The organism is Streptomyces sp. NPDC018610 (assembly GCF_044391765.1).
Taxonomy (GTDB): domain Bacteria; phylum Actinomycetota; class Actinomycetes; order Streptomycetales; family Streptomycetaceae; genus Streptomyces.
The window spans coordinates 349,048-403,186 of record NZ_JBISAL010000005.1; the positions used below are offsets into that span (position 1 = coordinate 349,048).

55 protein-coding genes, 2 pseudogenes and 1 riboswitch (1 of these 58 cut by a window edge) are annotated in these 54,139 nt (G+C 73.4%); of the genes and pseudogenes, 29 read left to right on the plus strand and 28 right to left on the minus strand.

Translation table 11 applies throughout. The features are described from left to right. The first annotated feature begins 383 nt into the window (after window positions 1–383). Window positions 384–2,468 carry a SpoIIE family protein phosphatase gene (locus tag ACH5A8_RS15710; RefSeq protein WP_399002118.1) on the plus strand — a complete coding sequence of 695 codons (2,085 nt, stop codon included), beginning with the start codon at window positions 384–386 and terminating at the stop codon, window positions 2,466–2,468. A 165-nt stretch (window positions 2,469–2,633) separates the two neighbouring features. Beyond that, window positions 2,634–2,981 (plus strand): VOC family protein, encoded by a 348-nt coding sequence (locus tag ACH5A8_RS15715; RefSeq protein WP_399002120.1) that lies wholly within the window; start codon window positions 2,634–2,636, stop codon window positions 2,979–2,981. 31 nt (window positions 2,982–3,012) lie between these two features. Here ACH5A8_RS15715 and ACH5A8_RS15720 read toward each other — a convergent pair whose 3' ends face one another. The 5 genes from ACH5A8_RS15720 to ACH5A8_RS15740 all read right to left on the minus strand — a co-directional run bounded on the left by ACH5A8_RS15720 (window position 3,013) and on the right by ACH5A8_RS15740 (window position 7,452). After that, window positions 3,013–3,207 carry a hypothetical protein gene (locus ACH5A8_RS15720; protein ID WP_399002122.1) on the minus strand — a complete coding sequence of 65 codons (195 nt, stop codon included), beginning with the start codon at window positions 3,205–3,207 and terminating at the stop codon, window positions 3,013–3,015. A gap of 177 nt (window positions 3,208–3,384) precedes the next feature. Further along, window positions 3,385–4,458, minus strand: coding sequence for an acyl-CoA dehydrogenase family protein (locus ACH5A8_RS15725; protein WP_399002124.1), 1,074 nt, complete (start codon window positions 4,456–4,458; stop codon window positions 3,385–3,387). Next, window positions 4,455–5,648 (minus strand): acyl-CoA dehydrogenase family protein, encoded by a 1,194-nt coding sequence (locus ACH5A8_RS15730; RefSeq protein ID WP_399002126.1) that lies wholly within the window; start codon window positions 5,646–5,648, stop codon window positions 4,455–4,457. The genes ACH5A8_RS15725 and ACH5A8_RS15730 overlap by 4 nt, the downstream gene beginning before the upstream one ends. After that, window positions 5,645–6,622, minus strand: a complete 978-nt coding sequence (locus tag ACH5A8_RS15735) for an NADPH:quinone oxidoreductase family protein (RefSeq protein WP_399002128.1) — start codon at window positions 6,620–6,622, stop codon at window positions 5,645–5,647. Before ACH5A8_RS15735 ends, ACH5A8_RS15730 begins: the two co-directional genes overlap by 4 nt. Window positions 6,623–6,864: 242 nt before the next feature. Beyond that, window positions 6,865–7,452, minus strand: coding sequence for a helix-turn-helix domain-containing protein (locus tag ACH5A8_RS15740; protein ID WP_399002130.1), 588 nt, complete (start codon window positions 7,450–7,452; stop codon window positions 6,865–6,867). Window positions 7,453–7,530: 78 nt separating this feature from the next. Between ACH5A8_RS15740 and ACH5A8_RS15745 the strand changes: the two genes are divergently transcribed. From ACH5A8_RS15745 to ACH5A8_RS15780, 8 genes and pseudogenes are all read left to right on the plus strand, one after another. After that, a complete protein-coding gene (locus ACH5A8_RS15745; RefSeq protein ID WP_399002132.1) occupies window positions 7,531–8,553 on the plus strand; it encodes an NAD(P)/FAD-dependent oxidoreductase in 1,023 nt (340 codons plus the stop codon). 317 nt (window positions 8,554–8,870) lie between these two features. Further along, window positions 8,871–10,409, plus strand: a complete 1,539-nt coding sequence (locus ACH5A8_RS15750; RefSeq protein WP_399002134.1) for an ATP-dependent DNA ligase — start codon at window positions 8,871–8,873, stop codon at window positions 10,407–10,409. Window positions 10,410–10,648: 239 nt separating this feature from the next. Further along, a pseudogene (locus ACH5A8_RS15755) lies at window positions 10,649–11,104 on the plus strand (NUDIX domain-containing protein); the annotation flags it as partial. Between the two features lie 75 nt (window positions 11,105–11,179). Then, window positions 11,180–12,565 carry an NADP-dependent succinic semialdehyde dehydrogenase gene (locus ACH5A8_RS15760; RefSeq protein ID WP_399002136.1) on the plus strand — a complete coding sequence of 462 codons (1,386 nt, stop codon included), beginning with the start codon at window positions 11,180–11,182 and terminating at the stop codon, window positions 12,563–12,565. A 25-nt stretch (window positions 12,566–12,590) separates the two neighbouring features. After that, a complete protein-coding gene (locus ACH5A8_RS15765; RefSeq protein WP_399002138.1) occupies window positions 12,591–12,827 on the plus strand; it encodes a DUF6213 family protein in 237 nt (78 codons plus the stop codon). Between the two features lie 790 nt (window positions 12,828–13,617). After that, window positions 13,618–14,685 (plus strand): annotated as a pseudogene (locus tag ACH5A8_RS15770) (type III polyketide synthase); the annotation flags it as partial. Beyond that, window positions 14,682–15,896: a cytochrome P450 gene (locus ACH5A8_RS15775; RefSeq protein WP_399002140.1), complete on the plus strand. Its 1,215-nt coding sequence runs from the start codon at window positions 14,682–14,684 to the stop codon at window positions 15,894–15,896. The pseudogene ACH5A8_RS15770 and the gene ACH5A8_RS15775, both read left to right, overlap by 4 nt. 7 nt (window positions 15,897–15,903) lie before the next feature. Further along, window positions 15,904–16,470, plus strand: coding sequence for a cupin domain-containing protein (locus ACH5A8_RS15780; RefSeq protein ID WP_399002142.1), 567 nt, complete (start codon window positions 15,904–15,906; stop codon window positions 16,468–16,470). Between the two features lie 103 nt (window positions 16,471–16,573). On the opposite strand, the gene ACH5A8_RS15785 is transcribed toward ACH5A8_RS15780, so the two are convergent. Then, complete coding sequence (locus ACH5A8_RS15785; RefSeq protein WP_399002144.1) at window positions 16,574–17,800, minus strand: acyl-CoA dehydrogenase family protein; 1,227 nt, start codon at window positions 17,798–17,800, stop codon at window positions 16,574–16,576. 169 nt (window positions 17,801–17,969) lie between these two features. On the opposite strand from ACH5A8_RS15785, the gene ACH5A8_RS15790 reads away from it, so the two are divergent. Further along, a complete protein-coding gene (locus tag ACH5A8_RS15790; protein WP_399002146.1) occupies window positions 17,970–18,614 on the plus strand; it encodes a TetR family transcriptional regulator in 645 nt (214 codons plus the stop codon). 127 nt (window positions 18,615–18,741) lie between these two features. On the opposite strand, the gene def is transcribed toward ACH5A8_RS15790, so the two are convergent. Then, window positions 18,742–19,293, minus strand: a complete 552-nt coding sequence (gene def, locus ACH5A8_RS15795; RefSeq protein ID WP_399002148.1) for a peptide deformylase — start codon at window positions 19,291–19,293, stop codon at window positions 18,742–18,744. A 158-nt stretch (window positions 19,294–19,451) separates the two neighbouring features. On the opposite strand from def, the gene ACH5A8_RS15800 reads away from it, so the two are divergent. The 5 genes from ACH5A8_RS15800 to ACH5A8_RS15820 all read left to right on the plus strand — a co-directional run bounded on the left by ACH5A8_RS15800 (window position 19,452) and on the right by ACH5A8_RS15820 (window position 24,101). Continuing rightward, window positions 19,452–20,690, plus strand: coding sequence for a MurT ligase domain-containing protein (locus ACH5A8_RS15800; RefSeq protein WP_399002150.1), 1,239 nt, complete (start codon window positions 19,452–19,454; stop codon window positions 20,688–20,690). A gap of 20 nt (window positions 20,691–20,710) precedes the next feature. Further along, window positions 20,711–21,439 carry a type 1 glutamine amidotransferase gene (locus ACH5A8_RS15805; protein WP_399002152.1) on the plus strand — a complete coding sequence of 243 codons (729 nt, stop codon included), beginning with the start codon at window positions 20,711–20,713 and terminating at the stop codon, window positions 21,437–21,439. 270 nt (window positions 21,440–21,709) lie between these two features. Continuing rightward, entirely contained in the window at window positions 21,710–22,735 is a 1,026-nt protein-coding gene (locus ACH5A8_RS15810) for a 6-phosphofructokinase (protein ID WP_399002154.1), read from the plus strand. A gap of 150 nt (window positions 22,736–22,885) precedes the next feature. After that, complete coding sequence (locus ACH5A8_RS15815; protein WP_399002156.1) at window positions 22,886–23,836, plus strand: cytochrome c oxidase assembly protein; 951 nt, start codon at window positions 22,886–22,888, stop codon at window positions 23,834–23,836. A 94-nt stretch (window positions 23,837–23,930) separates the two neighbouring features. After that, window positions 23,931–24,101 carry a hypothetical protein gene (locus tag ACH5A8_RS15820; protein ID WP_399002158.1) on the plus strand — a complete coding sequence of 57 codons (171 nt, stop codon included), beginning with the start codon at window positions 23,931–23,933 and terminating at the stop codon, window positions 24,099–24,101. Window positions 24,102–24,127: 26 nt separating this feature from the next. On the opposite strand, the gene ACH5A8_RS15825 is transcribed toward ACH5A8_RS15820, so the two are convergent. Genes ACH5A8_RS15825 through ACH5A8_RS15840 form a run of 4 tightly spaced genes read right to left on the minus strand, consistent with a single transcriptional unit; the run spans window position 24,128 to window position 28,195 of the window. Next, on the minus strand, window positions 24,128–25,327 hold the full coding sequence (locus ACH5A8_RS15825; protein ID WP_399002160.1) for a sensor histidine kinase: 1,200 nt from the start codon (window positions 25,325–25,327) through the stop codon (window positions 24,128–24,130). Continuing rightward, window positions 25,324–27,054, minus strand: a complete 1,731-nt coding sequence (locus tag ACH5A8_RS15830; protein WP_399002162.1) for a cation acetate symporter — start codon at window positions 27,052–27,054, stop codon at window positions 25,324–25,326. The genes ACH5A8_RS15825 and ACH5A8_RS15830 overlap by 4 nt, the downstream gene beginning before the upstream one ends. A gap of 12 nt (window positions 27,055–27,066) precedes the next feature. Beyond that, window positions 27,067–27,426 carry a hypothetical protein gene (locus ACH5A8_RS15835; protein WP_399002164.1) on the minus strand — a complete coding sequence of 120 codons (360 nt, stop codon included), beginning with the start codon at window positions 27,424–27,426 and terminating at the stop codon, window positions 27,067–27,069. Window positions 27,427–27,439: 13 nt separating this feature from the next. Then, the gene (locus ACH5A8_RS15840; RefSeq protein WP_399002166.1) at window positions 27,440–28,195 is read right to left on the minus strand and encodes a LytR/AlgR family response regulator transcription factor; all 756 of its coding nucleotides are present in this window, start codon (window positions 28,193–28,195) and stop codon (window positions 27,440–27,442) included. A 77-nt stretch (window positions 28,196–28,272) separates the two neighbouring features. Here ACH5A8_RS15840 and ACH5A8_RS15845 point away from each other — a divergent pair, with 77 nt between their 5' ends. The 3 genes from ACH5A8_RS15845 (at window position 28,273) to rocD (ending at window position 30,930) form a co-directional block, all read left to right on the plus strand. Continuing rightward, window positions 28,273–28,758 carry an Lrp/AsnC family transcriptional regulator gene (locus ACH5A8_RS15845; RefSeq protein ID WP_399002168.1) on the plus strand — a complete coding sequence of 162 codons (486 nt, stop codon included), beginning with the start codon at window positions 28,273–28,275 and terminating at the stop codon, window positions 28,756–28,758. A gap of 142 nt (window positions 28,759–28,900) precedes the next feature. Continuing rightward, complete coding sequence (ddaH, locus tag ACH5A8_RS15850) at window positions 28,901–29,713, plus strand: dimethylargininase (RefSeq protein ID WP_399002170.1); 813 nt, start codon at window positions 28,901–28,903, stop codon at window positions 29,711–29,713. Continuing rightward, window positions 29,710–30,930 carry an ornithine--oxo-acid transaminase gene (rocD, locus tag ACH5A8_RS15855; RefSeq protein WP_399002172.1) on the plus strand — a complete coding sequence of 407 codons (1,221 nt, stop codon included), beginning with the start codon at window positions 29,710–29,712 and terminating at the stop codon, window positions 30,928–30,930. Before ddaH ends, rocD begins: the two co-directional genes overlap by 4 nt. A gap of 96 nt (window positions 30,931–31,026) precedes the next feature. On the opposite strand, the gene ACH5A8_RS15860 is transcribed toward rocD, so the two are convergent. After that, window positions 31,027–31,446: a CBS domain-containing protein gene (locus tag ACH5A8_RS15860; RefSeq protein WP_399002174.1), complete on the minus strand. Its 420-nt coding sequence runs from the start codon at window positions 31,444–31,446 to the stop codon at window positions 31,027–31,029. 166 nt (window positions 31,447–31,612) lie between these two features. Between ACH5A8_RS15860 and ACH5A8_RS15865 the strand changes: the two genes are divergently transcribed. Next, on the plus strand, window positions 31,613–31,921 hold the full coding sequence (locus ACH5A8_RS15865) for a hypothetical protein (RefSeq protein WP_399002175.1): 309 nt from the start codon (window positions 31,613–31,615) through the stop codon (window positions 31,919–31,921). A 10-nt stretch (window positions 31,922–31,931) separates the two neighbouring features. On the opposite strand, the gene ACH5A8_RS15870 is transcribed toward ACH5A8_RS15865, so the two are convergent. The 4 genes from ACH5A8_RS15870 to ACH5A8_RS15885 all read right to left on the minus strand — a co-directional run bounded on the left by ACH5A8_RS15870 (window position 31,932) and on the right by ACH5A8_RS15885 (window position 34,722). After that, window positions 31,932–32,444, minus strand: a complete 513-nt coding sequence (locus ACH5A8_RS15870; RefSeq protein WP_399002177.1) for a DUF4396 domain-containing protein — start codon at window positions 32,442–32,444, stop codon at window positions 31,932–31,934. Window positions 32,445–32,597: 153 nt separating this feature from the next. Next, window positions 32,598–33,275, minus strand: coding sequence for a DUF305 domain-containing protein (locus tag ACH5A8_RS15875; RefSeq protein ID WP_399002179.1), 678 nt, complete (start codon window positions 33,273–33,275; stop codon window positions 32,598–32,600). 105 nt (window positions 33,276–33,380) lie between these two features. Further along, window positions 33,381–34,019, minus strand: a complete 639-nt coding sequence (locus ACH5A8_RS15880) for a DUF6153 family protein (RefSeq protein WP_399002181.1) — start codon at window positions 34,017–34,019, stop codon at window positions 33,381–33,383. A 73-nt stretch (window positions 34,020–34,092) separates the two neighbouring features. Beyond that, complete coding sequence (locus ACH5A8_RS15885; RefSeq protein ID WP_399002183.1) at window positions 34,093–34,722, minus strand: DedA family protein; 630 nt, start codon at window positions 34,720–34,722, stop codon at window positions 34,093–34,095. A gap of 159 nt (window positions 34,723–34,881) precedes the next feature. Between ACH5A8_RS15885 and ACH5A8_RS15890 the strand changes: the two genes are divergently transcribed. Further along, window positions 34,882–35,622 carry a lysophospholipid acyltransferase family protein gene (locus ACH5A8_RS15890; RefSeq protein ID WP_399002185.1) on the plus strand — a complete coding sequence of 247 codons (741 nt, stop codon included), beginning with the start codon at window positions 34,882–34,884 and terminating at the stop codon, window positions 35,620–35,622. A gap of 81 nt (window positions 35,623–35,703) precedes the next feature. Here ACH5A8_RS15890 and ACH5A8_RS15895 read toward each other — a convergent pair whose 3' ends face one another. The 8 genes from ACH5A8_RS15895 to ACH5A8_RS15930 all read right to left on the minus strand — a co-directional run bounded on the left by ACH5A8_RS15895 (window position 35,704) and on the right by ACH5A8_RS15930 (window position 43,189). Continuing rightward, the gene (locus ACH5A8_RS15895; RefSeq protein WP_399002187.1) at window positions 35,704–37,302 is read right to left on the minus strand and encodes an alpha/beta hydrolase; all 1,599 of its coding nucleotides are present in this window, start codon (window positions 37,300–37,302) and stop codon (window positions 35,704–35,706) included. Window positions 37,303–37,422: 120 nt separating this feature from the next. Next, complete coding sequence (locus ACH5A8_RS15900; RefSeq protein WP_399002413.1) at window positions 37,423–38,265, minus strand: urease accessory protein UreD; 843 nt, start codon at window positions 38,263–38,265, stop codon at window positions 37,423–37,425. A 98-nt stretch (window positions 38,266–38,363) separates the two neighbouring features. Then, entirely contained in the window at window positions 38,364–39,047 is a 684-nt protein-coding gene (gene ureG, locus ACH5A8_RS15905; protein WP_399002189.1) for an urease accessory protein UreG, read from the minus strand. A gap of 320 nt (window positions 39,048–39,367) precedes the next feature. Then, window positions 39,368–40,042 (minus strand): urease accessory protein UreF, encoded by a 675-nt coding sequence (locus ACH5A8_RS15910; protein ID WP_399002191.1) that lies wholly within the window; start codon window positions 40,040–40,042, stop codon window positions 39,368–39,370. 10 nt (window positions 40,043–40,052) lie between these two features. Continuing rightward, complete coding sequence (locus ACH5A8_RS15915) at window positions 40,053–41,774, minus strand: urease subunit alpha (RefSeq protein WP_399002193.1); 1,722 nt, start codon at window positions 41,772–41,774, stop codon at window positions 40,053–40,055. Next, window positions 41,767–42,078 carry an urease subunit beta gene (locus ACH5A8_RS15920; RefSeq protein WP_399002195.1) on the minus strand — a complete coding sequence of 104 codons (312 nt, stop codon included), beginning with the start codon at window positions 42,076–42,078 and terminating at the stop codon, window positions 41,767–41,769. The genes ACH5A8_RS15915 and ACH5A8_RS15920 overlap by 8 nt, the downstream gene beginning before the upstream one ends. Before the next feature lie 11 nt (window positions 42,079–42,089). Next, window positions 42,090–42,392 (minus strand): urease subunit gamma, encoded by a 303-nt coding sequence (locus ACH5A8_RS15925; protein ID WP_399002197.1) that lies wholly within the window; start codon window positions 42,390–42,392, stop codon window positions 42,090–42,092. A gap of 437 nt (window positions 42,393–42,829) precedes the next feature. Continuing rightward, the gene (locus ACH5A8_RS15930; RefSeq protein ID WP_399002199.1) at window positions 42,830–43,189 is read right to left on the minus strand and encodes an ANTAR domain-containing protein; all 360 of its coding nucleotides are present in this window, start codon (window positions 43,187–43,189) and stop codon (window positions 42,830–42,832) included. A 992-nt stretch (window positions 43,190–44,181) separates the two neighbouring features. Then, window positions 44,182–44,395: riboswitch (cyclic di-AMP (ydaO/yuaA leader) on the plus strand. Between the two features lie 3 nt (window positions 44,396–44,398). Here ACH5A8_RS15930 and ACH5A8_RS15935 point away from each other — a divergent pair. Beyond that, window positions 44,399–44,872 (plus strand): C40 family peptidase, encoded by a 474-nt coding sequence (locus tag ACH5A8_RS15935; protein ID WP_399002201.1) that lies wholly within the window; start codon window positions 44,399–44,401, stop codon window positions 44,870–44,872. A 152-nt stretch (window positions 44,873–45,024) separates the two neighbouring features. On the opposite strand, the gene ACH5A8_RS15940 is transcribed toward ACH5A8_RS15935, so the two are convergent. After that, complete coding sequence (locus tag ACH5A8_RS15940; RefSeq protein ID WP_399002203.1) at window positions 45,025–45,477, minus strand: ATP-binding protein; 453 nt, start codon at window positions 45,475–45,477, stop codon at window positions 45,025–45,027. Between the two features lie 323 nt (window positions 45,478–45,800). Here ACH5A8_RS15940 and ACH5A8_RS15945 point away from each other — a divergent pair, with 323 nt between their 5' ends. Continuing rightward, window positions 45,801–46,661, plus strand: a complete 861-nt coding sequence (locus tag ACH5A8_RS15945; RefSeq protein ID WP_399002205.1) for a helix-turn-helix domain-containing protein — start codon at window positions 45,801–45,803, stop codon at window positions 46,659–46,661. A 27-nt stretch (window positions 46,662–46,688) separates the two neighbouring features. Next, window positions 46,689–46,919, plus strand: a complete 231-nt coding sequence (locus tag ACH5A8_RS15950) for a DUF397 domain-containing protein (protein WP_399002207.1) — start codon at window positions 46,689–46,691, stop codon at window positions 46,917–46,919. A gap of 42 nt (window positions 46,920–46,961) precedes the next feature. Here the strand turns inward: ACH5A8_RS15950 and ACH5A8_RS15955 are convergent, their stop codons facing one another. Beyond that, entirely contained in the window at window positions 46,962–48,089 is a 1,128-nt protein-coding gene (locus ACH5A8_RS15955) for an 8-amino-7-oxononanoate synthase (protein WP_399002209.1), read from the minus strand. A gap of 147 nt (window positions 48,090–48,236) precedes the next feature. On the opposite strand from ACH5A8_RS15955, the gene bioB reads away from it, so the two are divergent. Genes bioB through bioD form a run of 3 tightly spaced genes read left to right on the plus strand, consistent with a single transcriptional unit; the run spans window position 48,237 to window position 51,556 of the window. Beyond that, on the plus strand, window positions 48,237–49,520 hold the full coding sequence (gene bioB, locus ACH5A8_RS15960) for a biotin synthase BioB (protein ID WP_399002211.1): 1,284 nt from the start codon (window positions 48,237–48,239) through the stop codon (window positions 49,518–49,520). Further along, window positions 49,513–50,811 carry an adenosylmethionine--8-amino-7-oxononanoate transaminase gene (locus ACH5A8_RS15965; protein WP_399002213.1) on the plus strand — a complete coding sequence of 433 codons (1,299 nt, stop codon included), beginning with the start codon at window positions 49,513–49,515 and terminating at the stop codon, window positions 50,809–50,811. The genes bioB and ACH5A8_RS15965 overlap by 8 nt, the downstream gene beginning before the upstream one ends. Window position 50,812: 1 nt before the next feature. Then, window positions 50,813–51,556 (plus strand): dethiobiotin synthase, encoded by a 744-nt coding sequence (gene bioD / locus ACH5A8_RS15970; protein WP_399002215.1) that lies wholly within the window; start codon window positions 50,813–50,815, stop codon window positions 51,554–51,556. A gap of 326 nt (window positions 51,557–51,882) precedes the next feature. On the opposite strand, the gene ACH5A8_RS15975 is transcribed toward bioD, so the two are convergent. Both ACH5A8_RS15975 and ACH5A8_RS15980 read right to left on the minus strand, forming a co-directional pair. Further along, window positions 51,883–52,257, minus strand: a complete 375-nt coding sequence (locus ACH5A8_RS15975) for a fic family toxin-antitoxin system, toxin component (protein WP_399002216.1) — start codon at window positions 52,255–52,257, stop codon at window positions 51,883–51,885. A gap of 4 nt (window positions 52,258–52,261) precedes the next feature. Next, window positions 52,262–52,513, minus strand: a complete 252-nt coding sequence (locus ACH5A8_RS15980; RefSeq protein ID WP_399002218.1) for an antitoxin — start codon at window positions 52,511–52,513, stop codon at window positions 52,262–52,264. Window positions 52,514–52,733: 220 nt separating this feature from the next. On the opposite strand from ACH5A8_RS15980, the gene ACH5A8_RS15985 reads away from it, so the two are divergent. Then, window positions 52,734–53,693, plus strand: coding sequence for an ABC transporter ATP-binding protein (locus tag ACH5A8_RS15985; RefSeq protein ID WP_399002220.1), 960 nt, complete (start codon window positions 52,734–52,736; stop codon window positions 53,691–53,693). A gap of 5 nt (window positions 53,694–53,698) precedes the next feature. Then, a protein-coding gene (locus ACH5A8_RS15990) for an ABC transporter permease (RefSeq protein WP_399002222.1) crosses the window boundary here: on the plus strand, window positions 53,699–54,139 show its 5' portion. Its footprint extends 2,127 nt past the window's final position; the window shows 441 of its 2,568 coding nt (coding positions 1–441); it begins with the start codon at window positions 53,699–53,701; the stop codon falls past the right edge of the window.

Consider the following 54,139-nt stretch of genomic DNA (forward strand, 5'->3'; position numbering starts at 1 on the left):
CGCCGAGCACGGGGCCGGCCGGCCTCCGCGACCCGGGGAGCAGGAGACCATCGAAGGCGTCGGGACCGCTTCCGCGTGACGGGTTCCTGGGCTGCGGGGCCCACGCGCCGGCGGCTCGGGTCCCGCGACGCCCCCGCCGTCCGAGGCGGCGGGGCTCCGCGTCCGTACGGCTCGATGGCGGACCCGTGCTCCGCAGGGCCGCGCACGGCCCTGTGAGAGTGGGGGCCCCGGACGGCCGGACGCGGGTCCGGCCGTCCGCGCCGACGGCCGGGCGTGCCCGGTGCTGCGCGTGCGTCGCACCTGCGGGTGGAGGACGCTGGAATCGCGCCCTCCGGCCGCGAGCCGCACCGGGCGCACCTGCTCGCGGCCCGAAGGAGGTACCAGTGGCGCACGGCGAACCGGGCCGGCCCATGGACGAGACATCGGCCGCCATGCTGCAGGCACTGTTCACCACCTCTCCCGTCGGCCTCCATCTGCTGGATCCGGACCTGCGGGTGGTGCGGCTGAACACCGCGACGCCCGCCATGCGGGGGACGCCCCCGGACGATCTGATCGGGCGGCCGGTCCGCGACGTCTACCACATGGTCGAGAACAACGAGGCGGAGATCCTGCTCAAGGACGTGCTGGAGTCCGGTGACCCGCTGTGGGAACACATCGTCCGCGCACAGATCAAGGGGAAGGAGGCGCCGGAGGAGCGCTACTTCGAGGTCACCGCACTGCGTCTGGAGGGCCGCGACGGGAAGGTGCTCGGTCTGGGGGTCACCGTCATAGACGTCACCGAAAGGGAACGGGCACGCTCGCGCGCCAAGGTGCTCGACGCCGTGCGGCGGCAGGTGGGCCGGACGCTGGATCCGGTGGTGACCGGTGAGGAGCTGGTCTCCGCGCTGGTTCCGGAGTTCGCCGACATCGCCGTCGTCGAGGTGGTGGACTCGGTGATCCGGGGCGACGAGCCGCCGCCGGCGCCGCTGCCGCCGGGGACGCCGCTGATGCGCACCGCCTTCCGCAGCGGCCAGGCGCACCCGCCGCAGGCCCTCCCGGTGGGAGAGGTGCGCCGGCTGCCGGGGCCCACGCCCTTCACGCAGGCCCTGACCGATCTGCGGCCCCGCGTGGTCCCGCTGAGGCCGGGCGCACCATGGATGCCGGTGGATCCGGCGCGCACGGAGGCGATCCACTCCTCCACTTCCCACACCATGCTGGTGGTGCCGCTGGCGCTGCGCGACACGGTGCTGGGTCTGGTCAGTCTGTACCGCGCGGGGCAGTCGCCGCCGTTCGACGCGGGCGACCGGCAGCTCGCGGTCGAGCTGGCCGCCCACACGGCCCTGGGCATCGACAACGCCCGCCGGTTCATCCGCGAGCACACCGTCGCCGCCACGGTCCAGCGTCAGCTGCTGCCCCGCAGGCCCGAGACGCACGCATGGCTGGAGACCTCCTACCTGTCGGTCACCGGCGCCGATCCGGGCGCCTGGTACGACTCCATCGCCCTGTCCGGGGCGCGCACGGCGCTCGTGGTCGGGAACGTCTCCGGGCGGGGCCTGCACGCGGCGGCCACCATGGGCCAGCTGCGTACCGTCGTACGGTCCCTGGCGGCGTTCGACCTCGCGCCGGACGAGTTGCTGGCGCGGCTGCACGACACGGCGATCGAGCTGGCCTTCGAGCGGGCGAACCTGCCGTTGGGCGACCCGCTGCGCCGGGAGGCACTCACCGCGAACTGCGTGTACGCCGTGCACGACCCGCTGGCCGGCACCTGCCTCATGGCGGCGGCCGGCCGGCTGGCCCCGGTCGTGGTCCGTCCCGACCGTACGATCACCGTTCCCGACACCCCGGCCGGTCCGTGCCTGGGCGCGACGGAGGACGCGCCGTTCGCGACGGCCGAGTTCGAGGTACCGGCCGGCAGTGTGCTGGTGTTCACCAGTGATCCGCTGGTCACCGACTACCTGGCCGAGTCCTCACCGCAGTTGCGGGCGGCGGCGGACTACGCGGAACGGCCGTTGCGGGACCTGTGCGACAGCGTGGTCTACTCGCTCCCTGAGGGACTGGGCGCGGGCGACGCCGCGGTGATCATCGCGCGCACCCGTGCCTTCCCGGGGTCCGCCTTCACCACCTGGCACCTCGGCTCCGACCCGGCCTCGGTGGCCACCGCGCGTCACCGCACCCGCGGGCAGCTCGACGCCTGGGGCGTGGACGACGAGACGTCCTTCAACGCCCAGCTCATCGTCAGCGAGCTGGTCACCAACGCCATCCGGTACGGGACCCCGCCGATCACGGTCCGGCTGATCCATGACCGCACCCTGACCTGCGAGGTCCACGACGCCGGTCCGGCCGCGCCGCATCTGCGCCACGCGCACGTCGCCGACGAGGGCGGCCGCGGTCTGTTCCTCACCGCCCAGTTGGCCCGGACGTGGGGCGTGCGGTACGGGACCACGGGCAAGACCGTCTGGACCGAGCAGTCGCTCCCGGACGGCCGCTGAGACCGCCGACGCCCGGCCCGCCGGGACGGTGTGCCACGCCCCCTGTCCGGCCGGCTCCGTCCTCTCCGGCCCGCCCTCCGCCGGGTCTCTTCGCTACGGGTCTCTTCGCTACGCTGACCGGGCCCGTCGCTCGTGCCAGACCCGATCGACCACCGGAGCAGCCCGATGCACGTCCGCCGTGTCGTACCCAACGTCTCCTCGCAGGCGTTCGAGGAGAGCGCGCGCTTCTATGGTCTGCTGGGCTTCGAGGAGGTCATGAACCACGGCTGGATCATGACGCTCGCCCCGGCCTCGAACCCCGCCGCGCAGATCAGCTTCATGGGCGAGGACCGGACGGCCCCCGTCGCGCCGGACATGAGCATCGAGGTCGACGACGTGGACGCCGCCTACGCGGCGCTGCGGGAACGCGGCGCGGAGATCGTTCATCCGCTCACCGACGAGGAGTGGGGCGTGCGCCGCTTCTTCGTGCGGGACCCCAACGGCCGGGTGGTCAACGTCCTCGGCCACCGCTGACGCCGGGGAGGGGCACCCCGACCGACGAGGGTCAGGGCCGCAGACTGCCGACGATCTGCGCGGTGGCCATGAGGCCCTCGTGAATGGTGGGCGCCATGCTGGAGTTGGCCAGGAAGAACCCGAGCATGCCGCAGACCAGGGCGTGAGAGAACTTCAGCGCGCAGTTGCGCACGAAGATGATCGCCAGGATCGAGAGCAGCAGCACCACAGAGATGGAAATGGCCATCGTCAACCTCCTCCGCCACGCCCACTTCGCGGCTTTCGGCGGCAAGTGTGGCGTAGCGGAGGGTTCGTCCGGGCGGCTGACGTGTCCGCCGAACGTGTGGTTCTGTGCTCGGCGGTCCGGCTCCCCCGGCCCCGGTGTGCCCGCCCCGGGTGGGCCGGGCGCGCCGGGGCCGGTGCGTCAGGGGGCCTGAAGGTCGACGAGGCCGGCCAGCGCCTCGCGGTGGGCGCCCGCCGTGCCGTAGGCGATGGAGTCGGCCTTGGCCCGCTTCAGGCAGAGATGGACCGGGTGTTCCCAGGTCATGCCGATGCCGCCGTGCAGCTGCAGCGCCTCCTCGGCGGCGTGGACGGCGACCGGGGCCGCGTAGGCCTGCGCCACCGCGCCGGCCACGTCGGCGTCCTCGTCGCGCGCGAGCGCGTCCGCCGCGTTGCGGGCGGCGGCACGGAGGTTGACGACCTCCAGCCACAGCTGGGCGAGCCGGTGCTTGAGGGCCTGGAAGCCGCCGACGGGCCGGTTGAACTGCTTGCGCTCTTTCAGGTAGCGCACGGTCTCCGTCAACGCCCAGTCGGCGAGCCCGAGTTGTTCGGAGGCGAGCAGGGCGGCCCCGGCGCGCAGTGCCCGGCGCACGGCGGGGGCGGCATCGCCGAGGCGGCGGCCCGGAGCGCCGTCGAGGACCACGCGCCCCACCGGGCGCGTCAGGTCCAGCGACACCTGCGCGACGACGGTCGCGTCGGAGGCGGCGACGGCGTACAGACCGCCGTCGTCGGCCGGTACGAGCAGCACGTCAGCGACCACCGCGTCGGCGACGGCGGGCAGTTCCCCGTGCAGCGCGCCGTCCACCACTCGGGCGGCCGGGAAGGGCGCGCCCGGCGCGGTGTGCAGACCGACGGCGAGCGCCCCGATCGAGGTGGCCGCCGCCAGCTCGGCGAGCAGGTCTTCGGCGCCGCACTCCAGCAGGGCCTCGGTGGCCACGACGGCGCTCGTGAGGTAGGGCACGGGCGCGACCGCGCGGCCCAGTTCCTCCAGGACGACCGCGGCCTCACGGTGTGTGGCCCCCTGGCCGCCCAGTTCCTCGGGCACCAGCAGACCGGCCAGGCCCATGCCGCCGGCGAGCGTCTTCCACAGCGGCACGTCGTGCGGGGCGTCCGTCTCCGCCCGCGCGATCACCTCCGCCGCGGGACAGTGGTCGGTGAGCAGGTCCCGGACGGCGGCGCGCAGCGCCTCTTCCTCCTCGGAGTAGAGAAGATCGGTCATCGGGCGAGGTCCTTCCAGGCGACGTCCTTGTCGGTGCGCGGCTCGGCGGGCAGGCCCAGGACGCGCTCGGCGACGATGTTCAGCAGGACCTCGCTGGTCCCGCCCTCGATGCTGTTGCCCTTGGAACGCAGGTAGCGGTAACCGGCGTCGCGGCCGGTGAAGTCGACCAGTTCGGGGCGGCGCATGGTCCAGTCGTCGTACAACAGGCCCTCCTCGCCGCGCAGTTCGACCTCCAGGCCACTGATCTCCTGGTTGAGGCGGGCGAAGGCGAGTTTCATGCCGGAGCCCTCGTAACCGGGCTGGCCGGCGACGAGCTGCTGGCGCAGGCGCTCGGCGGTCAGGCGGGAGACCTCGGCCTCGACCCATAGCTTCAGCAGTCGCTGGTGCAGATCGTGGGTGCGCAGCTCCGGGCGTTCGCGCCAGGTCTTCGCCACCGGGCCGATCATGCCGCCCTCCCGGGGCAGCCGCATGCCGCCGATGGAGACCCGCTCGTTCATCAGCGTGGTCTGGGCGACCCGCCAGCCCTCTCCGATCCCGCCCAGGCGGCGGGAGTCGGGGATGCGGACGCCGGTCAGGAAGACCTCGTTGAACTCGGCCTCGCCGGTGATCTGGCGCAGCGGCCGGACCTCGACGCCGGGGTCGGTCATGTCGCACAGGAAGTAGGTGATGCCCTGGTGCTTGGGCAGGTCGGGGTCGGTGCGCGCGATGAGGATGGCCCAGCGGGCGAGATGCGCGCTGGAGGTCCACACCTTCTGCCCGTCGACGACCCAGTCGTCGCCGTCGCGGACGGCGCGGGTGCCGAGGGCGGCCAGGTCGGACCCGGCGCCGGGCTCGCTGAACAGCTGGCACCACACCTCCTGACCGGTCCACAGGGGCCGCAGGAAGCGCCGCTTCTGTTCGTCGGTGCCGTAGCGCAGGATGGTCGGGGCGGCCATGCCCAGGCCGATGCCGATGCGGCGCGGGTCGTTGTCGGGGGCGCCCGCCGCCTCCAGTTCGGCGTCCACGACGGCCTGCAGCGAGCGCGGGACGCCGAGGCCGCCGAGGCCCTCGGGGTAGTGCACCCAGGCGAGTCCGGCGTCGAAACGGGCGGTGAGGAAGTCGAGGCGGTCGGTGCTCCCGGGCGGGTGGGCGGCGAGCAACTCGCGGGTACGGCGACGCAGTTCGGCCGCGTCGAGGTGGCTGTCGGTCATGCGGCGGCTCCGTTCTCCGACGTGGGCAGCACGGCGACGCGGCCGGTGGTGACACCGTCGGCGACCCGCTGCACGGCGCTCGCGGCGCCGTCCAGCGGCACCCGCTCGCTCACCAGCGGCTTGATCGCGCCCCGGGCGGCCAGCTCGGTGAGCTGTTCGTGGCAGTGCTGGACCAGCTCGGGGTTCTTGGTGTTGTACAGGCCCCAGTGCAGGCCGAGGATCGCGTAGTTCTTCACCAGCGCGTGGTTCAGCGCCGGGCTCGGGATGGTGCCGCTGGCGAAGCCCACGACCACGATCCGGCCCTCGAAGGCGACGGTCTTGGCGGACTGGGCGTAGGCAGGGCCGCCGACCGGGTCGTAGATCACGTCGGCGCCCCGTCCGCCGGTGGCCTCCTTGACGGCGGCGACGACGTCCTCGCTCCGCCGGTCGATCACCACGTCGCAGCCGAGTTCCCGGGCCACGGCGACCTTGTCCGGACCGCCGGCGACGCCGATGACGGTGGCCCCGGCCGCCTTGCCCAGCTGGACGGCCGCGCTGCCGACGCCGCCCGCGGCGGCGTGGACCAGCAGCGTCTCGCCCGCCTCCAGGCGCGCCCTGCGGTGCAGGCCGAACCAGCCCGTCTGGTAGCCGATGTGCAGGGCCGCCGCCTCGGCGTCGTCCAGGGCCTCGGGCGCGGGCAGCAGGGCCGCGGCGTCGGCGACGGCGTACTCGGCGAGACCGCCGTGGGGCAGCGCCGGGTTGGCGATCACCCGGCGCCCGTCCTCGGTCTCGCCGCAGATCTCCACGCCCGGGGTGAAGGGCAGCGGCGGCCGGACCTGGTACTGCCCCCGGCACAGCAGGGCGTCCGGGAAGTTGATGTTGGCGGCACGCACCTTCAGCAGGACCTGGCCGTCGCCGGGCGCGGGTCGCTCGGTCTCCTCCAGCCGCATCACCTCGCTCGGCTCGCCGTTCTCGTGCACTCGCCATGCCTGCATGCGCCGCCTCCACGGGTGACTGCTTCGTCGGACCGGGTCGATCGCATACTAAGCGGTCGCTTGCCGATCGGGGAACCCGCGATCCGGTCGAGCCGGCGAGTCGGCCCTCGCCCTGCCCGATCACGGCCGTCGAACCGCGGCGGTGGGCGTCGGCGCGAACCGCGGCCGTGGGCGTCGGCGCGAACCCATGGCCGCCGGCCCGGACCGGGGGCGGCCGGTCGGCGGTGGCGGCCGCCCCGCGCTCAGTCGCCCTCGTCGCGTCGCGTGGGCCGCGCCTTCACGTGCATCCGCTCACCCTGCGGCCCGAACAGGCTCAGGAACTCCACCGGCCCCTCCCCCGTCGACCCGAACCAGTGCGGCACGCGCGTGTCGAACTCCGCCGCCTCGCCCGCCGTGAGCAGCACGTCGTGCTCGCCCAGCACCAGCCGCAGCTTGCCGGACAGGACGTACAGCCACTCGTAGCCCTCGTGGGTCCGCGGGTCCGGGTCGAGCCTGCGCCGCGGTTCGAGGACCTTGTACGCCTGCAGCCCGCCCGGCTGGCGGGTGAGCGGCCAGTGGGTGCGCCCGCCGCGCACGATCGGCTTCCTGGCCCGCACCCGGGGGTCGCCGACCGGCGGCGCGCCGACCAGTTCGTCGAGCGGGACCTGATGGGCCTGAGCGATCGGCAGCAGCAGTTCGAGGCTGGGCTTGCGCAGGCCCGACTCCAGCCGCGAGAGGGTGGAGACGGAGATGCCGGTCGTCTCGGACAGGGCGGCCAGGGTCACCTCGCGCTCCTTGCGGATCCGCCGCAGCCTCGGCCCCACACCCGCCAGTACATCGTCGGTGGTCATACCGCCATTGCAGATTCGGCAAAGGAGTTTGTCAATCCGGCAGGTGGTGGGCGACCTTCGGGCCCGGAGGTGGTCACCATGACCGAACGCTACGAAGTGGTCGTCGTCGGAGGCGGCGCGGCCGGTCTGTCCGCCGCGCTGGTCCTCGGCCGGGCCCGGCGCCGCACCCTGGTCGTCGACGCGGGCGAGCCGCGCAACGCCCCCGCGGCACATCTGCAGGGATTCCTGTCCCGGGACGGCATGCCGCCGGCCGAGCTGCTGGCCGTCGGCCGCGAGGAGATCGCGCGGTACGGGGTCGAGCTGGTCCCGGACCGGGCGGTGGACGCCGTCCGGGACGCCGGCGGGGAGTTCGACGTGACCCTGGCGGGCGGGCGCACGGTGCACGCCCGGCACCTGGTCGTCGCGACCGGGCTGAAGGACGAGCTCCCGGAGGTCGCGGGGCTCGCCGGACGGTTCGGCCGGGACGTGCTGCACTGCCCGTACTGCCACGGCTGGGAGGTGCGCGACCAGGCCTTCGGCGTGCTCGCCACGACAGCGCTGAGCGTGCACCAGGCGCTGATGGTGACCCAGTGGTCCAAGGACGTGACCCTGTTCCTGCACGAGGTCGCCGAGGCGGACCTGTCCGACGACGACCTGCGCAGGCTGGCCGCGGCGGGCGTCGCCGTGGTGCCGGGGAGGGTGGCGGAGGTGACGGTCGAGGCCGACCGGCTGACCGGCGTCCGGCTCGCGGACGGGAGCGCCCATGCCCGCCAGGCGCTGTTCGTCGCCCCGCGCGCGGCGCCCCGCAACGACCTCCTGCGGCGGCTGGGCGCGGAGCTGCGCGAGACGCCGTTCGGCGCGTATCCCGTGATCGACGAGCGCGGTCTGACCAGCGTCCCCGGGCTGTGGGCGGCCGGCAACGCGAGCGGCTTCGCCGAGCAGGTGATCAACGCGGCGAGCCGGGGATATCGGGCCGGCGCGGCGATCAACGGGGAACTGCTGTTCGCCGACCTCGACGCGGCGGTGGCGGCGGGAAGCGGAACCGGCGGAGCGGCGGTGGCGGCGGGAAGCGGAACCGGCGGAGCGGCGGTGGCGGCGGGAAGCGGAACCGGCGGAGCGTAGCCGCCCGCGCCGGGCGCGCCTTCGAGCAGCCACGATGCGAGTACGCCGGACCGCGGTGCACCGGCCGCGTTCCCGCCCTTGCACGGGCCCGCACGTGGCCCGTGCAAGGGCCACGTGCGGGCCGCGCACGCCGGACGCGCACCGCCGTGGCGCCGGACCGTGCACGGCCGGGTGCCGGGGCCGTGCACAAGCCGGAGGCCGTGCAGGGGCCGCGTGCCGGACCCGCCGGGCGCGCTCCACCGCCGGACGGGCCGCGCGGGCGGACGCGTCGCCGGCGCCCGGGTGTGGAGCGCCGGGCTCCGGTGCACCATGACTGCATGCTGCTTGCCCGGCTGGCCCAGGTGTCACGGGAGGTCGCGGCCACCTCGGCGCGGTCCCGGAAGACCGCCCTGCTCGCGGAGTTGTTCCGGGAGGCGGAGGCGGACGACGTGCCGATCGTCATCCCGTATCTGGCGGGGCGGCTCCCGCAGGGGCGGCTCGGCGTCGGCTGGAAGGTGCTCGGGAACCGGGTCGCACCGGCCGCCGGGCCGTCCCTCACGGTGGCCGAGGTGGACGCCCGGCTCAGCGAGCTGGGCGAGGTTTCAGGGCCCGGATCCCAGGGCGAACGCTCCCGCATCGTGGGCGAGTTGATGGGCGCGGCCACCGAGGACGAGCAGCGGTTCCTGCTGGGGCTGCTCACCGGCGAGGTCCGGCAGGGCGCGCTGGACGCCGTCGCCGTGGAGGGGCTGGCCGCGGCGACGGGCGCGCCGCCGGCGGACGTGCGCCGGGCGGTGATGCTGGCCGGGTCACTGCAGCCGGTGGCGCGGGCCCTGCTCGCGGACGGTCCGGGAGCCCTGGAAGGGTTCCGGCTCACCGTGGGCCGCCCGGTGCTGCCGATGCTCGCGCACAGCGCCTCGTCCGTCGCCGAGGCGGTGGAGAAGCTGGGCGGGTGCGCCGTGGAGGAGAAGCTCGACGGCATCCGCGTCCAGGTGCACCGCGACGGGGACAGCGTCCGGATCCACACCCGCACCCTGGACGACATCACCGACCGCCTGCCCGAGGTGACCGCGGCGGCCCTGGGGCTGCCCGGCGAGCGGTTCGTCCTGGACGGCGAGGTGATCTCCTTCGGCGAGGACGGCCGGCCGCGCTCCTTCCAGGAGACCGCCGGGCGCGTCGGCTCCCGGCTGGACGTGGCGACGGCGGCCGCGGCGGTCCCCGTCTCCCCGGTCTTCTTCGACGCGCTGTCGGTCGGCGACCGCGACCTGCTGGACCTGCCGTTCACCGAGCGGCACGCCGAACTGGCCCGGCTGGTCCCGGAGCCCATGCGGGTCAGGCGGACCCTGGTCGCCGGGCCGCAGGACGTCCGGCGGGCCGAGGACTTCCTCACCGAGACCCTGGGGCGCGGCCACGAGGGCGTGGTCGTCAAGGCCCTCGACGCCCCATACAGCGCGGGTCGGCGCGGCGCGTCCTGGCTGAAGGTCAAGCCCGTGCACACCCTCGACCTGGTGGTCCTGGCCGCCGAGTGGGGCCACGGCCGCCGCACCGGCAGGCTGTCCAACCTGCACCTGGGGGCCCGCACCGTCGACGGCGGCTTCGCGATGCTCGGCAAGACCTTCAAGGGCATGACCGACGCCCTGCTGGCCTGGCAGACCGAGCGGCTGCGGGAGCTGGCCGTCGAGGAGCGGACCTGGGGTGTGACCGTGCGCCCGGAGCTGGTCGTCGAGATCGCCTACGACGGCCTGCAGCGCTCCACGCGCTACCCCGCGGGCGTCACCCTCCGTTTCGCCCGGGTCGTGCGCTACCGGGAGGACAAGCGCCCCGAGGAGGCGGACACCGTGGAGACGCTGCTCGCGGCACACCCGGAGGTACGGCCGTGACGGACCGGCGGGACGACCGGGACCACAGGGGTCAGCGAGACCAGAGACGCCGGCAGGACCAGAGGGGTCAGCGAGACCAGGGGCCCGAGCAGGACCAAGGGGGCGAGCAGGATCAGAAGGGCGGACGGGACCGGGAGACCGAGCGGGCCCCGGCGAGCCGGCCGGGCCGGAGGGTCCCGGAGGAACGGGACGGCGAGGGGGCCGGGACGGGCCGGCGTGACCGGCGGGACCAGCGGGGCCGGCGCAGTGCCGGACTGCTGTTGTTCCGGCGCACCGGCGACGGCCTCGAGGTCCTGCTCGGGCACATGGGCGGCCCGCTGTGGGCCCGGCGTGACGCGGGCGCCTGGACCGTGCCCAAGGGCGAGTACACGCCCGAGGAGCCCGCCTGGGAGGCCGCCCGGCGCGAGTTCCAGGAGGAGCTGGGGCTGCCGCCGCCCGACGGGGAGGCGGTGCCGCTCGGCGAGGTCCGGCAGGCCAACGGCAAGGTCGTGATCGCCTGGGCGGTGGAGGGCGACCTCGACCCGGCGGCGGTGACTCCGGGCACGTTCCGGATGCAGTGGCCGCCGCGGTCCGGACGGACGGCCGAGTTCCCGGAGCTGGACCGTGTCCAGTGGCTCGGCCTCGACCGGGCGCGCGAGGTGATCGTCACGGCACAGGCCGCGTTTCTGGACCGACTGGCTGAGCACTCGCGCTGAGGAGGGCCCACGCGTTGCGGCCGGCACCGCGGCGCGCGAAGGTCGAGACACAGCCCGCTCCCAGGGAGGTCAGTCATGTCCATCGCCACGGTGAACCCGGCCAGCGGCGAGACGCTCAAGACGTACGAGGCCATGGACGAGGAGGAGATCGAGCGCCGGCTCCAGCTCGCCGAGGCCACCTTCCGCACGTACCGCACGACCACCTTCGCCGAGCGGGCCCGCATGCTGACCCGGGCCGCCGACCTGCTGGACGAGGAGCAGGAGGAGATCGGCCGGGTCATGACCACGGAGATGGGCAAGCCGGTCAAGCAGGCCCGCGCCGAGGCCGCCAAGTGCGCCAAGGCGATGCGCTGGTACGCCGAGCACGCCGAGGGGCTCCTCGCCGACGAGGAGCCCGCCGAGTCCGACGTGAAGGACTCCGGCGCCTCCCGGGCCCTCGTGCGGTACCGGCCGCTCGGCCCGGTGCTCGCGGTGATGCCGTGGAACTTCCCGCTGTGGCAGGTGGTCCGCTTCGCCGCGCCCGCGCTGATGGCGGGCAACGTCGGCCTCCTCAAGCACGCCTCCAACGTGCCGCAGACCGCCCTGTACCTGGAGGACCTCTTCCACCGGGCGGGCTTCACCGAGGGCTGCTTCCAGACCCTGCTGATCGGCTCCGGAGCGGTCGACGACATCCTGCGCGACGAGCGGGTCAAGGCGGCCACGCTGACCGGCAGCGAGCCGGCCGGGCGGGCGGTGGCCTCCACCGCCGGCGAGATGATCAAGAAGACGGTGCTGGAGCTGGGCGGCAGCGACCCCTTCGTCGTGATGCCGTCGGCCGACGTGGAGCGGGCCGCCGACGTCGCGGTGACGGCGCGGGTGCAGAACAACGGGCAGTCGTGCATCGCGGCCAAGCGGTTCATCGTGCACACGGACGTCTATGACGCCTTCGCCGAGCGCTTCGTGGCCGGCATGAGGGCGCTGAAGGTGGGTGATCCGATGCGGGAGGAGACCGAGGTCGGTCCGCTCTCCAGCGAGCGGGGCCGGGCGGACCTGGAGGAACTGGTCGACGACGCCCGGCGGGGCGGGGCCGACGTGCTGTGCGGTGGCGAACGGCCCGACGGGCCCGGCTGGTACTACCCGCCGACCGTGCTGGCCGGCATCACCCGGGAGATGCGCATCCACCGCGAGGAGGCCTTCGGCCCGGTCGCCACGCTCTACCGCGCCGCCGATCTGGACGAGGCGATCCTGATCGCCAACGACTCGCTCTTCGGGCTGAGTTCGAATGTGTGGACACGCGACGAGAACGAGGTCGACCGGTTCGTGCGCGATCTGGAGGCGGGCGGCGTCTACGTCAACGGAATGACCGCCTCGCACCCGGCGCTGCCGTTCGGCGGGGTGAAGCGCTCGGGGTACGGGCGTGAGCTGTCCGGGCACGGAATCCGCGAGTTCTGCAACATCACCACGGTATGGCACGGAGCGTGAGGCTTCCGCGGCTACGATCGCCTTTGTGAACCGCGAAGTGACTCTCCCTCTGATCGTCGACGACCGCGGTACCCTGCAGGTGGCCGCGGCCGATGTGAGCAAGCTGCTGCGGACGGTGGGCGGCCGGTGGCTGCGCCTGGTGGAGACCGGGCAGGAGGGCCTCGACGAGGACACGGTGGCCGCCCTCACCATCGAACTGGCCAAGCTGGCCGACCGGATCGACGTGGCCTGCATCGCGCACAGCAGCGGCACGACGCCCTGACACCCGCGGCGCCGGCGGTCCCGACGAGCGCGGGCCCATCGCCTCGCCGCTGTCCCGCCCGCCTCTGTCCCGCGCCCGCCTCCGTCCTGCGCGCGCCCGCCTCGCCGCTGTCCGGCGCCCGCCCCCCGCGGGTGTGCGCGGCGCTCGGCCGGCCGGGGCCCGCCGCCCGCGCCGCGTGATCCGCCGTACCGGTCCGCCGCCGCGCGGCGGCCGCCCCGGACCGCGGGGCCGGGCGCTCCGCCCCGGGCCCGGCTCGTACCGCGAACCGTTCGGCGCCGATCCCCCGCGTCCCGGACCGGATCCGCCCGGTCCAAGTCCGGCGGACGGCCGGTACGACGCCCCCGGCCCTGCCGCCCTCGCGCTGCGGCGACCGCGGGACGCCGCTCCCTCGTCCCCTGCCGCCCTCGACGGCCGGCCGAAGAACCCGTCGTTCTCCGGCCGGCCCCCGGCGCGCGGAGCCGACGGCGGCCGTTCGGCCGCGCGCCCGGGCCGGCGCGGCGAGCGGGGCCCGGCTCGCCGTGCATCGGCCCCCGGCCGGTCGGGCCGATCGGCCGACGCGCGCGGAGCGACCCGGACAACGCCTGTGACCAGCGGTTCTCCTGCCCTTGGAAGCCTGGCGCCGTCCGCTCGCGCGGCGTCGCCGGGCCCCTTCGCGCCCCAGTCGCCGTCCCCGGATTGGAGTAGTCCGGCGAGAGATCGTCGCTCTCCCGGGCGATCGTGGGTGGACCACCCTTGTGGGTGCACAACCCTCTGACCGGGGGGCTACCGGCCTTCCGGAAGGCGAAAGCAGGCACGGCTCATGGCGACTTTGTGCAGACCTTCGGTGTCCGTTCCAGAGCACGTCATCACGATGGAGGAAACGCTCGACCTCGCGCGTTCCCACCACGCGGACCACCCGCAACTCCCGCTGGCCCTCCGGCTGATCGAGAACACCGGTGTGCGTACCCGGCACATCGTGCAGCCCATCGAAGAGACCCTGAAGCACCCGGGCTTCGAGGCCCGCAACAAGCTCTACGAGCAGGAGGCGAAGGCCCGCGTCCCCGCGGTCATCCAGCGGGCGCTCGACGACGCCGAGCTCCTCACCACCGACATCGACGTCATCATCTACGTCTCGTGCACGGGCTTCATGATGCCCTCGCTCACGGCGTGGCTGATCAACGAGATGGCGTTCGACTCCACCACCCGTCAGATACCCATAGCCCAGCTGGGCTGCGCGGCCGGCGGAGCGGCGATCAACCGGGCCCACGACTTCTGCACGGCCTACCCGGACGCCAACGCGCTCATCGTGGCCTGCGAGTTCTGCTCGCTGTGCTACCAGCCCACCGACCTCGGCGTCGGCTCGCTCCTGTCCAACGGCCTGTTCGGCGACGGCATCGCCGCCGCCGTGGTGCGCGGCACCGGCGGCACCGGCGTCCGGCTGGAGCGCAACGGCTCCTACCTGATCCCCAAGACCGAGGACTGGATCGCGTACGACGTCCGCGAGACGGGCTTCCACTTCCTGCTGGACAAGCGGGTGCCCACCACCATGGAGCCGCTCGCCCCGGCCCTGCAGGACCTCGCCGGGATGCACGAGTGGGACGCGTCCGACCTGGACTTCTACGTCATCCACGCGGGCGGCCCGCGCATCCTGGACGACCTCAGCAAGTTCCTGAAGGTCGAGCCGCACGCGTTCCGGTTCAGCCGGTCCACGCTCACCGAGTACGGCAACATCGCCAGCGCCGTCGTCCTGGACGCGCTGCGCCGGCTCTTCGACGAGGGCGCCCCCGAGGACGGGGCGCGCGGGCTGCTCGCCGGGTTCGGGCCCGGCATCACCGCGGAGATGTCCCTGGGCAGCTGGCAGAACGGGGGCCCGGCATGAGCGAGAGGACGCTCACCGCGACCATGCCCCCGGTGCGGCACTGGCCCGCGCGCGACCTGACCGGCGTCGACTTCGACCCGGTGCTGGCCGAGCTGATGGAGGAGGGCCCGGTCACCCGCATCGAGCTGCCCAACGGCGAGGGCTGGGCGTGGTTGGTGACCCGCATGGACGACGTGCGGCTGGTCACCAACGACCCCCGGTTCGGCCGCGAGGCGGTCATGGACCAGCAGGTCACCCGGCTGGCTCCGCACTTCATCCCGAGCCGGGGCGCGGTCGGCTTCCTGGACCCGCCCGACCACACCCGGCTGCGCCGCTCGGTCGCCCCCGCCTTCACGGCGCGGGGGGTCGAGCGGGTGCGGGAGAGCTCCCGGCGGATGCTGGAGGAGATGGTCGCCGAACTCGTCGCGGCCGGGCCGCCCGCCGATCTCACCAGCGCGGTGCTCAGCCCGTTCCCGATCGCGGTGATCTGCGAGCTGATGGGCGTGCCCGCCGCCGACCGGCACGGCATGCACACCTGGACGCAGCTGATCCTGTCCTCCGCGCACGGCGCCGACGTCAGCGAGCAGGCCAAGGAGGAGATGGGCGCGTACTTCACGGAGCTCATCGACGCGCGGGCGGACAGCTCCGGGGAGGACGTCGCCTCGCTGCTCGGCGCCGCCGTCGGGCGCCGGGAGATCACCCTGGAGGAGGCCGTGGGTCTCGCGGTGCTGCTCCAGATCGGCGGCGAGGCGGTCACCAACAACAGCGGGCAGATGTTCTACATCCTGCTGACCCGCCCCGAGCTGGCCGACCGGCTGCGCTCGGACCCGGCGATCCGCCCGCAGGCGATCGACGAGCTGCTGCGCTACATCCCGCACCGCAACGCGGTCGGGCTGTCCCGGATCGCGCTGGAGGACGTGGACATCAAGGGGGTGCGGATCCGGGCGGGCGACGCGGTCTACGTGTCGTATCTGGCCGCCAACCGCGACCCCGAGGTCTTCGCGGCCCCGGAGGAGATCGACGTCACGCGCAGCCCGAACCCGCACGTGGCCTTCGGCTTCGGCCCGCACTACTGTCCGGGCGGCCAGCTGGCCCGGATGGAGTCGGAGCTGCTGGTCGACGTGCTCCTCGACCGGCTGCCGGGGCTGCGGCTCTCGGTGCCGCCGGGTCAGGTGCCGTTCAGGAAGGGCGCGTTGATCCGAGGGCCCGAGGCCCTGCCCGTGACCTGGTGAGGTGCCCATGACGACCATCGAGCCACCGATCACCGCGATCGAGGTACCCCCGGCCACCGCCGCCGACGGGCTGCTCGTGCCACCGGGGCACGGCCGGGTCGTCGAGACGGCCGCACAGCGCGTGACGTACAAGGTGACCGGCTCGCACTCGCGCAGCGCCTCCACCTTCGAGGTGGAGGTCCCGCCGGGGTTCGACGTCGGCGCCCATGTGCACACGCGCAGCGAGGAGTTGTTCTACGTGCTCGAGGGCGAACTGGACGTGCTCGCCTTCGAGCCCCGGATCCGGACCCCGGACAACTGGCAGAAGTGGGAGTCCAGCTCCGGCCGGCGCGTGGTGCGGGCCACTCCGGGCACGGTCATCGTCGTGCCCCCGGGCTGCCCGCACGCGTTCGCCAATCCGACGGAGGCGCCGGCGAAGATGTTCTTCCAGGCCTCCCCGCCCCCGGACCACGAGCGGTACTTCGACGAGCTGCTGGAGATCCTCGGCAGCGGCGGCCCGCCGGACCTGGAGGCGATCGAGGCGCTGCGCAAGCGGTACGACATCGAGCAGCTGACGCCGCTCAGGCACCGCTGACGCCCGGCCGGCGGTACGACCGAGCGCCCCGCCCGTCTCACGACGGGCGGGGCGCGCACCTGTGCCGAGCCCGTGCCCGGACAGCCGGCGGTCCCGCACTCCGCTAGCGGATCGGCAGGCCCGAGATGGTGCGGGCGATCACCAGCCGCTGGATCTCGCTCGTGCCCTCGAAAATGGTGTAAATCGCTGCATCCCGGTGCATCCGCTCCACCGGGTACTCGCGGGTGTAGCCGTTGCCGCCCAGGATCTGGATCGCCTGCCCGGTGACCTTCTTCGCGGTCTCGCTGGCGAACAGCTTGGACATGGAACCCTCGGCGGCGGTGAACGGCTTGCCGTTGATGGCCATCCAGGAGGCCCGCCACACCATCAGGCGCGCCGCGTCGACGGACGTGGCCATGTCGGCGAGCTGGAAGGCGACGCCCTGGTTGTCGATGATCGGGCGGCCGAACTGCTCGCGGGTCTTCGCGTAGTCGAGGGCGACCTCGTAGGCGGCGCGGGCGGTGCCCACGGCCATGGCGCCGACCGCGGGGCGGGACGCCTCGAAGGTGGCCATAGCCGCGTTCTTGACGCGCTCGCCGCCCTTCCTGGCCTTCTCCCGGGCACGGGCGAGGCGCTCGTCCAGCTTCGCCTTGCCGCCGAGCAGGCAGGAGCCGGGGACGCGCACGTTGTCGAGGATCACCTCGGCGGTGTGCGAGGCGCGGATGCCGTGCTTCTTGAACTTCTGGCCCTGGGAACAGCCCGGGGTGTTCGGCGGGACGATGAAGGAGGCGTGGCCCTTGGAGCCCAGCTCCGGGTCGACGGAGGCGACGACGACGTGGACGTTGGCGATGCCGCCGTTGGTCGCCCAGGTCTTGGTGCCGTTGATCACCCACTCGTCCTTGGCCTCGTCGTAGACCGCGCGGGTACGCATGGAGGCCACGTCGGAGCCGGCGTCGGGCTCGGAGGAGCAGAAGGCGGCGACCTTGACGTCGGTGGCGTCGCCGTACATCTGCGGGATCCAGGTGCCGATCTGCTCCTCGGTGCCGTTGGCGAGGACGCCGACGGCGGCCAGGCCGGTGCCGACGATCGACAGGGCGATGCCGGCGTCACCCCAGAACAGCTCCTCCATGGCCATGGGGATGCCGAGACCGGTGGGGTCGAAGTACTGCTGGGCGTAGAAGTCCAGGGAGTAGATGCCGACCTTGGCGGCCTCCTGGATGACCGGCCAGGGAGTCTCCTCACGCTCGTCCCATTCGGCGGCCGCGGGCCGGATGACGTCGGCGGCGAAGCCGTGCAGCCAGTCCCGGACCTCCTTCTGTTCGTCGTTGAGCTCCATGGTGAACTCGGCCATGTCCCCTCCAGCGGCGCACAGGCTTGTTACTTGCGGTAACCGTACTGTGTTACCGACCAGTAGGAAAAGTCAAGTCGCCTGGTCCCCTCGGTAGCCCGTTCGAGGTCCGGGGCCCGGTCAGTGTTAGTTTGCGCAGGCGTCACCGAATCAGCACGGGTGGGGAGAGCTCATGGACACCACGCAGCGGACCGATCAGCAGCGGTCCGCCGACCGCCGACGGCGCGAGCTGCTGGAGGCCGCCGACCGGGTGGTGCTGCGCGACGGGCCACAGGCCTCGATGAACGCCATCGCCGCCGAGGCCGGGATCACCAAGCCGATCCTCTACCGCCACTTCGGCGACAAGGGCGGCCTGTACGCGGCCCTCGCCCAGCGGCACACCGACGCCCTGCTCGACTCTCTGCGGACCGCGCTGGACGCGCCCGCCGAGCGGCGCGAGCGGGTCGAGTCCACGCTGGACACCTATCTCGCCGCCATAGAGGCCCGGCCCCAGGTGTACCGGTTCCTGATGCACCCCGCGGAGGGCGGCCAGGGCGGCGACCAGGGCTTCGACGTCGGCAAACACTCCGCGCCGCTGCTGCGGCGCATGGGCGAGGAACTGGCCCAGGTCATCGAGGAGCGTCTCGACCTCGGCCCGGGCAGCCAGCAACTGGCCCGGGTCTGGGGCCACGGCATCGTCGGCATGATGCACGCGGCCGGGGACTGGTGGCTGGGCGAGCGCCCCTGCTCGCGCGCGGAACTGGTCCGCGGCCTCGCCGACCTCCTGTGGGGGCGCCTCGCGGCGGCCGGGGACAAGGTCGGCGGCCCCGGGTTCTAGGGCAGGTCCGGCGGATCGGCCGGACAGGCCCCGGGCGTGTCCGCCGGGTACCGTCCTCAGGACCCGACCGTCCTCAGGACCCGACCGTCCTCAGGACCCGACCGTCCTCAGCAGGGCCCGACCGCCCTCACCCTCCGGTCCGGCGGCCCCAGGGCGCCTTCGCCGCCTGCCGGAGCACCCTGCGCCGGCGCCATCCCGTCAGGCAGTCCGCGTACAGGCGGCCGTCCAGATGGTCGCACTCGTGCTGCAGGCACCGGGCGAAGAACCCGGTTCCCTCCACCGTGACCGGCTCCCCGGTGACGGTGAACCCCTCGACGACCGCGCGGTCGTGGCGTTCGACACCCGCCTCCAGGCCCGGCAGTGACAGACAGCCCTCCGGGCCGCGCAGGAGCAGGCCGTCGGCCACCACCAGCCGCGGGTTCACCAGGTGCCCCAGGTGGCGCACGTCCTCGTCGTCCGGGCAGTCGTAGACGAACACCCTGAGGTCCACGCCCACCTGGTTGGCGGCCAGCCCGACGCCCCGGGCGGCGTACATCGTCGCGAACAAGTCCTCCACGAGCCCGGCCAGTTCCGGACCGAAGCCGGTGACCTCGCGGCAGGGTGCGTGCAGGGCCGCGCCGCCGAGCAGGGTGAGGGGCCGCACGCGCCCGCGGACGCCGGGGATCGAGCCGTTTCGCATGGCGGCAAGGGTACGGTCCTGGTGAACGCGCGAAGGGCGCGCGGGCGCCGTGACCGTGCCGGGATTCGGGAGCGCGATCGGATCTCGATAGGCTGAGGTCCACACCACGTTGCCGGATGGCTCAGGCGCGGCGCGTACGCAAGGAGGATCGAGAACTGATGGCAGGCAACTCGGACCCGCTCACGCCGCGGGCCAAGCTGGCCGTGACCGCGGGCAAGGCGGTCGCGGCGGCATCGCGCGCCGCGGGGCGCGGCAGCGGTTCGGTGATCGGGGGCCGGGTGGCGCTCAAGCTCGATCCCGACCTGCTGGCCCGGCTCGCGCAGCACCTGGACGTCGTCCTGGTCTCGGCGACCAACGGCAAGACGACCACGACCCGGCTCATCGCGGAGGCGCTGCGGGCGGCCGGCCCGGTGGTCTCCAACGCGCTCGGGGCGAACATGCCGGCGGGCATCACCTCGGCGCTGGCGGGCGGCTCGGACGCGAAGTTCGCGGTGATAGAGGTCGACGAGAAGTATCTCGCGGGCGTGGCCCGCGACACCGACCCCAAGTGCATCGCGCTGCTCAACCTCTCCCGCGACCAGCTGGACCGGGCCGCCGAGACCCGGATGCTCGCGGAGAACTGGCGCGAGGGGCTCGCCGGGTCCAAGGCCGTGGTGGTCGCCAACTGCGACGACCCGCTGGTCGTGTGGGCCGCGTCGTCCTCCCCCAACGTGATGTGGGTGGCCGCCGGGCAGATGTGGAAGGACGACGCCTGGTCGTGCCCGTCGTGCGGCGGTGTGATGCAGCGCCCGGGCGACGACTGGTACTGCAACGAGTGCGGCTTCCGCCGGCCCACGCCCACCTGGGCGCTCTCCGGCGACCACGTGCTGGACCCGCACGGTTCGGCCTGGCCGATCCACCTCCAGCTGCCGGGCCGCGCCAACAAGGCCAACGCCGCCTCGTCCGCGGCCGTGGCAGCCGTCTTCGGGGTACCGCCGCAGGTCGCCCTGGAGCGGATGTACCAGGTGCAGGCGGTCGCCGGCCGCTACGACGTCGTCCAGTTCATGAACCGCGACCTGAGGCTGCTGCTGGCGAAGAACCCGGCCGGCTGGCTGGAGACGTTCTCGCTGATCGACCCGCCGCCGGCCCCGGTCATCCTCTCGGTCAACGCGCGCGGCGCGGACGGCACCGACACCTCCTGGCTGTGGGACGTCGACTACACCCGGCTGACCGGCCACCCCCTCTTCGTGATCGGTGACCGCAAGCTGGACCTCGCGGTGCGTCTCGAGGTCGCGAACCAGCACTTCCAGGTCTGCGAGAACCTCGACCAGGCGGTGCAGCAGGCCCCGCCCGGCCGGATCGAGGTCATCGCCAACTACACCGCGTTCCAGGACCTGCGCCGCCGCGTCGGCAACTGACCCCGAAGGACGATCACTTCATGAGCGACAACCAACTGCGGCTGGTGTGGATCTACCCGGACCTGCTCAGCACCTACGGCGACCAGGGCAACGCGCTCGTCGTGGAGCGGCGGGCCCGGCAGCGCGGTCTGGACGTGGCCCGGCTGGACGTGCGCAGCGACCAGCCGATCCCGACGTCCGGCGACATCTACCTGATCGGCGGCGGCGAGGACCGTCCGCAGCGGCTGGCGGCGGAGCGGCTGCGCCGCGACGGGCACCTGTACCAGGCCGTGCAGAACGGCGCGATCGTGTTCTCGGTCTGCGCCGGCTACCAGATCCTCGGTCACGAGTTCGTCAACGACCTCGGCCAGCGCGAGCCGGGCCTCGGCCTGCTCGACGTGGTGTCGGTGCGCGGCGAGGGCGAGCGGTGCGTCGGCGACGTGCTGGGCGACATCGACCCGCGCCTCGGGCTGCCGCCGCTGACCGGGTTCGAGAACCACCAGGGCGTCACCCACCTCGGCCCCACCGCCCGTCCGCTCGCCCAGGTCCGCATCGGCCGGGGCAACGGCACGGGCGACGGCACCGAGGGCGCGTACAACGACACCGTCTTCGGCACGTACATGCACGGGCCCGTGCTGGCCCGCAACCCGCAGATCGCGGACCTGCTGCTGAAGCTGGCGCTGGACGTCAACGCGCTGCCGCCGATCGACGACCACTGGTACGAGGCGCTGCGCGGCGAGCGCATCGCGGCGGCGCAGCAGCCCGCCTAGGCGCTCGGCGGGGCGGCGGTCCGCGCGGAACGAAGCAGCAGGAAACGGTTCTTCTCCACCCCCGCCGCCCCGGGGTCCCGACCGTGCGCGCACCGGCCCGTCAGCATGTGGCAGCCAGCCCGTCTGACGGGCCTTCCGCACAGGTGAGCGGCCCCGTCCAGCAGGCGGACGCACGCTTCGGCGCTGCCCCCCGGTGCCGTTAGGGTGGCGGGGATCGAGCCGGACAGCGCGGTCCGGTCCCGTGCCCATGTGGAGAAGGTTGTTCGGGCTATGCGCATTGGTGTCCTCACGTCCGGCGGCGACTGCCCCGGCCTGAACGCCGTCATCCGGTCCGTCGTGCACCGTGCGGTCGCCGACCACGGCGACGAGGTCATCGGCTTCCGGGACGGCTGGAAGGGCCTCCTGGAGTGCGACTACCTCAAGCTCGACCTCGACGCGGTCGGCGGGATCCTCGCCCGCGGCGGCACCGTCCTCGGCTCCTCCCGGGTCCGTCCCGAGCACCTGCGCGACGGCGTGGAGCGGGCCAGGGGGCATGTGCGCGAGCTCGGGCTCGACGCGATCATCCCGATCGGCGGCGAGGGCACGCTGAAGGCGGCCCGGCTGCTGTCGGACAACGGCCTGCCCATCGTGGGCGTGCCGAAGACCATCGACAACGACATCGCCGTCACCGACGTCACCTTCGGCTTCGACACCGCCGTGACCGTCGCCACGGAGGCGCTGGACCGGCTGAAGACCACCGCCGAGTCGCACCAGCGGGTGCTGATCGTGGAGGTCATGGGCCGCCACACCGGCTGGATCGCGCTGCAGTCCGGCATGGCGGCCGGCGCCCACGCCGTGGTCGTGCCCGAACGCCCCTTCGACATCGAGGAGCTGGCGAAGAAGGTCGGCGAGCGCTTCCAGGCCGGCAAGCGGTTCGCGATCGTCGTCGCCGCGGAGGGCGCCAAGCCGCTGCCCGGCACCATGGACTTCGACGAGGGCGGCAAGGACGTCTACGGCCACGAGCGGTTCGCGGGCATCGCCCGGCAGCTCTCCATCGAACTGGAGGAGCGCCTGGGCAAGGAGGCCCGGCCGGTCATCCTCGGGCACGTCCAGCGCGGCGGCACCCCGACGGCGTACGACCGGGTGCTGGCGACCCGGTTCGGCTGGCACGCCGTGGAGGCCGTGCACCGCGGGGAGTTCGGCCGGATGACCGCGCTGCGCGGCACCGACATCGTGACGGTGTCGCTGGCCGAGGCCGTGGAGACCCTCAAGACGGTGCCCGCGGAGCGGTACGCCGAGGCGGAGTGTGTGCTGTAGGACACGTGCGGGTCCGATCCGCCCCCGGTCGCGAGCGCGGCCGGGGGCGGTTCTACTCTGGGTGCGGACAGACAGCTGGGGACAGACGGCTGCGGATGCGCACAGCTGTGGTCCAACAGCGCACAACCCCCACGAATCAGGAGCCGGCGGATGGATCACAGCGGGCACGGCATGACCATGGATCTGCCGCCGTTCACGCTGGGACGCGGCCTCGAGTGGTCCACGGACCCGTTCTTCCTCGTCGCCTGCCTGCTCGGGCTCGGCCTGTACGGATGGGGCGTGGTGCGGCTGCGGCGGCGCGGCGACTCCTGGCCGGTGGGCCGGACCGTCGCGTACGTCATCGGCGTGCTGACCGTGCTGCTGACGATGTGCACCGGGCTGAACGACTACGGCATGGTGATGTTCAGCGTGCACATGGTGCAGCACATGGTCATCAGCATGCTGTCGCCGATCCTGATCCTGCTGGGCGCCCCGATCACGCTGGCGCTGCGCGCGCTGCCGGTGGCGGGCCGGGGCCGCAGGGGGCCGCGCGAACTGCTGCTGGCCCTGCTGCACAGCCGCTACATGCGGATCGTGACGCACCCGGCGTTCACCATCCCGATGTTCATCGCGAGCCTGTACGCGCTCTACTTCACCCCGCTGTTCGACTTCCTGATGGGCTCGCGGGCGGGGCACATCGCGATGATGGTGCACTTCCTCGCGGTCGGCGTGGCGTTCTTCTGGCCGATCATGGGCGTGGACCCGGGCCCGCACCGGCCCGGCTATCTGATGCGGATGCTGGAGCTGTTCGCGGGCATGCCGTTCCACGCGTTCTTCGGCATCGCGCTGATGATGGGCTCCACCCCCATGGTGAAGACCTTCGAGAACCCGTCCGCCTCCCTCGGCATCGACGCCCTGTCCGACCAGAGCGCGGCCGGCGGCATCGCCTGGGCGTTCAGCGAGGTCCCCTCGGTGCTGGTGCTGCTGGCGCTGCTGTTCCAGTGGTACCGCTCCGAGCAGCGGCAGGCCAAGCGCAAGGACCGGGCCGCGGACCGCGACGGCGACAAGGAGCTGGCGGCCTACAACGCCTATCTGGCCTCCCTCAACGCGCGCGGGAACTGACCCGCCCGCACGTTCCGCTTCCCGCATCCCGGGCGCCCGGAAGGTGAAACGGGGGCACCATGGTGGGGAAGCGGACGTGAGGAGGGGTGTCGTGATGCCCGGTGCGACGGACGGTTCCACCAGAGCGATGGGCGCGCTCACCGTGGGCGCCCTGGTGCTGGTGTCGGCCTACTCGGTGGCGCTGGGCGCCGACGGGTGGCTGTGGTTCGGCTGGGTCGTGCTGGTGCTGATCACGCTGGGGCTGGTGGTCACCCAGCGCCCCTGAGGCGGCTCAGCTGCCGGTGAGCCGCCTCAGCCGAGGCGGCCCGAGGAGTGCACGCCGGGCCGGTACTTGGGCAGCCGGACGGTGATCTTCATCCCGGCGCCCGGCGCGGTCTCCAGGACCAGGCCGTGGTCGTCGCCGTACACCTGGCGGAGGCGGTCGTCGACGTTGGACAGCCCGATGCCGCCCGAGGGGCTGTCCTCGCCCGCCAGGATGCGGCGCAGCAGTCCCGGGTCCATGCCGGCGCCGTCGTCCTCGATGACCACCAGCGCCTCGGCGCCCGCGTCCTGTGCGGTGATGCGGATGCGACAGGCGTCCTTCTTGCCCTCCAGGCCGTGCTTGACGGCGTTCTCCACGAGCGGTTGCAGACACAGGAAGGGCAGGGCGACCGGAAGGACCTCGGGGGCGATCTGCAGGGTCACGGCGAGGCGGTCGCCGAAGCGGGCCCGCACCAGCGAGAGGTAGTGCTCGACGGCGTGGAGCTCGTCGGCGAGTGTGGTGAAGTCCCCGTGCCGACGGAACGAGTAGCGGGTGAAGTCGGCGAACTCCAGCAGCAGCTCGCGGGCGCGCTCGGGGTCGGTGCGCACGAACGAGGCGATCACCGCGAGCGAGTTGAAGACGAAGTGCGGGGAGATCTGGGCGCGCAGCGCCTTGATCTCGGCCTCGATCAGCCGGGTGCGGGAGCGGTCGAGGTCGGCCAGCTCCAGCTGGACGGAGACGAAGCGGGCGACCTCGGCGGCGGCGCGGACCAGGACGGCGGACTCGCCCGGGGCGCAGGCGACGAGGGCGCCGTGCACGCGGTCGTCGACGGTGAGCGGTGCGACGACGGCCCAGCGCACCGGGCAGCCGGGGCTCTCGCAGCCGATCCGGAAGGCCTCGCCGCGGCCGGTGTCCAGGGGGCCGGCGAGGCGCTCCATGATCTCCTCACGGTGATGGCCGCCCACGCCGTCCCAGGCCAGGACCCGCCGGCCGTCGGTGAGGCACAGGGCGTCGGTGCCGAGCAGCGGGCGCAGCCGTCGGGCGGCCCTGCGCGCGGTCTCCTCGGTCAGTCCGGCGCGCAGCGGCGGCGCGGCGTGGGACGCGGTGTGCAGGGTCCGGAAGGTGGCGTGCTCGACGGGGGTGCCGAGGCCGCCGAGGCCGGGCGGGCGGGCGGTGCGCCGGCCGAGCCAGAACCCGGCGGCCAGCAGCGGCAGGACGGCCACGCACAGTCCGGCGAGGAATCCGCTCACGCCTTCGCCTCCGCCCGCAGTTGCTCGGGCAGGTGGAAGCGGGCGAGCACGGCCGCCGTCGACGCGGGGACCCTGCCGGGTGTGGCGAGGGACACCAGCACCATGGTGAGGAAGCCGAGCGGCACCGACCACAGGGCGGGCCAGGCGAGCAGCGCGTGCAGCGGGCCGCTCCGGGCGAGGCCGGCCATGGTCGCGGCGACGGCGACGAGCGCGGCGCCGCCGCCCGTGAGCATCCCGGCGGCGGCGCCGGGCGGGGTGAGCCGCCGCCACCAGATGCCGAGGACGAGCAGCGGGCAGAAGGAGGAGGCGGACACGGCGAAGGCGAGTCCGACGGCGTCGGCGACCGGCAGCGAGCCGACCAGGACGCCGGCGGCCAGCGGCACGGCCATGGCGAGCACCGTGCCGAGCCTGAAGTGCCTCACGCCGCGCGCGGGCAGCACGCCGCGTGAGGGCAGCACGTCCTGGGTGAGCACCCCGGCCACCGCCATCGTGAGGCCGGAGGCGGTGGACAGGAACGCGGCGAAGGCGCCGCCGGCCACCAGCGCGCCCAGCAGGTCGCCGCCGAGGCCGCCGATCATACGGTCGGGCAGCAGCAGGACGGCGGCGTCGGCGTTGCCGGTGAGGGTCAGTTCGGGGGCGTAGAGGCGGCCGAGGGCGCCGTAGAGGGGTGGCAGCAGGTAGAAGGCGCCGAGCAGGCCGAGGACGGCGACGGTGGCGCGGCGGGCGGCGACGCCGTGCGGGCTGGTGTAGAAGCGGACGACGACGTGCGGCAGGCCCATGGTGCCCAGGAAGGTGGCGAGGATGAGGCCGTAGGTGGCGTACAGGGGCCGTTCCTCGCGGCCGGAGGCGAGGGAGGCGGACATGCCGCCGGTGCTGCCCCGGTCGGCCTCGGGCAGGGCCGTTCCGGCGGCGAAGGTCAGGCGGGTGCCGCGTTCGACGTGGTGGGGGCCGGCGGGCAGGGTGACCGGCCGGCCGTCCTGGGCGCGGCCGTCGACGGTGCCGTGGACGGTGACGGTGAGCGGGCGCTCCAGGCGCAGGTCGAGGGTGGCGTCGACGCGGACGGTGCGCTGCTCGCGGAAGGCGGCCGGTTCGGCGAAGGCGTGGCGGGGCGAACCGTCGCCCTGCCAGGCGAGGACCAGGAAGAGCGCGGGAACCAGCAGGGCGGTCAGTTTCAGCCAGTACTGGAAGGCCTGGACGAAGGTGATGCTGCGCATGCCGCCGGCGGCGACCGTGGCGACCACGACGACGGCGACGACGATCCCGCCGAGCGCGTCGGGCGCCCCGGTGAGCACGGCCAGGGTCAGTCCCGCGCCCTGGAGCTGGGGCAGCAGGTAGAGCCAGCCGACGCCGACGACGAAGGCGCCCGCGAGCCGGCGTACGCCCTGGGAGGCGAGCCGGGCCTCGGCGAAGTCGGGCAGGGTGTAGGCGCCGGAGCGGCGCAGCGGGGCGGCGACGAACAGCAGCAGGACGAGGTAGCCGGCCGTGTAGCCGACCGGGTACCAGAGCATGTCGGGGCCCTGGACGAGGACCAGGCCGGCGATGCCGAGGAAGGAGGCGGCGGAGAGGTACTCGCCGCTGATGGCGGCGGCGTTCAGGCGCGGGCCGACGGTGCGGGAGGCGACGTAGAAGTCGGAGGTGGTGCGGGATACGCGCAGTCCGAAGGCGCCGACGAGGACGGTGGCGGCGACGACGAGGACGACGGCGGGGACGGTGTAGGCGGAGTTCACGTGCGGGCGGCCTCAGCGGTCCTCGACGAGGCGGACGAAGTCGCGTTCGTTGCGTTCGGCGCGGCGCACGTACCAGCGGGCGAGCAGGACGAGGGGGGCGTAGAGGCAGAAGCCGAGGACCGCCCAGGTGAGGCGGCGGGCCTCGGGGGCGGCGGCGAACACCAGCGGCAGCGGGCCGACGAGCAGGGCGAGCACCGCGAACACCGTGAGGGAGGTGCGCAGTTGGCTGCGCATGAGGGAGCGGACGTAGGTGTGGCCGAGGGTGGTCTGCTCGTCGATCTCGGTGCGCGGACGGTAGTGGCCCGGGGTCCGGCGGGCGCGCCGGGGCGGGCCGGTGACGACGACCCGGCGTTCGGTGGCGTCCTGCGGCATGGCGTACGTCTCCCTACCGCGCCGTGCGGCGCATCAGCAGGTCCCGCAGCTCGCGTGCGTGGCGGCGGCTGACCTGGAGTTCCTCGGAGCCGACCAGCACGCTCACCGAGCCGGCGTCCAGGCGGAGTTCGCCGATGTGGCGCAGGGCGACCAGGTGGCGGCGGTGGATACGGACGAAGCCGCGGGCGCGCCAGCGTTCCTCCAGCGCGGACAGCGGGATGCGGACGAGGTGGGTGCCCGTGCCGGTGTGCAGGCGGGCGTAGTCGCCCCGCGCCTCGACGTGGGTGATGTCGTCGACGGCGACGAAGCGGGTGACGCCGCCGAGTTCGACGGGCAGGTGGTCCGGGTCGGGCTCGCTCACCGGTATGTCCGGTGCGGCGGCGTGCAGGCGGTCGGCGCGGCGCACGGCCTCGGCCAGCCGTTCGCGGCGGACGGGCTTGAGGACGTAGTCGACGGCCTTGAGGTCGAAGGCCTGGACGGCGAAGTCCTCGTGGGCGGTGACGAACACGATCAGCGGCGGCCGGGCGAACTGGCCCAGCAGCCGGGCCAGGTCGAGACCGTCGAGGCCGGGCATCTGGATGTCGAGGAAGACCACGTCGACGGCGTCGGGCCCGCCCGGGCCGCTCGGCAGCGCCCGGTTGATGCGGCGCAGCGCCTCGGTGGCGTCGCCGGCCCCTTCGACGGCGGCGATGCGGGGGTCGGCGTTGAGCAGGTAAAGCAGTTCCTCGAGCGAGGGGCGTTCGTCGTCGACGGCGAGGGCGCGCAGCATGAACGTGGAGTGTAGGGGCGAAAGCCCCGGCTGGACATGTGCCGGGCACGGGCGTTCACGCTGGATACAGTGCCGGCATGAGCAGCAGGCCCACCCCGTTCGACGACCTCGACCGGAAGATCCTCACCGCCCTGATGGCGAACGCCCGTGCGAGTTTCGCGGAGATCGGCACGGCCGTCGGCCTGTCGGCCACCGCCGTCAAGCGTCGGGTGGACCGGCTGCGCGAGGCGGGCGTGATCACCGGGTTCACGGCCACGGTGAAGCCGTCGGCGATGGGCTGGCGCACGGAGGCGTACGTCGAGGTGTACTGCGAGGGCGCGGCGCCGCCGCGGCGGCTGGCCGAGGTGGTGCGCAACCATCCGGAGATCACGGCGGCGATGACCGTGACCGGCGGCGCGGACGCGCTGCTGCATGTGCGGGCGCGGGACGTGGAGCACTTCGAGGAGGTGCTGGAGCGGATCCGGACGGAGCCGTTCATCCGCAAGACGATCAGCGTGATGGTCCTCTCCCACCTGCTGCCGGACAGCCCGGAAGCCGGAGCCAGCCATCCGGCCCCCCAGTGACGCAGCTCTCGTGCGCGGGGGCGGATGAAGACGCAGCGATCCTGCTCGGACACGCAGGGTTTGTTCCTTGTCGTCCGTGTTCGCCGCTTCCTACCTTGGTGTCAACCCTCAGTCGACACCCGGGAAACGGAGGAACCCCTCTGTGTCCGAACCGCGTGTGCCGCGCCGGCGGCGCTTCCTCGTCTGCGAACCCAGACACTTCGCCGTGCAGTACGCGATCAACCCCTGGATGCGTCCGGACCGTCCGGTGGACGTCCCGCTCGCCCAGGCCCAGTGGCGGGCGCTGATCGACGCCTACCGCGCCCACGGTCACACCGTCCGGACCGTGGAACCCGTGCCCGGCCTGCCGGACATGGTCTTCGCCGCCAACGCGGCCGTCGTCGTCGGCGGGCGCGTCTTCGGCTCCCTGTTCAAGGCGCCCGAGCGGCGCCCCGAGTCGGTCCCCTACGACACCTGGTTCAAATCGGCCGGCTTCGACGTCTACCGCCCCGAGTCGGTGTGCGAGGGCGAGGGCGACTTCGTCCCGGCCGGCCGCTGGGTGCTGGCCGGGACCGGCTTCCGCACCACCCGGGAGGCCCATCGCGAGGCGCAGGAGTTCCTGGGCGTCCCGGTGATCGGCCTGACCCTGGTGGACCCGTACTTCTACCACCTGGACACGGCGCTGTTCGTCCTCGACGACGAGAACATCGCCTACTACCCGAAGGCCTTCTCGCCGGGCAGCCGAGAGGTGCTCGCCCGGCTCTACCCGGACGCGGTGATCGCCACCCGCGAGGACGCGATGGCCTTCGGGCTGAACTCCGTCTCCGACGGCCGCCACGTGTTCGTCTCCCCCGGTGCCACGGCGCTCGCCGAGCAGCTGGCGCACCATGGATATCTGCCCGTCCCCGTCGACCTGTCCGAGTTCCACAAGGCGGGCGGCGGCATCAAGTGCTGCACCCAGGAGATCCGCTCATGACCGCACCCGCACGCACCCGCACCTCCGACGAGCTGATCCGCGCCGAGGAGCCCGTACTCGCGCACAACTACCACCCGCTGCCGGTGGTCGTCGCCCACGCGGAGGGCGCCTGGGTGGAGGACGTGGAGGGCCGCCGCTACCTGGACATGCTGGCCGGCTACTCCGCGCTGAACTTCGGCCACCGCCATCCGGCGCTGATCGAGGCGGCCCACCGGCAGCTCGACCGGCTCACCCTCACCTCGCGGGCCTTCCACAACGACAGGCTCGCCGCGTTCGCCGAGCGGCTGGCGGAGCTGACCGGCCAGGACATGGTGCTGCCGATGAACACCGGCGCGGAGGCGGTGGAGAGCGGCGTCAAGGTGGCCCGCAAGTGGGCTTACGAGGTCAAGGGCGTGCCCGCCGACCGGGCGACGATCGTGGTGGCCGCGGACAACTTCCACGGCCGTACCACGACGATCGTCAGCTTCTCGACGGACGAGACGGCGCGGTCGGGCTTCGGTCCGTTCACTCCGGGCTTCAGGATCGTGCCCTACAACGACCTGGCGGCCATGGAGGCGGCGGTCGACGAGACGACGGCGGCCGTGCTGATCGAGCCGATCCAGGGCGAGGCCGGGGTGATCGTGCCCGACGACGGCTACCTCGCCGGGGTGCGGGAGCTGACCCGTCGGGCGGGCTGTCTGTTCGTCGCGGACGAGATCCAGTCGGGGCTCGGCCGCACCGGGCGCACGCTCGCCGTCGAGCACGAGGGCGTGACGCCGGACGTCGTGCTGCTCGGCAAGGCGCTGGGCGGCGGCATCGTGCCGGTGTCGGCGGTGGTGGGCAGCCGCGAGGTGCTCGGCGTGCTGCGGCCGGGCGAGCACGGGTCGACCTTCGGCGGCAATCCGCTGGCCGCCGCCGTCGGCACGGCGGTGGTCGAACTGCTGGAGACGGGCGAATTCCAGCGCCGGGCGGCCGAGCTGGGCGCCGTGCTGCGCGAGGGGCTGACCGATCTGGTCGGCCGGGGGGTGGTCGGGTTCCGCTCGCGCGGTCTGTGGGCGGGCGTCGACGTCGACCCGGCCCTCGGCACCGGACGGGAGATCAGCGAGCGCCTGATGCGGGAGGGCGTCCTGGTCAAGGACACCCACGGTTCCACGATCCGCCTGGCCCCGCCGCTGACGATCACGGAGACCGAACTGCGGTCGGCCCTCGGGACCTTGGCGGGGGTGCTGGCCTCCTGAGCACCGGCGGCCCGGTGCCGGCCGAACAGCGGCCCGGTACGCCGACCGGGGGCGTCCCGTCAGGGGGCGCCCCCGGTTCCGTGCGCACGGGCGGGCCTACTGATTGGACTTCGCCGCGCTGATGTCCCCGAGTGCCGAGTCGGGGTCCCGCTCGATGGCGAGGTCGCCGATGGAGACGATGCCCACGGTCTGCCCGTGGTCGACGACCGGGACACGGCGCACGGAGTGCTCGCGCATCAGCCGCGCCGCCTGGTCGACGTCCTCGTCGGGAGTGATGGTGATGATGTCGCCGCTGCACGCGGAGGCCACGGTCCGCTGCTCCTGGTCACCGCCCTCGGCGAGCGAACGCACCACCAGGTCACGGTCGCTGACCAGTCCGCGCAGCTCGTCGCCCTCGGTCACCAGGACGATCCCGATGTCCTCGTCGCGCATCTTCTGGGCCACCGCCGTCACCGAGGTCTGCGGCTCCACCGTCACCAGTCGGCTGGTCATGATGTCGCGGACGTGCTGAGCCATGACGCCTCCCTTCGTCAGGTCCTGCGGTGCCGTTCACCGCACTGCGTGGCGCCGGGTACCCGGGCCGGGCGGCGCCGCACACGACATGCGGAACGGAACATTCCGTTCGCTCGACGGGATGCGGGTACCCGGCGGCGAGACGGCACTTCCTGAGGAGATGACTCCCATGCTGCTCATCGGCCTGCTCCTCCTCGCGGCCACCGCCGCGTTCGTCGTTCTGGCCATCGCAAGCAACATGTCCGGCGGGCCCGGTTACCCGGTGTCGGTCCTCGGCAACCACATCGCCACCATGAGCCCCCTCGCCCTCTTCAGCGCCGGGCTCGCCCTGGCCCTGATCTTCTGCTTGGGGATGCTCCTCTTCCTGGGCACCGCCAACCACCGGCGGCGCAGCCACAAGGTGGCCAGGAACTACGGCCGGACGGGCGGCGGCCCGGTGAACGACCCGACGCGCCCGGACGACCGCCGCTATCCCTGACCCGTCCGCGTCAGTGGTACGCGTGCACCACCGCGTGGCCCTTGCCCCGGCCGATCATCCACCGGTCGACCGGAGTGGTCACCACGAAGGCCAGGGCGAGGGAGAGGACCAGCGAGACCCAGAACAGGGCGTCGGACAGGCCCGCGTCCATCGCGCCGGGGACGCCCACCATCACCGTGTTGTCGATCAGCTCCATCACCGCGATGGAGACCGTGTCGGCGGCGAGGGCGACCTTGAGCGCCCGCCGCGGCGGGAGTCCGGCGCGCAGCACTCCGCGCATGGTCAGCGCGTAGCCGAAGACGAAGGCGAGGGCGATCGAGACGACGACCGTGGCCGCGTTGTGCAGCCCGGCGGCCGTGCCGACGACCATGCCGAGCACCTCGCCGACGGCGCAGCCGGTCAGGCAGTGCAGCGTCGCCTGCGCGGCCGTGCGCCAGGAGCCGCCCGCAAGAGCGGGGTGGCGCCCGTCGTGATGGTGCCCGCCGTGGTGGTGTTCCTCGTGGTGCCGTGCCGGGTGTGTCATCGTCGCTCCCCTTGCTGATGAGGTCTCACCGAACCGGAACAACATACCCCTGGGGGGTATTCCTGAACCAGTGGTCCGGGCGACGGGGCCCCTTCCGGGGCGGCCCGGTCGTGCGGCTGCCCCGGAAGGGTGAAGCGGTGAGGGACGGGCGGACTACCGCTCGCCGAGCATCTTCCTCATTCCGGAGATCTCGGCCGACTGCGAGGTGACGATCGACTTCGCCAGCGCGATGGCCGGGCCGTAGTCGCCCTGGGCCCGCTCGGTGCGCGCCATGGCGAGCGCGCCCTCGTGATGGCCGATCATCATCCGCAGGAAGGCCCGGTCGAAGGCGTCGCCGGACATCTTCTCCAGTCCGCTCATGTCGGCGTCCGACATCATGCCGGGCATCGGCGCGGCGGAGTGGCCCGAGCCCGAGTGGTCCATGCCCGGCATGTCCGCCATCGCGGAGGCGTCGGCGTCCGGAACGGCCGCGTCCCAGTCCCTCAGCCAGCCGGTCATGGTGTCGATCTCCGGGTCCTGGGCCTTCCTGATCTTCGCGGCGAGGTCCTTGACCTGCTGCGAGTTCGCCCGCGTGGGAGCCAGTGCGGCCATCGCGACGGCCTGGCGGTGATGCGGGATCATCTGCTGCGCGAACGCGACGTCCTGCGCGTTGTGGCCGGTGTGCCCGGCGGAGGGGGCGGCGGCCCCCGTACCGTGGCCCGGGCGGTGCGGCGAGGCGGAGCCGCCGTCGCCGCCGCAGGCGGTCAGCACCAGTGCGGCGGTCACCGCCACGGCCACCGCGGCGGCCGGGCGGAGAAGGGAACGACGAAGGGGGGAACGGCTGATGGCCATGGGTGATGAAGCTCCTCGTTGAGCCCGCGTGCGGGCACGCGGGAACGGCGGATCGTGAGACGGGCCGGAGCACGTCGCCCGGGGCGGGGCGTCGTGCGGGCGTCTCTAGATCCGCAGGAGCTGGAGCTCGGCGAGGTCGGGCGGCGCCCGGCCCCCGGACGGCCCGGCCGCCGGACCGGTGCGGGCCCCGACGGGCGGCGTGGCCGTGCGGCCCGGCGCGGGCAGCGGCGCGGGCGGCGTGTACGACACCGAGACCCCGGCCGCCGCGCAGGTGCCGCCGGCGTGCGCCATCGCCGTGCCGCCGCAGCCGGAGGCGTCGAAGGACGGGGGGCAGACCCGGGTCGGGGGCGGGAGCACCCCGCCGGCACGGGCGGGAACCGGACGGTGGCCCCGGACCGGCGCGTACGCCGTCGCCGCGTCGTGCCCGGACACGGCAGGGACCGCCCCGCGCCCGGCTGCGGCAGGAGCCGCACCGTGTCCGGATCCGGCAGGAGCCGTCATGGCGAGGACGCCATGCCCCAACGAGGGGCCGGCCGTCATGTCACGGTGGCCGGACGCGGCAAGGGCCGTCATGGCACGGTGGCCCGACGCGGTGAGAGTCGTCAGGGCGCCGTGCTCGCCCGAGGCGGGCATGCCGGCGGGTGACAGCGCGTGCATCGCGAAGACCCCGGCCAGTACGGCCAGGACGAGCAGCGTCCGCCCGGCACGGCTCACCGCGAAGCGGGTGCGGGCGCCGGACGTCATGCGCCCATCGTACGGAGTGCGCCGCGCCGCCCCGTGCACCCCCTCCCGCCCCGCGGCCGGCGCGTCGGACGGGTCAGGACTCCTGGTTCCGGCGCCGGCGCCGCAGCAGGTGCCGGGCGACCAGCGCGGCGACGAGGACGCCGATCCCGGCGAGCACGTACACCTCGTACCGGCTGATCGTGTCGTAGACGGCGCCGATGTGGGTGCCCGCGGAGTAGGCGAGGGTCAGCCAGAAGCCGACCCACAGCGCCGCGCCGAGCGCGTTGAAGGCCACAAAGCGCAGCCAGTGCATCCCGGTGGTGCCGGCGATGATGCCGTTGGCCTGGCGCAGGCCCTCGACGAAGCGGGCCACGGTGACGATCTTGCCGCCGTGCCGGGTGAAGAACCGCTCCGCCGACTCGAACCGCTCGGGCGTCAGGAAGACGTACTTCCCCCAGCGGTGGACGAACGCCCGGCCACCGAAACGGCCGATCAGATAGCCGATGTTGTCCCCGACGACGGCGGCGACGAACGCGATCAGCCCCACCGCCACCACGTTCAGCTCGCCCGCCCCGGCGTACACGCCCGCCGCGATCAGGATCGTCTCGCCGGGTGCGGGGATGCCGAAGTCCTCCACGAAGACGACGCCGCCGACGGCCCAGTAGCCGTAGTGGCCGAGCAGCGGTGCCAGGTGCTCCAGCGGTCCCGGAAGCGGAGGAGGCATGGTTCCCACCGTACGTCGCCCGGCGCGCGGGATCCGGCAACCGCCGCGCGCCCGGTTCCGCGCGCCCCTGCCCCCACTTACACTTGCACCCCACAACACAGAGGTTGACCTGCGAGAACGCGGCGGTCGGGCGGACCCGCGCGAGTGAGGAGCGACCCCTTGTTCTACCACCTGCTCAAATACGTCCTGCTGGGGCCGCTGCTGCGGTTGCTCTTCCGGCCGCGCATCGAGGGGCTGGAGCACGTGCCGGCCTCCGGGCCGGCCATCGTCGCGGGCAACCACCTCTCGTTCGCCGACCACTTCCTGATGCCGGCGGTGCTCACGCGACGCATCACGTTCCTCGCCAAGGCGGAGTACTTCACCGGTCCCGGCCTCAAGGGCCGTCTCACCGCCGCCTTCTTCCGCAGCGCCGGGCAGATCCCGGTCGACCGCTCCGGCAAGGAGGCCGGCCGGGCCGCGATCCGGGAGGGGCTCGGGGTGCTGCGGGCGGGCGACCTTTTGGGCATCTACCCCGAGGGCACCCGCTCGCACGACGGCCGGCTCTACAAGGGGAAGGTCGGCGTCGCGGTCATGGCCCTCGAGGCCGGGGTGCCGGTCGTCCCGTGCGCGATGATCGGCACCTTCGAGGCGCAGCCGCCGGGCCGCGTCGTCCCGAGGATCCGTCCCGTCGTCATCCGTTTCGGCGAACCCCTGGACTTCTCCCGCTACGCCGGCATGGAGGGCGAGAAGACCGTCCTGCGCGCCGTCACGGACGAGATCATGTACGCGATCCTGTCACTGTCGGGGCAGGAGTACGTCGACCGGTACGCCGCCGTGGCCAAGGCGGAGGAGGCCGCCCGGGCCGCCGGGAAGAGGACCGGGCGGGCCGTGAGGAAGTCGCCGCGCCCGCCGCTGAGTTGACGGCCGTCGTGGTACGGCGAAGGGGCGGCCGGTGAGACCGGCCGTCCCTTCGCGTGCACGCGTAGCCGCCAGGCCGGGCCGTTACGGCTTCGGCGTGGCGTGCGGGGCGCAGGTCACGTCCGCGCGGTCCACCTCGCCGCTGAGCAGATAGGCGTTCACCCGGTCGTTGACGCACGGGTTGACCAGGCCGGTGACGCCGTGGGAGCCGGCGTCCTTCTCGGTGATCAGACGCGAGCCCTTGAAGCGCTGGTGCAGTGCGACGGCGCCCTCGTACGGGGTGGCCGCGTCCCGCGTGGACTGCACGATCAGCACCGGCGGCAGACCCTTGCCGGTCTTGACGTCCACCGGCTTCTGCTGCTTGACCGGCCAGGTGGCGCACGGCAAGTTCATCCATGCGTTGGACCAGGTCAGGAACGGGTACTTGGCGTTCAGCCGCGTGTTGTCCCGGTCCCACTTGTTCCAGCTGGTGGGCCACTTGGTGTCGGTGCACTCGACGGCCGTGTAGACGGCGTTGCCGTTCTCCGAGGAGATGTTGCCCGCGGTGTCGGACATGTCCGGGGCGGCGGCGTCGACGAGGGCCTGGGTGTCGCCGGCGAAGTACTTGCTGAACACCGTGGCCACCGGGACCCACGAGGAGTCGTAGTACGGGGCGCTCTGGAAGAGGCCGAGCAGCTCGGCCGGGCCGACCACGCCGCCGATCGGGTGCTTCTTCGCGTCGGCGCGCAGCTGGAGCCACTTGGCCTGGACGGCGTCGCGGGTGGTGCCGAGGTGGAAGGCGGCGTCGTTCTTGGCGACCCAGTCCTGCCAGTCCTTCCAGCGGCCCTCGAAGGCGACGTCCTGGTTGAGGTTGGCCTCGTACCAGATGTTGTCGCGGTCCGGGTTGACGACACTGTCCACGATCATGCGGCGGACGTGACCCGGGAACAGGGTGCCGTAGACGGCGCCGAGGTAGGTGCCGTAGGAGACACCCAGGTAGTTGATCTTCTTCTCGCCGAGCGCGGCGCGGATGACGTCCAGGTCGCGGGCGGTGTTCGGGGTCGTCATCTGCTGGAGCATCGCCTTGCCGGTGCGCTCCAGGCAGCCGTCGGCGTACTCGCGGGCCAGCTTGCGCTGGGCGCGCTTGTCGGCCTCGGAGTCGGGCACCGGGTCCATCTTGGGCGCCTTGACGAACTCCTGCGGGTCCATGCAGGAGATCGGCGTGGAGTGGCCGACGCCGCGCGGGTCGAAGCCGACGAAGTCATAGGCCTTGGAGACGTCGGTCCACAGGGGGTTCTTGGCGGTGACGCGGGTCGGGAAGCGCAGGCCCGAGCCGCCCGGACCGCCCGGGTTGTAGACGAGGGCGCCCTGGCGCTCCTCCTTCGTGCCGGTACTGGCGGCGCGGTCGACGGCGAGCTTGATCTGCTTGCCGTAGGGGTGGGCGTAGTCGAGCGGCACGGAGACGTAGCCGCACTGGATGGGCTTGGCCAGCCCCCAGTCGGCGGGGCAGTCCTGCCAGTCGATGCCGGTCCGGGCCGCGCGGTCCGCGGCGATCGCGGCGCCGTGGGCCTCGCGGTCCTGGCCGTGGCGGCTGTCCGCGCTGGCTGCGGGGGCCGCCACGGCGCCGGCTATCAGGGTCGCCGTGACCAGCGCGCCGGCCGAACCGAGCGCCAGGACCCGGTTCTTCGGTCTGATGTCCCTCAAGTGGGACCTCCCCGTACATCGTTACGGATTAGTACGGGGATCCTTCCGGCTGTGAGGCGGCTGAGAACAGGGGGCGTTGACCTTCTTTACCAATCCGATAACCGACGTGGTGTGTTCCGCTCAGCGGAGATCCGGCGACGGCCCCGGAAAGAGGCGGCCGAACTCGGCCAGTGCCTCGTCCAGCAGCCGGCGCAGCCGCAGCGCGTCGGACGCGACCGCGCTGACCAGAGCGGCCGGACCGGCGAGCGGGACGAGGACGGCTCCCTCGCCCAGGACGCGGGCCGGCGCCGGGACCCGGGCGAACTCAGGTGTCACCAGGACCAGTTGGCCGACCGCTCGGTGCCCGGCCAGTACCGCGGGCCCGTCCCAGCCGCCCGGCGCGCCCGGCCCGCAGGACAACTCCTGGTCCAGCACGACGTGTCCGCCGATGCGGACGGCGAGGCGGCTGGTGAGCCTGCCGGGTTGCTCGGCGGCGCGGCCGAGCACCTGTTCCTCGCGCAGCACCAGGCGCGCGGTCGGGGCCAGGTCGGCGCGCGTGGTGACGCGCAGGTCGCTGCCGTGGGCGGAGATCAGCTGTTCCGGCAGCCAGTGCAGTGCGCCACCGTCGGCGACGGTGAGCCGTACGTCGTAGTGGGCCGGACCCGGCGCCTGCCCCGGCAGGGCGATGGTGGCCGCCGCCGACCCGATCCGCAGCCGGGCCCCGGCCTCGACGTGTGTGCCGACGGTGAAGCGGTCGCCGCCGAGGGGTCCGCTCATCGCGCCGACCAGCAGGACGCGGGCCTCGCCGCCGTGCCCCCGGGTGCGGCGCGGCGCGAGCGGACCCTCGCCCTCCAGCACGGGCAGGCAGGTGCCGCCCCGGCCGTCGTCCCTGGCGACGATCCGGGCGGCGGCCCGCACTCCGGCCGAGGTCGCGGCGATCGCCCGCGCGGCGGGGACCACGGCCGTCGCCGGGGTGACGGTCATGGCCTCCGTGTCCGTCGCCGGGGTGACGGCCGTCGCGTCCGTGTCCGTCGCCCGCGTGTCCGTCGCTCGCGTGCCCGGCGAGGCCGTGGCGGCCGCCGTCACGACCGTGCCGTCCACGCCGCGATCCGCGCCCGCACCCAGGCGGCGACGTCAGCCACTCCGCCCTCGGCGCGCAGCGACTGGAGGACGACCGGCAGCTCGCCGCGGGCGGCCTTCGCGTCGGCGGCCATCCGCGCCAGGTCGGAGCCGACGTACGGCGCGAGGTCGGTCTTGTTCACGACGAGCAGGTCCGCGGTGGTGACACCGGGACCGCCCTTGCGCGGGATGTCGTCGCCGCCCGCCACGTCGATCACGAAGATCTGCGCGTCGACGAGCCCCCTGGAGAAGGTCGCGGTGAGGTTGTCCCCGCCGGACTCCACGAGGATCAGGTCCAGCGGGCCGACGGCGTCCTCCAGGTCCTCGACCGCTTCCAGGTTGGCCGAGATGTCGTCCCGGATCGCCGTGTGCGGGCAGGCGCCCGTCTCCACGGCGGTGATCCGCTCGGGCGGCAGCACGGCCTGGCGCAGCAGGAACTCGGCGTCCTCGCGCGTGTAGATGTCGTTGGTGACGACGGCGAGCGACACTTCGTCGCGCAGCGCCCGGCACAGGGCGGCGACGGTGGCGGTCTTCCCGGACCCGACGGGTCCGCCGAGGCCGATCCGGACGGCCCGGCGGGTGCCGTCGGGCCGGTGCGCGTCGGCGCTGACGGCGGGGGCGGTGGGGTGGGAATGATCGAGGTGCATGACACGGCTCCAGTGGTCGGCCCGGCCGGGATCCGGCGGCCCGCCCGGCCTGTCGGAGGACAGGGCAGGGCCGAGGGCGCCGGCCGGGGTCCGGAGTGCGGGGGGCAGCCCCGGAGATGGGAAGGAGGACGGGACAGGGACGGGGGTTGGAGCCCCCTAAGGGCTGTCCCGTAATCCCTGGCGGGCGCGCGACGACAGCTACGGCGCCTCGCCGCGTTGCCGGAATGCCCGGATACATCCAGTATCCGGGCACCCCTCCGCCTTGCGATCCACCGCATCTGACGCCGCGCACTGATCCACCAGGAATTACGGGACAGCCCTTAGGACGCGAACAGCCGTACGGGCCAGGCGGCGTGCGCTTCGGCCGCGATCTCCAGCAGCGGCGCGGAGCACGCGGGCAGCGCGTCGACGCCGTCGACCGCGACGAGCCGGGCCGCCGCCACCGCCCGCTCGACGACCTGGTCCAACTCCGGTGCCAGCCGGGCCAGTACGGCCGTCGCGTCGAACGGGTCGAGGCTGAGCAGCCGCACCGTCGCCGTGGCCGGTCCGCTCACACACTCGTACGCCGCGCAGTACGCCGCGTCGTCCGGGCCGAGCCCGGCGGCCCGGGCCGTGAGCCCGAGCACCACCGGCTGGTGGGCTCCCTTGGGGAACCGACCGGCCAGGGCGTCCAGTTCGGGGGCGGGCCAGGTGGCCCGGGCGGCCCGCGTCAGCTGCCGGCCGAGCTTGCGCGCGGCCAGCCGCAGCGCGGGCGACGGGGTCCGCGCGTCCGCCGCCGCGTCCAGTGCGCGGGGATCGTGGCCGAGCGCGGCGGCCGCGGCGAGGGCCGCCGCGACCAGCCCGGCCGTGTGCAGCCGCCCCCGGCAGAAGTCCGCCAGGTCCGGCGCGCCGGTGATCCGCCCGGCCCTGACCGCCGCCTCCGCCCCGCCGGAGTGCGCGTGCCCTCCGGCGGGGAAGCGGCCGTCGGCCAGGACGAGGAGCGCTGCCCTTGACATCGGCACCCCCTCAGAAGAGGAAGTAGCGCTGGGCCATGGGCAGTTCCTCGGCCGGCACGGACTCGATCAGCTCGCCGTCGACGCGCACCGCGAAGCTGTCGGGGTCGATGACGACGTCGGGCCGCGCGTCGTTCTCGCGCATGTCCGCCTTGGTCACCGCGCGCGTCGAGTCGATGGCGACGAAGCGCTTGCCCAGCCGCAGCCGTTCGGGCAGCCCGTCCTCGATCGCGAGCGGGGCCACGAAGGTGACCGAGTTGGACGCGGGCGCCCGGCCGATCGCCCCGTACATCGGGCGCGGCAGGACGGGCTGCGGGGTCGGGATCGAGGCGTTCGCGTCGCCCATCTGCGCGTACGCGATCTGGCCGCCCTTGATGACGAGGAGCGGCTTGACCCCGAAGAACGCGGGCTCCCACAGCACGAGGTCGGCGAGCTTGCCGGTCCGCACGGAGCCGATCTCGCGGTCCAGGCCCTGTGCGACGGCCGGGTTGATCGTGTACTTGGCGACATAGCGGCGTACCCGGTGGTTGTCGGCGCGCCCGTCGCCCGGCAGCAGGCCGCGGCGGCGCTTCATGATGTGCGCCGTCTGCCAGGTCCGCAGGATCACCTCGCCGACGCGGCCCATGGCCTGGGAGTCGGAGGAGATGATCGAGATGGCGCCCAGGTCGTGCAGCACGTCCTCGGCGCCGATGGTCGAGGGGCGGATCCGCGACTCGGCGAACGCCAGGTCCTCGGGGACCGCCGGGTTCAGATGGTGGCACACCATCAGCATGTCGAGGTGTTCCTCGACGGTGTTGACGGTGAACGGCCGGGTCGGGTTGGTGGAGCTCGGCAGCACGTTCGGCTCGGAGACCACGGTCATGATGTCCGGCGCGTGGCCGCCGCCCGCGCCCTCGGTGTGGTAGCTGTGGATGCCCCGGCCGGCGATCGCGGCGAGCGTGTCGCCCACGAAACCGGCCTCGTTGAGGGTGTCGGTGTGGATGGCGACCTGGACGCCGGTCCGGTCGGCGACGGTGAGCGCGGCGTCGATGACCGCGGGCGTGCATCCCCAGTCCTCGTGCAGCTTCAGGCCGAGGGCGCCGCCGCGGATCTGGGACAGCATGGCCTCGTGCGAGACGGTGTTGCCCTTGCCGAGCAGACCGATGTTGAGCGGGTAGGCCTCCAGCGCCTCCAGGGTCCGCGCCAGGTGCCAGGGGCCGGGGGTCACGGTGGTCGCCTTGGAGCCCTCGGCCGGTCCGGTGCCGCCGCCCACGAGGGTGGTGATGCCGGAGGCGAGCGCCTCGTCGGCGACCTGCGGGCAGATGAAGTGGACGTGCGCGTCGATGGCGCCCGCGGTCAGGATCCGCCCGTTGCCCGCGATGATCTCGGTCTCCGGGCCGAGGACCAGGTCCGGGTGGACGCCGTCCATGGTGTCGGGGTTGCCCGCCTTGCCGATGCCGGTGATCCGGCCGTCGCGGATGCCGACGTCGGCCTTGACGATCCCCCAGTGATCGACGATGACCACACCGGTGATCACGGTGTCGGGGGCGCCGTCCGCGCGGGTGGCGCGCGACTGGCCCATGGACTCGCGGATGACCTTGCCGCCGCCGAAGACGGCCTCGTCACCGGCGCGCCCGGGGCCGCCGCAGCGGTCCTCCTCGATCTCGATCAGCAGATCGGTGTCGGCGAGCCGGATGCGGTCGCCGGTGGTGGGGCCGAACAGGTCGGCGTAGGCGGGGCGCGAGATCTCAGGCATCGAGGGAGCCTCCGATCCGGCCGCGCAGTCCGGGCACGACGCGGGCGCCGGCGATCGGGACCAGGGCGACGTCGACGGGGACGCCGGGCTCGAAGCGCACGGCGGTCCCCGCGGCGATGTCCAGCCGCTTGCCGTGCGCGGCGGCACGGTCGAACTCCAGACCGGGGTTGGCCTCGGCGAAGTGGTAGTGCGAGCCGACCTGCACGGGACGGTCGGCGGCGTTCAGCACGGTCAGCCGCGTGACCTCACGGCCCTCGTTGTACGTGATCGGGCCGTCGTCGAACAGGATCTCTCCGGGAATCACCGCGGCCCCCCTCAGACGATCGGCTCGTGGACGGTCACGAGCTTGGTGCCGTCGGGAAAGGTGGCCTCGACCTGGACGTCGTGGATCATCTCGGGGATGCCCTCCATGACGTCGTCGCGGGTGAGCACCTTGCGTCCGGAGGACATCAGTTCGGCGACGGTGCGGCCGTCGCGGGCGCCCTCGAGGATGTGCGACGTGATGAGGGCGATCGCCTCGGGGTGGTTCAGCCTCAGCCCACGGGCCCGGCGCTTCTCGGCGACGTCGGCCGCCACATGGATGAGCAGTCTCTCTTGTTCGTGCGGGGTCAGTTGCATGTGCCCACCTCACAGTCCTCGCTCCGGACCGTGCGGGCCCGGTTGCCGCAGCCACCGCGACGGGACAGGTCTAACACAGGGACGGACTCCCCGATCTTGGGCAATCCGGACGGAAAAACCGCAGGTGGCGTGGATCTGCAGGTTAGTTCGCGGGAGTTTCGACGACGTTAACCAGACCTTGGACGTTCCATGACCGGAAGCTGGGCTGCTCCATAACCGAAAGACCCCGCTGCTCCACACGGGGCGCCGCCGCCGCACGTCACGCGCGTCACGGACGTCACGGGGGCCACACGGGGGCGCGGGACACGGGTTCACGGGGGCCCGGGCGTCAGGACGTGGCGCCGGCGCGGGCCGTCAGCGCCGCTCGCCGTGCGCCGACGGCCCGGCCGGGCGCCCGGGCGGACGTCCGCCCGCCCCACCGGGCGAATCGGTGCCGCTCAGGACCGCGCGCGGCTCGTGGAGCAGGGCGCCGCGTGCCGGCCGAGCGCCCGCCTCAGCTCCTCCAGCTCGGTGTCGGACAGGGCGCCGCCCTGCGCGAACTTCAAGACGTGCTCGGCGACCGTGCGCACCTTCGTGTTGGTGCGCTGGGAGACCTCCCGCAGGACCCGCCAGGCGTCATCGGGCGGGATCCGCCCGAAGGCGACCACCGCGCCGATGGCCTGGTCTATGACGGCGTGCGAGGTCAGGGCGCGCTGCATCTGGTCGATCTCCTCGTGCAGCCGCTCGTGCTCCAGCACCAGATCGGTGGTGGACAGCAGCTGGAGGGGGTGCCGCCTGGAAATCGCGAAGAACACCATTGCAGATCCCCTGGGTCGTCGAGCGGCCGGAGTTCCACCTCCAGCTTGCTCCAGGACGACGGCGCGCACGACCGGAGGCCCGCCGTCCGAAGCCCCTGGCCGGGCCGCGTACGTCCTGTGCGTTCCCGACTCCGACGGCCCCGCAGGCCGGTACCGTCCCCCTGGAGGGATGCGCTACGCCCCCCTCTCCCCCGTCCCCCGGCCGGCCGCCGGGCGGTCACGGGGCCCGCCGAGCGCGTGGGCACCGCACCGGCGGACACCGGACCCGGACGCGGGGTGGGCCGCCGACGCCGCCGCTCGACCCCGCCGAGCCGCCCTCGGAACCGTCCCGAGGCCGCCGGCGGCGCTGACCGCGCCGAGGGGAGCCGGTCGGCCGTTACCGCGCCGCGGCGGCCCTGCTCGGCCGGAGCGATCCGGGCCGGGGAGGCCACAGCGGCCTGAGCGCCCCTCAGGCGCTCAGGCCGCACGGCGGCGGAACTGCGGGACGTGCTCGCGCTGACGCACCGCCGTGGCGGGCCCGAGCCGCACACGCCGCCCTGGCGCGGGCGCTGAGGCCGCTGCGGGCGCTGCGGGCCCTGGGCGGCGAGCGGCCGACCGCCCGCGTCACCCTGCCGCTCGCGAGAGCCAGTTGACGCACCCGCAGCGGCGTCCCGGGCCGCACCCATGCCGGCACGCGTGCCGGTCACACGGCGCGTGACCGCGGGCGTGAGCCGAAACGGACCAAATGACGTACCGCCTTTCGGCGTAGATACACACCCTTTTTCGGGGCCCTTCCGGTTGCGCGACCAGCCCGCACGGATGGCGGAATGGGATGCTCCGGTGCTGGTCCGGGCGTCGCCGCAAGAGGACACAGTCGTTCGAGCGAGCGAGTGTCCACCCGAACGGGTGAGTGGTGAGTAACAACACAGATCTCCGGTTCCGTTGGGATTTTCGGACATCCGTAGGTGAAGATCCCTGTCTGACGACAAGCCCCCGCCACAGCGGCGGGGCGGTCCGGGCGGACGCCGAGTCCTGCCGCCGCCCGGACAACCGGTCGACGGGAGTGGATCGGCAGGAGTGGAGGACCCGAGCACGACGGGTCGCCGGAACGGTCACGCCATGACCGGGTCGAGCCGCCCTTGGGGTGAAGCCGCGGCAACGCGGCCGGGCAACTTCGCCAGCCCGAATCCGACAGGTCATCCTTCACAGGCGGCTGACGAAGGGTTGCGCATGACTGCGCTCAATCGTGTCCCGTCGTTCATGGCCCGGGCCGGCACGGCCTCGGCCCTGACCATCGCCGCCGTGGGCGGCTCGATCGTGGTGCCCGGCGCCGCCGGGGACGCCTCAGCCGCGACCCTCGCGACGAGGGCTCTCCAGATCGCGGCGTCCAAGAAGGGCTCCCCCTACCAGTGGGGCGCCACGGGACCACGGCGGTTCGACTGCTCCGGACTCACGCTGTACTCGTTCAAGAGGGCGGGCAAGAAGCTGCCCCGCACGGCCGAACAGCAGTACAACAAGACCCGTCACATCTCCGCGGGCAGCCGCCGCGCGGGTGACCTGGTGTTCTTCCACTCGGGTTCGTACGTCTACCACGTCGGCATCTACGCCGGCGGGGGCAAGATCTGGCACGCCCCGAAGACCGGGGACGTGGTGCGGCTGCAGAAGATCTGGACCAGAAGCGTGTGGTACGGGCGGGTCAACTGACCCGCCCGGGGGCGGGGACGGCCGGTGAGACACCGTCACCGCCCTCGGTCCGCGGCGCCGTCGCTCTCCGACGTCACGGCGCCGCCGCGTTCCCGGGCCGTCTCCCCGTGTCGTTCACGGGTCGCCGGCTCCACGGCCCGCGACGTCGCGCGCTACGGCTCCCGCCTGCACGGTGCCGGACGGTCGTCGACCGTCCACGGGAGCTCGATGCAGACCGTCTTCCCGCCCTCCCGGGTGGGCCGCACGGTCAGTCGTCCGCCGCACTCCGCGGCGAGACACCGGATGATCACCATGCCCCGGCCGTTGTCCTGCTGGACGGCGGCCGGCAGCCGTTTCGGGAACCGTGGATGACTGTCGGTGACCCCGATGCGCAGCAGTTCGTCGCGCTCCAGGAGGAGGGCCACCGTGAACGTCGGCGACTGCCCGAAAGTGTGCTGTACGGCGTTGGTCGCGAGCTCGGAGACGATGAGCCGCACGGTGTCGGCGGTGTCCGTCTCCGCGGACAGGCCCCACTCCGCCAGGGTGCCCACCGCATAGGCGCGGGCGGCGGAGACCGAGGCGGGATCGCTCGGCAGAGTGACGGATGCTTCCAGAAGGTCTGCCATGGCGATGTCGTCCCTTTCCCACGGGGCCGCGGTCCGACACGGAGCGGATGGTTCGAGTACGGTCCCGGACTGGTGCTTCGCCGTCAGACTGCCATCACCCGGGCGGTCCCGGTGGCGATCCACCGAGATATGCATATATCTGTCGCCCGAAGCGGTGAACTCTGCGACGGCCGACCGCATGCGACACGGCCCGCACCGGGCCCGGCGCCGACCGTGCCGGGCCCGGCTGGGCGCGCCCGGGCCCGGCGGGGACACACCGTCCCCGTTCGCGGCGCGGGTCGCCGCGGGCCGCCGCACGAACCCGGGAGGAGTGAGGAGTATCCATGCAGCACGGTCCCGTGGTGCGCCGCCGCAAGCTCGGCGCCGAACTGCGCACGCTGCGCGCCGGCGCGGGTCTCACCAGCGGACAGGCGGCCCGGCTGGTGGGCTGGCACCAGTCGAAGGTGAGCCGGATCGAGACCGGCACCAGCGGCGTGAAACCGGCCGACGTGCGGCTGCTGCTGGACGCCTACGCGGTCCACGACGCCCAACTGCGCCGGCTGCTTCTGGCGTTGGCGGCCTCCGAGGACGGCGACGGCCGGCACCGCTGGTGGCACGCCTACCGCGGTGTGCTGCCGCCCACCTACCGGGACTTCATCAGCCTGGAGTCGCAGGCGACCGCGATGCGCACCCTGGAGACCACGGTCGTGCCCGGACTGCTCCAGACGGCCGAGTACGCCCGTGAGGTCACCCGGGCCGCCGTGGAGGGGCTGGACGAGGAGCGGCTGGACGCGCTGGTCGAGGTGCGCCTGGCCCGGCAGCACGTCCTGCGGGCCGACCCGCCGCTGCAGCTGAACGCGGTGCTCGACGAGGCCGTGCTGCACCGGGAGGTGGGCGGTCCGGAGGTCATGGCGCGTCAGCTGGAGCGGCTGGCGGAGGCGGCGCGGCTGCCCCAGGTACGGCTGCAGGTGCTGCCGTTCGCCGCGGGCGCGCACATCGGCGTCACCGGGCCTTTCGTCATCTTCTCCTTTTCTCACACTTCTGATCTGGATGTGGTCGTTCTCGACCACTTGACGAGTAGCTTCCACCTCGATCGGAAAGAAGACCTGGAGGCCTACACCGAGGCCTACGACACCCTTCGGTCCCATGCCCTGTCGACCGAGGACTCGTTGGACTTCATCGCCGGGATGCGCCAGGACAGGTGAGGGCGCGCGACCGGGTAAGGAGGCACCATGTCCGCTCCGCCGCGGAACGTACCTTCCAGCGCCGATCTGAACGGCGTGCGATGGCTGCGCAGCAGCCACAGCACGGGAGCGAACAACTGCGTCGAGACCGCGCGCCCGTCGTCGGGGCCGGGCGCCGGACTGCTCGCGGTACGCGACTCCAAGGCGCCGGCCGGGCCCGCGCTGCTCTTCTCCCCCGGGAGCTGGGCGGAGTTCACCGCCGCGGTGCGCCGCGTCTGATCCGTCTCCCCCTCAGGCGGCGCACGGCCGTGTCACGCCGACTCATGGTCGCGTTCCGCCGATCACCCGGACAGCGCGCTCGATCTGCGCCCCGGAGAGGTCCGCACGGGCGGTCAGCCTGAGCCGTGAGATGCCGTCGGGCACGGAAGGAGGACGGAAGCAGCCCACGGCCAGGCCCGCCGCACGGCAGTCGGCCGCCCAGCGCACGGCTCCCTCCGGGGACGGCGCCCGCACGGAGACCACCGCGGCGTCCGGGCGCACCGCCTGGAGGCCCTCCGCGGTCAGACGGGCGTGCAGTTCGGCCGCCACCGCGCGCGCCCGCTCGGCGCGCTCCGGCTCGCGGCGCAACAGCCGCAGGGCGGACAGGGCCGCGCCCGCCGCCGCGGGGGCGAGACCGGTGTCGAAGATGAACGTACGCGCCGCGTTGACCAGGTGGTCGATCACCCGGGCGGGTCCGAGCACAGCTCCGCCCTGGCTGCCGAGCGACTTGGACAGCGTGGCGGTCACGACCACGTCGGCGGCGCCGGCGAGCCCCGCCGCGTGGGCCGCGCCGCGGCCGCCGTCACCGAGCACGCCCAGTCCATGGGCGTCGTCGACGACCAGCCCCGCGCCCCGTTCCCGGCACACCTCCGCGAACCGCGCCAGCGGGGCGGCGTCGCCGTCGACCGAGAAGACCGTGTCGGAGACGAGGACCGCCGGCCCCTCGTGCGTCTCGAGCGCCTTGGCCACGGCCTGCGGGTCCGCGTGCGCGACGACCTGCGTGGCGGCGCGCGCCAGCCGGCAGCCGTCGATGAGCGAGGCGTGGTTGCCCGCGTCGGAGACGATCAGCGCGCCGTGCGGGGCGAGCGAGGTGACCGCGGCGAGGTTGGCGGCGTATCCGGAGGAGAACACGAGCGCCGCCTCGAAGCCGCAGAATGCGGCCAGTTCGGCTTCGAGCGCGGTGTGCAGTCCGGTGGTGCCGGTGACCAGCCGGGACCCCGTGGCGCCGCCGCCCCAGGTGCGCGCGGCGCTCGCGGCGCCCTCGGTCACCTCGGGATGCCGGGCCAGGCCCAGGTAGTCGTTGCTCGCGAGGTCGAGCAGGGGCGAGTCGGCGGGGCGGGGGCGCAGCGTCCGTACGAGCCCGGCACGGCGGCGGGCGTCCGCCTGTTCGTCGATCCAGCCGAACGCCATGGTTCCTCCGGGGCTTTTGTAGGCAGTGGACAGACACTAGCGGTCGGACCGGCCGCCCATGATGTGGCAATACCCACACGTCGATGCGTCTCTGTTGTGCAAACTCTCCTTGGCCCGGGGCGGTCCCGTAGGACAGGATCGGCTCCCATGGACCTGCTGAACACGCTGGTGGACAAGGGGCTTCGGCGCGAGCTGCCGACCCGCGAGGAAGCTCTGGCCGTGCTGGCCACCTCCGACGACGACCTGCTCGATGTGGTGGCGGCGGCCGGGAGGGTGCGCCGCCACTGGTTCGGACGGCGGGTGAAACTCAACTACCTCGTCAACCTCAAGTCCGGCCTGTGCCCCGAGGACTGCTCGTACTGCTCCCAGCGGCTCGGCTCGAAGGCGGACATCCTCAAGTACACCTGGCTCAAGCCCGGCGAGGCCTCCGAGGCCGCGGCGGCCGGGCTGGCCGGCGGCGCCAAGCGCGTGTGCCTGGTGGCCAGCGGGCGCGGTCCGACCGACCGCGACGTGGACCGGGTCTCGGAGACCATCAAGGCCATCAAGGACCAGAACGAGGGCGTCGAGGTGTGCGCCTGCCTCGGGCTGCTCTCCGAGGGCCAGGCGGAGCGGCTGCGCGCGGCCGGCGCCGACGCCTACAACCACAACCTCAACACCTCCGAGTCGACGTACGGCGACATCACCACCACCCACACGTACGCCGACCGGGTGGACACGGTGCACAAGGCGCACGCGGCCGGGCTGTCGGCCTGCTCCGGGCTCATCGCCGGCATGGGCGAGAGCGACGAGGACCTGGTGGACGTCGTCCACTCGCTGCGCGCACTGGACCCGGACTCCGTTCCGGTGAACTTCCTGATCCCGTTCGAGGGAACTCCGCTGGCCAAGGAGTGGAACCTGACTCCGCAGCGGTGTCTGCGGATCCTCGCGATGGTCCGGTTCGTCTGCCCGGACGTGGAGGTCCGGATCGCGGGCGGCCGTGAGGTGCACCTGCGTTCGATGCAGCCGCTCGCGCTGCACCTGGCCAACTCCATCTTCCTCGGCGACTACCTGACCAGCGAGGGCCAGGCCGGCAAGGCGGACCTGGACATGATCGCGGACGCCGGGTTCGAGGTGGAGGGCGCCGAGCAGGTGACCTTGCCGCAGCACCGGGCGGCGGGGGGCGGCGGCTGCGGCGCGCACGCGGCGGCGACGGCCGGCGGGGCTCAGGAGGGCGCCGCCGGGTGCGGGTCGCACGAAGGCGCGGGCTGCGGTGCGTACGCCGACGCCGGGTGCGGGTCGCACGAGCAGGCGGGCTGCGGGTCGCACGGCGGGGCCGGCGTGTGCGGTTCGGTCCCCGCCACCGCCGCGGAGCCGAAGGCCGGCGAGCCCCGCACGGACCTGGTGGCGGTGCGCCGCCGGGGCGCCGGAACGGACCTCGCGCCCAATGCCTGAGGGCTTCGACCCGCACGGTCCGGGCGTCGCCGAGCTGCTCGACCTGGACCGCCGGCACGTGTGGCATCCCTACGGTCCGATGCCGGGCCGTCAGGAACCGCTCGTCGTGGAGTCGGCGAGCGGGGTGCGGCTGAGGCTCGCGGACGGCTCGGGCGAGCTGGTGGACGGCATGTCCTCCTGGTGGGCCGCGATCCACGGCTACAACCACCCGGTGCTGAACGAGGCGGTCCGCCGGCAGCTGGAGCGGATGAGCCATGTGATGTTCGGCGGGCTCACCCACGAGCCCGCCGTCCGCCTGGCGAAGCTCCTTGTCGACATGTCGCCCGACGGGCTCGAACACGTCTTCCTCGCCGACTCCGGCTCGGTGTCGGTCGAGGTCGCCGTCAAGATGTGCCTGCAGTACTGGCGTTCGCTCGGCCGCCCGGCCAAGCGGCGGCTGCTGACCTGGCGCGGCGGCTACCACGGGGACACCTGGCAGCCGATGTCCGTGTGCGACCCCGAGGGCGGGATGCACGAACTGTGGTCCGGCGTGCTGCCCCGCCAGGTCTTCGCGGACGCGCCGCCGGCCGGCTTCGAGGAGGCGTACGCCGCCCACCTGCGTGAGCTGATCGAACGGCACGCCGACGAACTGGCCGCCGTGATCGTCGAACCGGTGGTGCAGGGCGCGGGTGGGATGCGGTTCCACTCCCCCGCGTATCTGCGGGTGCTGCGCGAGGCGTGCGACGCGCACGACGTGCTGCTGGTGTTCGACGAGATCGCGACCGGTTTCGGCCGCACGGGCGCGCTGTTCGCGGCCGGGCACGCGGCGGTGACGCCGGACGTGATGTGCGTGGGCAAGGCGCTGACCGGCGGCTATCTGACGATGGCGGCGACGCTGTGCACCGCGCGGGTGGCCGAAGGGATCTCGCGCGGCGAGGTGCCGGTGCTGGCGCACGGTCCGACGTTCATGGGCAACCCGCTGGCCGCGGCCGTGGCGTGCGCCTCGATCGAACTGCTGCTCGGCCAGGACTGGTGTACGGAGGTCGAGCGGATCGAGGCGGGTCTGCGCGAGGGCCTGGCGCCGGCGGCGGAGCTGCCCGGGGTCCGGGACGTACGGGTCCTCGGCGCGATCGGCGTGGTCCAGCTCGACCGTCCGGTGGACATGGCGGCGGCGACCCGGGCCGCCGTGCGCGAGGGCGTGTGGCTGCGGCCGTTCCGGGACCTGGTGTACACGATGCCGCCGTACGTCACGAGTGACGTGGACGTGGCACGGATCGCGCGCGCGGTGTGCGCGGCGGCGCGGGAGGGATGAGATGCCGGTACTGGTGATCACGGGCACGGGCACGGAGGTCGGCAAGACGGTCACCACGGCCGCCGTCGCCGCGGCGGCCGTCGCGGCCGGCCGGTCGGTGGCCGTGCTGAAGGCCGCGCAGACGGGAGTGGGCCCGCACGAGCGCGGGGACGGCGCCGAGGTGGTGCGGCTGGCCGGCCCGGTGACCTGGGCCGAAGTGGCCCGCTACCCGGAGCCGTTGGCGCCCGCGACGGCCGCACTGCGGGCCGGGCGGCCGCCGGTGCGCCCGCAGGAGGTGGCCGAGGCCGCGGCCAAGCTCGCCACCGAGCACGATCTGGTGCTGGTGGAGGGCGCCGGCGGCCTGCTCGTACGGTTCGACGACGCGGGCGGGACGCTCGCGGACGCGGCGCAGCTGCTGCGTGCCCCGGTGCTGGTCGTCGCCTCCGCCGGGCTCGGCACCCTGAACGTCACCGAGCTGACGGCCCGTGAACTGCGCTCGCGCGAGCTGGATCTGCTCGGCGTGGTGATCGGCAGCTGGCCCGCCGCACCGGACCTCGCCGACCGCTGCAACATCGCCGACCTGCCGCAGGTGGCCGGCGCGCCCCTTCTCGGCGCGCTGCCCGACGGCGCCGGCGGCCTGGCTCCCGCCGGCTTCCGGGCGGCCGCGCCGGGCTGGCTCGCGCCCCGTCTGAACGGCACGTGGGACGCGGCGGCGTTCACCGTGCGGGAGGCTCCGCCGCCGTTCGCGGGGGCCGACGACCACTGATCGGCCGCCGGGGCCGCCGCCGGACTTCTGGTGGCGGCCCCGGCGGCCCGCCGGTCTTGAGAACGGGCGGGCCGGGCACGTGGCAGACCGCCGGCCCCGGACCCGGCGACCCGAGGCCCGCCGCCTTGACCGGCAACCCGAGATCAGGCAGCCCCACGTCGGCCACCGGAGCCGGCGACCCGGGATCAGACATCCCGAAGGGGGCCACCGGAGCCGGCGGCCCGAGGCCGCTCCCGGCGGTCCGGCCGGAGAACCGAACGAGCCGGCACGGGACAGGCCGGGCACGAGCTGGTCGGCCGGGCCGTCCGGCAGTCGGGTGCCGTCGCTCACAGGCTCCACTGGCGAAGCTCGCGCGCGATGTCCTCCACCGACGCCTCGCCGCTCTTGACCAGGCGGGCCAGGTCGCGCACCTGCTCGGGGGAGGTGACGACCTTCAGGCCGCTGGCGACCAGGTAGGCGTAGGCGACCGCGGAGGCGAACAGGGCGTTGGAGCGCTCCAGCGCGGGGACGTGGACGAGCAGTTGGAGCAGGGCGGCGGCCCGTGCGTGGGGGGTGTCGTAGACGGGGACGTCGAAGATCTCGGCCCGGTGCCGCGCCACCGCGGCGACGAGGGCGCCCCAGTCGGTGACCTGGGGGTCCCCGGGCGTCATCCGCTCCGCGAGCATCAGCAGCCAGGCGAGGTCGATTCTGAGATCGTTCAAGGGCTCAGTGACGGCCTTCGCTCCGGCGGGCATGGCGGCCCTCACGGTCCGCCCCGAACTCCTGCGCGAAGATGCTCTCGTAACTCTTCATGAAGTCGGCCGCGGCCTCCACGAAGGTGTGGCCGACCTCCCCCGTGTCCTGGCGGACCAGTTCCTCGATGTAGCGGTTGACGCTCATCCCTCGGGCCAGGGCGCGCTCGCGAGCGGCACGGGCGGTGCCTTCGTCCACTCTCACGTTCAGCTGGGTCTTCGCCATACCTCGACGCTAGCGCCCAACCGCTAGCACCGGCAAGGGCGCACCGGCCGCGGGTGGAGAGCGCCCCCTACACGGACCGCCGGGCCCGGCCCGCGAGTGGAGAGACGATTCGGCCCAACGGGGGATACCCCTCGCGCGGGCGCTCACATTACGCTCGGCGGGGGACAAAAGAGGCATGAGCCAGGACGTTCATGGTCGCGGGAGCACCGAGGAGGCCACCGTGTCCACACCTGCCGCGGCGCCGGGCCGGGCGCGGTCCGACGCGACCGCGGCCCGCGCCCGCGGGCTGACCAAGGCGTACGGATCGGGCGAGACCGCCGTGCTCGCGCTGGACTCGGTGGACGTGGACGTCGCGCGCGGCCGGTTCACCGCGGTCATGGGCCCCTCCGGCTCCGGGAAGTCCACCCTGATGCACTGTCTGGCCGGGCTCGACACCGTCTCGGCCGGTCAGGTGTGGGTCGGCGGCACCGAGATCACGGGGCTGAAGGACGGCGAGCTGACCCGGCTGCGCCGGGACCGGATCGGCTTCATGTTCCAGTCGTTCAATCTGATCCCCACGCTCGACGCGCTGGAGAACATCACCCTGCCGATGGACATCGCGGGACACCGCCCCGACCAGGGATGGCTGGACCAGGTCATCGACGCCCTGGGCCTGAGGAACCGGCTGGGGCACCGTCCGTCCCAGCTCTCCGGCGGCCAGCAGCAGCGCGTGGCCTGTGCGCGGGCGCTCGCCTCCCGCCCCGAGCTGATCTTCGCCGACGAACCCACCGGCAATCTGGACTCACGGGCCGGTGCGGAGGTGCTCGGCTTCCTGCGGGACGCCGTCGACCGCCTCGGCCAGACAGTCGTCATGGTGACCCACGACCCGAACGCGGCGTCCCGCTCCGACCTGGTGCTCTTCCTCGCGGACGGCCGGCTCGTGGACGAGATGGCGCATCCGACGGCGGAGGCGGTGCTCGAACGCATGCGCCTGTTCGCCGGGAGCGGCGCGTGGCCCTCCGGCCCGGGCCCGCTCCCGCCCCTCGACCCTCCTGCTCCCTCCGCCGGGCCGACGGCTCTCGATCCCTCCGTCGGGCCCACGCCTGTGGCCGCCGCTCCCGCGGCGCCCGGCGACCGGTCCACCGATGCCGGGCGGCGCCTGCTCGGCGGGGGCGACCGCGCCGCCGCAGAGGAGGCCTGACCGACGTGCTCAGGGCGACCCTGCGCAGCTTCCTCTCGCACAAGGGACGGCTGCTGCTGTCGGCCCTGGCCGTCGTGCTGTCGGTGGCCTTCGTCGCGGGCAGCCTGATCTTCTCCGACACCGTCACCCGCACCTTCGACCGGCTGTTCGCCTCCACCGCCGCCGATGTGACGGTGGCGCCCAGGCAGGACCTCACCTCAGCGGTGCGCACCGGCGCGGTGCCGACCCTGCCCGCCTCGCTCGCCGCACGGGTGGCCCGCGTCCCCGGTGTCCTCGCGGCCCACGTCGACGCGACCGTGGAGAACGTGGTGGTGGTCGACAGGCGGAACGAGCCCGTCGGCCCGACCACCGGCGCCCCCACCATCGCCCGCGTCTGGCGGGCCGGCGCCCGCAGCGGGGTGGAACTGTCCTCCGGTCACGCCCCGCGCGGGGACGGCGAGGCCGTC

Excerpts from the sequence above, each read along its gene's own strand:
- ACH5A8_RS15950 (WP_399002207.1), top strand. The coding sequence starts at position 46,689 with ATGTCCGCTCCGCCGCGGAACGTACCTTCCAGCGCCGATCTGAACGGC.
- ACH5A8_RS15725 (WP_399002124.1), bottom strand. The coding sequence starts at position 4,458 with ATGACCGATCTTCTCTACTCCGAGGAGGAAGAGGCGCTGCGCGCCGCC.
- ACH5A8_RS15775 (WP_399002140.1), top strand. The coding sequence starts at position 14,682 with ATGAGCGAGAGGACGCTCACCGCGACCATGCCCCCGGTGCGGCACTGG.
- ACH5A8_RS15735 (WP_399002128.1), bottom strand. The coding sequence starts at position 6,622 with ATGCAGGCATGGCGAGTGCACGAGAACGGCGAGCCGAGCGAGGTGATG.
- ACH5A8_RS15965 (WP_399002213.1), top strand. The coding sequence starts at position 49,513 with ATGCCTGAGGGCTTCGACCCGCACGGTCCGGGCGTCGCCGAGCTGCTC.
- ACH5A8_RS15750 (WP_399002134.1), top strand. The coding sequence starts at position 8,871 with ATGCTGCTTGCCCGGCTGGCCCAGGTGTCACGGGAGGTCGCGGCCACC.
- ACH5A8_RS15780 (WP_399002142.1), top strand. The coding sequence starts at position 15,904 with ATGACGACCATCGAGCCACCGATCACCGCGATCGAGGTACCCCCGGCC.
- ACH5A8_RS15885 (WP_399002183.1), bottom strand. The coding sequence starts at position 34,722 with ATGCCTCCTCCGCTTCCGGGACCGCTGGAGCACCTGGCACCGCTGCTC.
- ACH5A8_RS15935 (WP_399002201.1), top strand. The coding sequence starts at position 44,399 with ATGACTGCGCTCAATCGTGTCCCGTCGTTCATGGCCCGGGCCGGCACG.
- ACH5A8_RS15740 (WP_399002130.1), bottom strand. The coding sequence starts at position 7,452 with ATGACCACCGACGATGTACTGGCGGGTGTGGGGCCGAGGCTGCGGCGG.
- ACH5A8_RS15945 (WP_399002205.1), top strand. The coding sequence starts at position 45,801 with ATGCAGCACGGTCCCGTGGTGCGCCGCCGCAAGCTCGGCGCCGAACTG.
- ACH5A8_RS15820 (WP_399002158.1), top strand. The coding sequence starts at position 23,931 with ATGCCCGGTGCGACGGACGGTTCCACCAGAGCGATGGGCGCGCTCACC.
- ACH5A8_RS15955 (WP_399002209.1), bottom strand. The coding sequence starts at position 48,089 with ATGGCGTTCGGCTGGATCGACGAACAGGCGGACGCCCGCCGCCGTGCC.
- ACH5A8_RS15835 (WP_399002164.1), bottom strand. The coding sequence starts at position 27,426 with ATGCCGCAGGACGCCACCGAACGCCGGGTCGTCGTCACCGGCCCGCCC.
- ACH5A8_RS15730 (WP_399002126.1), bottom strand. The coding sequence starts at position 5,648 with ATGACCGACAGCCACCTCGACGCGGCCGAACTGCGTCGCCGTACCCGC.
- ACH5A8_RS15900 (WP_399002413.1), bottom strand. The coding sequence starts at position 38,265 with ATGACCGTCACCCCGGCGACGGCCGTGGTCCCCGCCGCGCGGGCGATC.
- ACH5A8_RS15745 (WP_399002132.1), top strand. The coding sequence starts at position 7,531 with ATGACCGAACGCTACGAAGTGGTCGTCGTCGGAGGCGGCGCGGCCGGT.
- bioB (WP_399002211.1), top strand. The coding sequence starts at position 48,237 with ATGGACCTGCTGAACACGCTGGTGGACAAGGGGCTTCGGCGCGAGCTG.
- ACH5A8_RS15720 (WP_399002122.1), bottom strand. The coding sequence starts at position 3,207 with ATGGCCATTTCCATCTCTGTGGTGCTGCTGCTCTCGATCCTGGCGATC.
- ACH5A8_RS15925 (WP_399002197.1), bottom strand. The coding sequence starts at position 42,392 with ATGCAACTGACCCCGCACGAACAAGAGAGACTGCTCATCCATGTGGCG.
- ACH5A8_RS15805 (WP_399002152.1), top strand. The coding sequence starts at position 20,711 with ATGAGCGACAACCAACTGCGGCTGGTGTGGATCTACCCGGACCTGCTC.
- ACH5A8_RS15790 (WP_399002146.1), top strand. The coding sequence starts at position 17,970 with ATGGACACCACGCAGCGGACCGATCAGCAGCGGTCCGCCGACCGCCGA.
- ACH5A8_RS15910 (WP_399002191.1), bottom strand. The coding sequence starts at position 40,042 with ATGTCAAGGGCAGCGCTCCTCGTCCTGGCCGACGGCCGCTTCCCCGCC.
- ACH5A8_RS15915 (WP_399002193.1), bottom strand. The coding sequence starts at position 41,774 with ATGCCTGAGATCTCGCGCCCCGCCTACGCCGACCTGTTCGGCCCCACC.
- ACH5A8_RS15800 (WP_399002150.1), top strand. The coding sequence starts at position 19,452 with ATGGCAGGCAACTCGGACCCGCTCACGCCGCGGGCCAAGCTGGCCGTG.
- ACH5A8_RS15815 (WP_399002156.1), top strand. The coding sequence starts at position 22,886 with ATGGATCACAGCGGGCACGGCATGACCATGGATCTGCCGCCGTTCACG.
- ACH5A8_RS15865 (WP_399002175.1), top strand. The coding sequence starts at position 31,613 with ATGCTGCTCATCGGCCTGCTCCTCCTCGCGGCCACCGCCGCGTTCGTC.
- ACH5A8_RS15980 (WP_399002218.1), bottom strand. The coding sequence starts at position 52,513 with ATGGCGAAGACCCAGCTGAACGTGAGAGTGGACGAAGGCACCGCCCGT.
- ACH5A8_RS15875 (WP_399002179.1), bottom strand. The coding sequence starts at position 33,275 with ATGGCCATCAGCCGTTCCCCCCTTCGTCGTTCCCTTCTCCGCCCGGCC.
- ACH5A8_RS15860 (WP_399002174.1), bottom strand. The coding sequence starts at position 31,446 with ATGGCTCAGCACGTCCGCGACATCATGACCAGCCGACTGGTGACGGTG.
- ACH5A8_RS15930 (WP_399002199.1), bottom strand. The coding sequence starts at position 43,189 with ATGGTGTTCTTCGCGATTTCCAGGCGGCACCCCCTCCAGCTGCTGTCC.
- ACH5A8_RS15785 (WP_399002144.1), bottom strand. The coding sequence starts at position 17,800 with ATGGCCGAGTTCACCATGGAGCTCAACGACGAACAGAAGGAGGTCCGG.
- ACH5A8_RS15845 (WP_399002168.1), top strand. The coding sequence starts at position 28,273 with ATGAGCAGCAGGCCCACCCCGTTCGACGACCTCGACCGGAAGATCCTC.
- ACH5A8_RS15760 (WP_399002136.1), top strand. The coding sequence starts at position 11,180 with ATGTCCATCGCCACGGTGAACCCGGCCAGCGGCGAGACGCTCAAGACG.
- ACH5A8_RS15810 (WP_399002154.1), top strand. The coding sequence starts at position 21,710 with ATGCGCATTGGTGTCCTCACGTCCGGCGGCGACTGCCCCGGCCTGAAC.
- ACH5A8_RS15940 (WP_399002203.1), bottom strand. The coding sequence starts at position 45,477 with ATGGCAGACCTTCTGGAAGCATCCGTCACTCTGCCGAGCGATCCCGCC.
- ACH5A8_RS15715 (WP_399002120.1), top strand. The coding sequence starts at position 2,634 with ATGCACGTCCGCCGTGTCGTACCCAACGTCTCCTCGCAGGCGTTCGAG.
- ureG (WP_399002189.1), bottom strand. The coding sequence starts at position 39,047 with ATGCACCTCGATCATTCCCACCCCACCGCCCCCGCCGTCAGCGCCGAC.
- bioD (WP_399002215.1), top strand. The coding sequence starts at position 50,813 with ATGCCGGTACTGGTGATCACGGGCACGGGCACGGAGGTCGGCAAGACG.
- ACH5A8_RS15870 (WP_399002177.1), bottom strand. The coding sequence starts at position 32,444 with ATGACACACCCGGCACGGCACCACGAGGAACACCACCACGGCGGGCAC.
- ACH5A8_RS15840 (WP_399002166.1), bottom strand. The coding sequence starts at position 28,195 with ATGCTGCGCGCCCTCGCCGTCGACGACGAACGCCCCTCGCTCGAGGAA.
- ACH5A8_RS15880 (WP_399002181.1), bottom strand. The coding sequence starts at position 34,019 with ATGACGTCCGGCGCCCGCACCCGCTTCGCGGTGAGCCGTGCCGGGCGG.
- def (WP_399002148.1), bottom strand. The coding sequence starts at position 19,293 with ATGCGAAACGGCTCGATCCCCGGCGTCCGCGGGCGCGTGCGGCCCCTC.
- rocD (WP_399002172.1), top strand. The coding sequence starts at position 29,710 with ATGACCGCACCCGCACGCACCCGCACCTCCGACGAGCTGATCCGCGCC.